Source organism: Oxalicibacterium sp. (genome assembly GCF_057353965.1).
Genome location: NZ_JBMQZD010000003.1, coordinates 113,150 through 170,820 on the forward strand (window position 1 = coordinate 113,150; position 57,671 = coordinate 170,820).

The 57,671-nt window shown below is 60.9% G+C and carries 48 protein-coding genes, 1 tRNA gene and 1 other RNA gene (2 of these 50 running past the window's edge); 18 read left to right on the forward strand and 32 right to left on the reverse strand.

The genetic code is table 11. From position 1 onward, the window contains the following. The 3 genes in view from ACO1VH_RS05680 to ACO1VH_RS05690 are tightly spaced (at most 12 nt apart) and all read left to right on the forward strand, a layout consistent with a single transcriptional unit that may run on beyond the window. Positions 1-1,073: the 3' portion of an efflux RND transporter periplasmic adaptor subunit gene (locus ACO1VH_RS05680; protein WP_486243325.1), read on the forward strand. It extends 193 nt beyond the left edge of the window; 1,073 of the gene's 1,266 nt are visible here — the last part of the coding sequence; the start codon falls outside the window, past its left edge; it ends in the stop codon at positions 1,071-1,073. Between the two features lie 12 nt (positions 1,074-1,085). Then, the gene (locus ACO1VH_RS05685; protein ID WP_486243327.1) at positions 1,086-4,235 is read left to right on the forward strand and encodes an efflux RND transporter permease subunit; all 3,150 of its coding nucleotides are present in this window, start codon (positions 1,086-1,088) and stop codon (positions 4,233-4,235) included. After that, the gene (locus ACO1VH_RS05690) at positions 4,232-5,689 is read left to right on the forward strand and encodes an efflux transporter outer membrane subunit (protein WP_486243329.1); all 1,458 of its coding nucleotides are present in this window, start codon (positions 4,232-4,234) and stop codon (positions 5,687-5,689) included. The genes ACO1VH_RS05685 and ACO1VH_RS05690 overlap by 4 nt, the downstream gene beginning before the upstream one ends. A 78-nt stretch (positions 5,690-5,767) precedes the next feature. Here the strand turns inward: ACO1VH_RS05690 and ACO1VH_RS05695 are convergent, their stop codons facing one another. Continuing rightward, complete coding sequence (locus ACO1VH_RS05695) at positions 5,768-6,070, reverse strand: hypothetical protein (protein ID WP_486243331.1); 303 nt, start codon at positions 6,068-6,070, stop codon at positions 5,768-5,770. Between the two features lie 331 nt (positions 6,071-6,401). Between ACO1VH_RS05695 and ACO1VH_RS05700 the strand changes: the two genes are divergently transcribed. Both ACO1VH_RS05700 and ACO1VH_RS05705 read left to right on the forward strand, forming a co-directional pair. Next, positions 6,402-6,704, forward strand: coding sequence for a hypothetical protein (locus tag ACO1VH_RS05700; protein WP_486243333.1), 303 nt, complete (start codon positions 6,402-6,404; stop codon positions 6,702-6,704). Between the two features lie 117 nt (positions 6,705-6,821). After that, a complete protein-coding gene (locus ACO1VH_RS05705; RefSeq protein WP_486243335.1) occupies positions 6,822-7,376 on the forward strand; it encodes a hypothetical protein in 555 nt (184 codons plus the stop codon). Positions 7,377-7,465: 89 nt separating this feature from the next. Here ACO1VH_RS05705 and ACO1VH_RS05710 read toward each other — a convergent pair whose 3' ends face one another. The 25 genes from ACO1VH_RS05710 to ACO1VH_RS05830 all read right to left on the reverse strand — a co-directional run bounded on the left by ACO1VH_RS05710 (position 7,466) and on the right by ACO1VH_RS05830 (position 39,157). Further along, complete coding sequence (locus tag ACO1VH_RS05710) at positions 7,466-8,920, reverse strand: lipopolysaccharide biosynthesis protein (RefSeq protein WP_486243337.1); 1,455 nt, start codon at positions 8,918-8,920, stop codon at positions 7,466-7,468. Further along, the gene (locus ACO1VH_RS05715; protein WP_486243339.1) at positions 8,917-10,173 is read right to left on the reverse strand and encodes a hypothetical protein; all 1,257 of its coding nucleotides are present in this window, start codon (positions 10,171-10,173) and stop codon (positions 8,917-8,919) included. The genes ACO1VH_RS05710 and ACO1VH_RS05715 overlap by 4 nt, the downstream gene beginning before the upstream one ends. Continuing rightward, a complete protein-coding gene (locus ACO1VH_RS05720) occupies positions 10,166-11,593 on the reverse strand; it encodes a mannose-1-phosphate guanylyltransferase/mannose-6-phosphate isomerase (protein WP_486243341.1) in 1,428 nt (475 codons plus the stop codon). The genes ACO1VH_RS05715 and ACO1VH_RS05720 overlap by 8 nt, the downstream gene beginning before the upstream one ends. After that, positions 11,590-12,738 carry a nucleotidyltransferase family protein gene (locus ACO1VH_RS05725; protein WP_486243616.1) on the reverse strand — a complete coding sequence of 383 codons (1,149 nt, stop codon included), beginning with the start codon at positions 12,736-12,738 and terminating at the stop codon, positions 11,590-11,592. The genes ACO1VH_RS05720 and ACO1VH_RS05725 overlap by 4 nt, the downstream gene beginning before the upstream one ends. Positions 12,739-12,896: 158 nt before the next feature. Then, the gene (gene galE, locus ACO1VH_RS05730) at positions 12,897-13,916 is read right to left on the reverse strand and encodes a UDP-glucose 4-epimerase GalE (RefSeq protein WP_486243343.1); all 1,020 of its coding nucleotides are present in this window, start codon (positions 13,914-13,916) and stop codon (positions 12,897-12,899) included. A gap of 225 nt (positions 13,917-14,141) precedes the next feature. Beyond that, positions 14,142-15,308, reverse strand: coding sequence for a WecB/TagA/CpsF family glycosyltransferase (locus ACO1VH_RS05735; protein ID WP_486243345.1), 1,167 nt, complete (start codon positions 15,306-15,308; stop codon positions 14,142-14,144). Between the two features lie 73 nt (positions 15,309-15,381). Then, a complete protein-coding gene (locus tag ACO1VH_RS05740) occupies positions 15,382-16,560 on the reverse strand; it encodes a glycosyltransferase family 2 protein (RefSeq protein WP_486243347.1) in 1,179 nt (392 codons plus the stop codon). Between the two features lie 8 nt (positions 16,561-16,568). Continuing rightward, complete coding sequence (locus tag ACO1VH_RS05745; RefSeq protein WP_486243349.1) at positions 16,569-17,822, reverse strand: glycosyltransferase family 4 protein; 1,254 nt, start codon at positions 17,820-17,822, stop codon at positions 16,569-16,571. Between the two features lie 2 nt (positions 17,823-17,824). After that, positions 17,825-18,436 (reverse strand): serine O-acetyltransferase, encoded by a 612-nt coding sequence (locus ACO1VH_RS05750; RefSeq protein ID WP_486243351.1) that lies wholly within the window; start codon positions 18,434-18,436, stop codon positions 17,825-17,827. A gap of 6 nt (positions 18,437-18,442) precedes the next feature. Continuing rightward, a complete protein-coding gene (locus tag ACO1VH_RS05755; protein ID WP_486243353.1) occupies positions 18,443-19,867 on the reverse strand; it encodes an Atrophin-1 multi-domain protein in 1,425 nt (474 codons plus the stop codon). 9 nt (positions 19,868-19,876) lie between these two features. Then, a complete protein-coding gene (locus ACO1VH_RS05760; RefSeq protein WP_486243355.1) occupies positions 19,877-20,884 on the reverse strand; it encodes an acyltransferase family protein in 1,008 nt (335 codons plus the stop codon). Then, on the reverse strand, positions 20,881-22,476 hold the full coding sequence (locus ACO1VH_RS05765; protein ID WP_486243357.1) for an O-antigen ligase family protein: 1,596 nt from the start codon (positions 22,474-22,476) through the stop codon (positions 20,881-20,883). Before ACO1VH_RS05765 ends, ACO1VH_RS05760 begins: the two co-directional genes overlap by 4 nt. Positions 22,477-22,557: 81 nt before the next feature. Further along, complete coding sequence (locus ACO1VH_RS05770) at positions 22,558-23,634, reverse strand: glycosyltransferase family A protein (protein ID WP_486243359.1); 1,077 nt, start codon at positions 23,632-23,634, stop codon at positions 22,558-22,560. Positions 23,635-23,653: 19 nt separating this feature from the next. Then, complete coding sequence (locus ACO1VH_RS05775; RefSeq protein WP_486243361.1) at positions 23,654-24,751, reverse strand: polysaccharide pyruvyl transferase family protein; 1,098 nt, start codon at positions 24,749-24,751, stop codon at positions 23,654-23,656. Between the two features lie 13 nt (positions 24,752-24,764). Further along, positions 24,765-25,661, reverse strand: a complete 897-nt coding sequence (gene epsG / locus ACO1VH_RS05780) for a chain length determinant protein tyrosine kinase EpsG (protein ID WP_486243363.1) — start codon at positions 25,659-25,661, stop codon at positions 24,765-24,767. Positions 25,662-25,719: 58 nt separating this feature from the next. Next, the gene (epsF, locus tag ACO1VH_RS05785) at positions 25,720-27,144 is read right to left on the reverse strand and encodes a chain length determinant protein EpsF (RefSeq protein ID WP_486243365.1); all 1,425 of its coding nucleotides are present in this window, start codon (positions 27,142-27,144) and stop codon (positions 25,720-25,722) included. A gap of 73 nt (positions 27,145-27,217) precedes the next feature. Beyond that, positions 27,218-28,042 (reverse strand): polysaccharide export protein EpsE, encoded by an 825-nt coding sequence (epsE, locus tag ACO1VH_RS05790; RefSeq protein WP_486243618.1) that lies wholly within the window; start codon positions 28,040-28,042, stop codon positions 27,218-27,220. 77 nt (positions 28,043-28,119) lie between these two features. After that, positions 28,120-29,526: an undecaprenyl-phosphate glucose phosphotransferase gene (locus tag ACO1VH_RS05795; RefSeq protein ID WP_486243367.1), complete on the reverse strand. Its 1,407-nt coding sequence runs from the start codon at positions 29,524-29,526 to the stop codon at positions 28,120-28,122. Then, a complete protein-coding gene (epsL, locus tag ACO1VH_RS05800) occupies positions 29,516-30,697 on the reverse strand; it encodes an XrtB/PEP-CTERM-associated polysaccharide biosynthesis outer membrane protein EpsL (RefSeq protein WP_486243369.1) in 1,182 nt (393 codons plus the stop codon). The genes ACO1VH_RS05795 and epsL overlap by 11 nt, the downstream gene beginning before the upstream one ends. 751 nt (positions 30,698-31,448) lie before the next feature. Continuing rightward, positions 31,449-31,907: an EVE domain-containing protein gene (locus ACO1VH_RS05805; RefSeq protein ID WP_486243371.1), complete on the reverse strand. Its 459-nt coding sequence runs from the start codon at positions 31,905-31,907 to the stop codon at positions 31,449-31,451. Positions 31,908-32,112: 205 nt separating this feature from the next. Next, positions 32,113-32,291: non-coding RNA, 6S RNA (gene ssrS / locus ACO1VH_RS05810), on the reverse strand. A 42-nt stretch (positions 32,292-32,333) separates the two neighbouring features. Beyond that, positions 32,334-32,645, reverse strand: coding sequence for a cell division protein ZapA (locus tag ACO1VH_RS05815; protein ID WP_486243373.1), 312 nt, complete (start codon positions 32,643-32,645; stop codon positions 32,334-32,336). After that, on the reverse strand, positions 32,642-32,857 hold the full coding sequence (locus ACO1VH_RS05820; protein WP_486243374.1) for a DUF904 domain-containing protein: 216 nt from the start codon (positions 32,855-32,857) through the stop codon (positions 32,642-32,644). The genes ACO1VH_RS05815 and ACO1VH_RS05820 overlap by 4 nt, the downstream gene beginning before the upstream one ends. Positions 32,858-33,152: 295 nt before the next feature. Continuing rightward, complete coding sequence (locus tag ACO1VH_RS05825; RefSeq protein WP_486243376.1) at positions 33,153-36,464, reverse strand: UvrD-helicase domain-containing protein; 3,312 nt, start codon at positions 36,462-36,464, stop codon at positions 33,153-33,155. After that, positions 36,464-39,157, reverse strand: coding sequence for a PD-(D/E)XK nuclease family protein (locus ACO1VH_RS05830; RefSeq protein WP_486243378.1), 2,694 nt, complete (start codon positions 39,155-39,157; stop codon positions 36,464-36,466). The genes ACO1VH_RS05825 and ACO1VH_RS05830 overlap by 1 nt, the downstream gene beginning before the upstream one ends. 320 nt (positions 39,158-39,477) lie before the next feature. Between ACO1VH_RS05830 and trxA the strand changes: the two genes are divergently transcribed. The 6 genes from trxA (at position 39,478) to ACO1VH_RS05860 (ending at position 45,183) form a co-directional block, all read left to right on the forward strand. Continuing rightward, entirely contained in the window at positions 39,478-39,804 is a 327-nt protein-coding gene (trxA, locus tag ACO1VH_RS05835; protein WP_188420137.1) for a thioredoxin TrxA, read from the forward strand. 126 nt (positions 39,805-39,930) lie between these two features. Then, positions 39,931-41,196, forward strand: coding sequence for a transcription termination factor Rho (gene rho, locus ACO1VH_RS05840; RefSeq protein WP_486243380.1), 1,266 nt, complete (start codon positions 39,931-39,933; stop codon positions 41,194-41,196). Positions 41,197-41,463: 267 nt separating this feature from the next. Continuing rightward, a complete protein-coding gene (locus tag ACO1VH_RS05845; protein ID WP_486243382.1) occupies positions 41,464-41,727 on the forward strand; it encodes a type B 50S ribosomal protein L31 in 264 nt (87 codons plus the stop codon). A gap of 275 nt (positions 41,728-42,002) precedes the next feature. Then, entirely contained in the window at positions 42,003-43,733 is a 1,731-nt protein-coding gene (locus ACO1VH_RS05850) for an ArnT family glycosyltransferase (protein WP_486243384.1), read from the forward strand. Between the two features lie 303 nt (positions 43,734-44,036). After that, positions 44,037-44,900 carry a hypothetical protein gene (locus tag ACO1VH_RS05855; protein ID WP_486243386.1) on the forward strand — a complete coding sequence of 288 codons (864 nt, stop codon included), beginning with the start codon at positions 44,037-44,039 and terminating at the stop codon, positions 44,898-44,900. A gap of 198 nt (positions 44,901-45,098) precedes the next feature. After that, a tRNA-Leu gene (locus tag ACO1VH_RS05860) sits at positions 45,099-45,183 on the forward strand. 265 nt (positions 45,184-45,448) lie between these two features. On the opposite strand, the gene ACO1VH_RS05865 is transcribed toward ACO1VH_RS05860, so the two are convergent. Both ACO1VH_RS05865 and ACO1VH_RS05870 read right to left on the reverse strand, forming a co-directional pair. Further along, positions 45,449-45,742, reverse strand: a complete 294-nt coding sequence (locus ACO1VH_RS05865) for a hypothetical protein (protein WP_486243388.1) — start codon at positions 45,740-45,742, stop codon at positions 45,449-45,451. 26 nt (positions 45,743-45,768) lie between these two features. Beyond that, a complete protein-coding gene (locus ACO1VH_RS05870; RefSeq protein WP_486243390.1) occupies positions 45,769-46,074 on the reverse strand; it encodes a helix-turn-helix domain-containing protein in 306 nt (101 codons plus the stop codon). Positions 46,075-46,430: 356 nt separating this feature from the next. Between ACO1VH_RS05870 and ACO1VH_RS05875 the strand changes: the two genes are divergently transcribed. Together ACO1VH_RS05875 and ACO1VH_RS05880 are read left to right on the forward strand one after the other, a co-directional pair. After that, positions 46,431-46,925, forward strand: a complete 495-nt coding sequence (locus ACO1VH_RS05875; RefSeq protein WP_486243392.1) for a chemotaxis protein CheW — start codon at positions 46,431-46,433, stop codon at positions 46,923-46,925. 71 nt (positions 46,926-46,996) lie between these two features. Continuing rightward, positions 46,997-48,712: a methyl-accepting chemotaxis protein gene (locus ACO1VH_RS05880; protein ID WP_486243394.1), complete on the forward strand. Its 1,716-nt coding sequence runs from the start codon at positions 46,997-46,999 to the stop codon at positions 48,710-48,712. A 100-nt stretch (positions 48,713-48,812) separates the two neighbouring features. Here ACO1VH_RS05880 and hmpA read toward each other — a convergent pair whose 3' ends face one another. Both hmpA and ACO1VH_RS05890 read right to left on the reverse strand, forming a co-directional pair. Next, positions 48,813-50,009 (reverse strand): NO-inducible flavohemoprotein, encoded by a 1,197-nt coding sequence (gene hmpA, locus ACO1VH_RS05885; RefSeq protein WP_486243396.1) that lies wholly within the window; start codon positions 50,007-50,009, stop codon positions 48,813-48,815. Positions 50,010-50,094: 85 nt separating this feature from the next. Further along, on the reverse strand, positions 50,095-50,547 hold the full coding sequence (locus ACO1VH_RS05890) for an Rrf2 family transcriptional regulator (RefSeq protein ID WP_486243398.1): 453 nt from the start codon (positions 50,545-50,547) through the stop codon (positions 50,095-50,097). Between the two features lie 276 nt (positions 50,548-50,823). Between ACO1VH_RS05890 and ACO1VH_RS05895 the strand changes: the two genes are divergently transcribed. After that, a complete protein-coding gene (locus ACO1VH_RS05895) occupies positions 50,824-51,084 on the forward strand; it encodes a hypothetical protein (RefSeq protein ID WP_486243400.1) in 261 nt (86 codons plus the stop codon). A 141-nt stretch (positions 51,085-51,225) separates the two neighbouring features. Here the strand turns inward: ACO1VH_RS05895 and ACO1VH_RS05900 are convergent, their stop codons facing one another. Beyond that, positions 51,226-51,606 carry a YkvA family protein gene (locus ACO1VH_RS05900; protein WP_486243402.1) on the reverse strand — a complete coding sequence of 127 codons (381 nt, stop codon included), beginning with the start codon at positions 51,604-51,606 and terminating at the stop codon, positions 51,226-51,228. Between the two features lie 89 nt (positions 51,607-51,695). On the opposite strand from ACO1VH_RS05900, the gene ACO1VH_RS05905 reads away from it, so the two are divergent. Continuing rightward, on the forward strand, positions 51,696-52,616 hold the full coding sequence (locus ACO1VH_RS05905) for a 5'-nucleotidase (protein WP_486243404.1): 921 nt from the start codon (positions 51,696-51,698) through the stop codon (positions 52,614-52,616). 94 nt (positions 52,617-52,710) lie between these two features. Here the strand turns inward: ACO1VH_RS05905 and ACO1VH_RS05910 are convergent, their stop codons facing one another. Then, the gene (locus ACO1VH_RS05910; RefSeq protein WP_486243407.1) at positions 52,711-55,023 is read right to left on the reverse strand and encodes an NADP-dependent malic enzyme; all 2,313 of its coding nucleotides are present in this window, start codon (positions 55,021-55,023) and stop codon (positions 52,711-52,713) included. 228 nt (positions 55,024-55,251) lie between these two features. On the opposite strand from ACO1VH_RS05910, the gene ACO1VH_RS05915 reads away from it, so the two are divergent. The 3 genes from ACO1VH_RS05915 to thiL form a co-directional block, all read left to right on the forward strand. Further along, positions 55,252-55,419 carry a hypothetical protein gene (locus ACO1VH_RS05915; RefSeq protein ID WP_486243409.1) on the forward strand — a complete coding sequence of 56 codons (168 nt, stop codon included), beginning with the start codon at positions 55,252-55,254 and terminating at the stop codon, positions 55,417-55,419. Positions 55,420-55,655: 236 nt separating this feature from the next. Then, positions 55,656-56,840: an FAD-dependent oxidoreductase gene (locus ACO1VH_RS05920; protein WP_486243411.1), complete on the forward strand. Its 1,185-nt coding sequence runs from the start codon at positions 55,656-55,658 to the stop codon at positions 56,838-56,840. 108 nt (positions 56,841-56,948) lie between these two features. Continuing rightward, positions 56,949-57,671: the 5' portion of a thiamine-phosphate kinase gene (gene thiL, locus ACO1VH_RS05925; RefSeq protein ID WP_486243413.1), read on the forward strand. 246 nt of this gene lie beyond the right edge of the window; 723 of the gene's 969 nt are visible here — the first part of the coding sequence; it begins with the start codon at positions 56,949-56,951; the stop codon falls past the right edge of the window.

Below are 57,671 nucleotides of genomic sequence, written 5' to 3' on the forward strand. Positions count from 1 at the left end.
AAGTGCGCGCGCGCGTTCCCGGCATCGTGCTCAAGCGCACCTTCAAGGAAGGCAGCGACGTGAAAGCAGGTGCCACGCTGTTCCTGATCGATCCGGCGCAGTTCAAGGCCGAATTCAACAGCGCCGAAGCCGCCGTGCAGCGCGCGGAAGCGACGCTGCTGCAGACGCAACTGAAAGCCAAGCGCTACAAGCCGCTGGTCGAGACCAACGCGGTCAGCAAGCAGGAATACGATGACGTGGTCGCCGCAGAGAAACAGGCTGCCGCCGACCTCGCCTCTGCCAAGGCTGCACGAGAAACCGCCAAACTGTCGCTCGGCTATGCGACCGTGACGTCGCCGATCTCCGGCCGCGTCGGCCGCGAGCTGGTGACCGAAGGCGCGCTGGTCGGCCAGGGCGATGCGACACCGATGGCTGTCGTGCAGCAGATCGATCCGATCTACGTGAACATGACGCAATCCAGCACGGAAGCGCTGCAACTGCAGCGCGCGATGTCCAGCGGCCAGCTGAAAAGCGCGGGCAAGGATCAGTTGAAGGTCACGCTGGTAACGGAAGACGGCCGCGAATACGCCCATCCGGGCAAACTGCTGTTTACCGACCTGAGCGTCGATCCGAGCTCGGGCGCCGTCACGCTGCGCGCGACTTTCCCGAACCCTGAACGCCTGCTGCTGCCGGGCATGTATGTACGTGCGCGCGTCGAGCAGGCCATCGACGAAAACGCGATCACGGTGCCGCAACAAGCCGTCATCCGCACGCCGGGCGGCTCCGCCGTCATGGTGGTGGACGCCAGCAACAAGGTGGCTTCGCGTCCGGTCACCACCGGCAATGCCAGCAACAATGCATGGGTGATTACCGACGGCCTGAAGGAAGGCGATCGCGTCATCGTGGAAGGCCTGCAGAAGGTCCAGCCTGGCGCTACCGTCAAACCGGTCCAGTGGCAGAAAGCCGAGCCGGCCGCAAATGCCGGTGCGAATGGTGCCGCAAATGGCGCTACGAATGGTGCAGAGAAAGGCGCCGCAGCGCCGGCTGCTCCCGCAGCCCCTGCCAAGAACGCAGAACAACCCAAGTCGAAGTAAGGGAGCACCGTAATGGGTAAATTTTTCATCGACCGCCCGGTCTTCGCCTGGGTGCTGGCCATCTTCATCATGCTGGCCGGCGCCCTTGCGATCACCGGTTTGCCGGTCGCGCAGTATCCCAACATTGCACCGACGACAATCGTCATCACCGCCAACTATCCGGGTGCGACTGCGCAGACGCTGGACGACAGCGTCACCAGTATCATCGAGCAGGAGATGAACGGTGCCGACGGCCTACAATATGTGGAATCGCAAAGCCAGGCCAACGGCCAGGTGCAGATCACCGTCACCTTTTCGGCAGACACCAACGAAGACCTCGCAGCAGTCGACGTGCAGAACCGCCTGAAGCGCGTCGAGGCGCGTCTGCCGTCGGTCGTCACGCAGCAGGGCCTGATCGTCACGAAGTCGCGCAGCAACTTCCTGATGTTCATCGGCCTGTCGTCCACCGACGGCTCGCTCGATCCGGTAGCGCTGGGCGACTACCTGTCGCGTAACGTGCTCAATGAAATCCGCCGTATTCCGGGTGTCGGCCAGGCACAGCTGTTCGGTACCGAACGCGCGATGCGCATCTGGATCGATCCGAACAAACTGGTCGGCCTGAACCTGACGCCGGGCGATGTCAGCACCGCGATCCGCAACCAGAACGCGCTGGTGGCGGGCGGCACGATCGGCGATCTGCCCAGCCCGAAAGATCAGCAGATCACCGCGACGGTGGTGGTCGAAGGACAGCTGACCACGCCTGAGCAGTTCGGCAACATCGTCCTGCGCGCCAACAAGGACGGTTCCACCGTGCGCCTGCGTGACGTCGCCCGCATCGAAGTCGGCGGCCAGACCTATCTGACCTCGGGCCGACTCGACGGCGCACCGACGTCGTTCATCGGCGTGCAGCCGTCGCCGACCGCCAACGCACTGGGCACCGCAACCGCCGTCCACAAGAAGATGGAAGAACTGTCCAAGTACTTCCCGGCCGGCGTGAAATACACGATTCCTTACGACACGTCGAAGTTCGTCAAGATCTCGATCGAGGAAGTGGTCAAGACGCTGCTGGAAGCGATCGTGCTGGTGTTCCTGGTGATGTATCTGTTCCTGCAGAACATCCGCTATACGATCATTCCGACCATCGTCGTGCCGGTGGCGCTGATGGGTACGTTCGCGACCTTGCTGTTGTTCGGTTTCTCGATCAACGTGCTGACGATGTTCGGCATGGTGCTGGCGATCGGTATCCTGGTCGACGATGCGATCGTCGTGGTGGAGAACGTCGAGCGCATCATGAGCGAGGAAGGCCTGTCACCACGCGATGCGACACGCAAGGCGATGGGACAGATCAGCGGCGCGCTGATCGGCATCACGCTGGTGCTGATCGCGGTGTTCATCCCGATGGCCTTCTTCGGCGGTGCGGTGGGTGCGATCTATCGCCAGTTCTCGCTGTCGATGGTGGCATCGATGGTGTTCTCGGTACTGATGGCGTTCACGCTGACGCCGGCACTGTGCGCAACCATCCTGCTGCCGGTCGAGGCCGGCCACCATCATGAGAAGCGCGGCTTCTTCGGCTGGTTCAACCGCCACTTCAGCAAGACGGCCAACGCCTATCAGGGATTCATCGGCAAGATGCTGACGAAGACCGGCCGCTACATGATCGTGTATGCGCTGATCGTGGCCTGCGTCGGCCTGTTGTACGTGCGCCTGCCGGCTTCGTTCCTGCCGAACGAGGATCAGGGCTACATCATCACCAACATCCAGCTGCCGCCGGGCGCGAGCACCGCGCGTACGCTGGAAGTAGTGAAACAGGTGGAAGACTATTACATGAAGCAGCCGTCGGTCGAACATGCGATCGGCATTCTGGGCTTCAGCTTCTCCGGCAACGGCCAGAATGCGGCGCTGGTCTTCACGCCGTTCAAGGACTGGAGCGAACGCGGTGCAGGAGAGACGGCCGATGCGATCGCCGGCAAGGCATTCGGCGTGTTCTCGCAGATCAAGGACGCCATCGTGTTCCCGCTGAACCCGCCGCCGATCCGCGAGCTGGGCAATGCGACCGGCTTCACGTTCCGCCTGCAGGATCGTTCAGGCCAGGGGCACGATGCCCTGGTCGCCGCACGCAATCAGTTGCTGGGCATGGCGGCACAAAGCAAGGTGCTGGCCGGCGTGCGTCCGGAAGGTCTGGAAGATGCACCGCAGCTGCAACTGGATATCGATCGCGACAAGGCCAATTCACTTGGCGTGCCGTTCGAGACGATCAACACCGTGCTGTCGACGGCGCTGGGCTCGTCCTACATCAACGACTTCCCGAACCAGGGACGCCAGCAGCGCGTCATCGTGCAGGCCGACGCACCGCGCCGCCTGCAGCCGGAAGACCTGATGAAGCTGTACGCGCGCAGTTCCGACGGAACGATGGTGCCGTTCTCGTCGTTCATGACGTCGAAGTGGATCACCGGCCCCGTGCAGCTGATCCGCTACAACGGCTATCCGGCGATGAAGATTTCCGGCGGCCCTGCCCCCGGCTACAGTACCGGCGATGCGATGAACGAGATGGAATCGTTCATGGCCAAGCTGCCGCCGGGCTTCGGCTTCGAATGGACCGGCCAGTCGCTGGAAGAAAAGACTTCCGGTTCGCAGGCGCCGGCGCTGTATGCGCTGTCGCTGATCGCGGTGTTCCTGGTGCTGGCGGCGTTGTATGAAAGCACGTCGATTCCGCTGTCCGTGATGCTGGTGGTGCCGCTGGGTATTCTCGGCGCACTGCTCGGCGTGACGCTGCGCGGCATGCCGAACGACGTGTACTTCAAGGTCGGCATGATTGCGGTGGTCGGCCTATCGGCGAAGAACGCGATTCTGATCATCGAATTCGCCAAGGATCTGCAGGCGCAGGGCAAGAGCCTGCTGGAGGCAACACTGGAAGCCGTTCACCTGCGTTTCCGCCCGATCATCATGACGTCGATGGCGTTCATCCTCGGCGTGCTGCCGCTGGTGATCGCTTCCGGCGCCGGCTCCGCAAGCCAGCGTGCAATCGGCACCGGCGTAATGGGCGGCATGATTACGGCAACGGTGCTGGCCGTGTTCCTGGTACCGGTGTTCTTCGTGGTGGTTCGCAGCATCTTCAAGGGCAGCGAACGCCAGCGCCGCATGTATGCCGCGCACAAGCCACGCAATGAGGATGAAGAAATATGATCAAGCAAATGACGTTGAGCCTGCTGGCAGCAGGCGTGCTGAGCGGATGCTCGATGGCGCCGACTTATCAGCGCCCCGAGGCGCCGATCGCGACCGCCTATCCGAATCAGGACACGGCGGCGCAGGATGCGCAAACCGCCAACCAGCAGAAAGTATCGGAAATCGGCTGGCGCAATTTCTTCCCGGATCAGCGCCTGCAATCGCTGATCGCCACCGCACTGGAAAACAACCGTGACCTGCGCGTGGCTGCACTGCGCATCGAGGAAGCGCGCGCGCTGTACAACATCCAGTCGGCTGACCGCTACCCGAACTTCGACATCTCCGCCACCGGCCAGCGCGCCCGCGTGCCGGCTTCGCTGTCGACAACCGGTTCGTCGGTCGTCACCAGCAACTACCAGGTCGGACTCGGCCTGGCCGCGTTCGAGCTGGACTTCTTCGGCCGCGTGAAGAGCCTCAGCGATGCGGCCTTGGCGCAGTACCTGTCCACCGAGGAAGCGCAACGTGCCGCGCACATCAGCCTGGTCGCCGAAGTCGCCACCGCCTACCTGACGGAACGCGGCTATGCCGAGCAGCTGGAGCTGGCGCGCCAGACCTACGAAACGCGCGCCGACGCCTACAAGTTGTCCAAGCAGCGCTTCGACGTCGGTGCTGCGTCCGCACTGGATCTGAAACAGGACGAAGCCTCGATGCAGACCGCGCGCGTCACGCAACTGGCACTGGCACGCCAGCGTGCGCAGGCATGGAATGCATTGACGCTGCTGGTCGGCCAACCACTGACCGATCTGCCGCCGACCGAACCGCTGTCGAAACTGGATCTCGTCACCAATCTGCCGGCCGGCCTGCCTTCCGACCTGCTGACGGAACGGCCCGACATCCGCAGCGCCGAGCAGGCATTGATCTCGGCCAACGCCAACATTGGTGCGGCACGCGCGGCCTTCTTCCCGCAGATTTCGCTGACGGCGGGCGTCGGCACGGCCAGCAACGAATTGTCCGGCCTGTTCGATGCCGGTTCGCGCGCCTGGTCGTTTGCACCGCAACTGGTGCTGCCGATCTTCCAGGGCGGCCGCAACATCGCCAACCTGAAGTTGTCCGAAGTGCGCAAGAACATCGAAGTCGCCAACTACGAGAAGACGATTCAGACCGCCTTCCGTGAGGTGTCCGATGCGCTGGTGGCACGTGGCCTCCTGGACGAACAGATCGAGGCGCAGATCCGCATGCGTGATGCGGAGGCGGAACGCCTGAAGCTGGCGACCCAGCGCTTCGACAACGGCATCGCCAGCTCTCTGGATGTGCTGGATGCGAAGCGCGGTCTGTTTGCCGCCGATCTGGAACTGGTGCAGGTGCGGCAGCTGCGCCTGACCAATGCGGTCGATCTGTATCGTTCGCTGGGCGGCGGACTGGTGGAAACGACGGCGACGGCCGAAGCGCCTGCCGCTGCTCCGGCAGCGCAATAACGACGCTGCGACAACACTGCTTCATCAACGAAAAAGAGGCCCTTGCGGGCCTCTTTCTTTTTCCGGCGAGATTCGAAATCAGGCCCTCACGGATCGGCCGCTGCCGGCCGGCATCGATGAGGACGGCATGGCCAGGGTAGCCCTGATCTGCTCGGCCAGCGTTCTCGCCAGCGGCTCGAAGATGGCGCGGCGGCGCTCGGTCAGGATATTGCCCGGCTGTCCGTTGACCAGCGATGTGATCCGGCAATGCCCCGACATGCAGACGCTCAACATGATCTGTCCAAGCTGGCCCAGTTCACTGTGGCGCAGGATGTATTCATAGGATGTGGCGGAAATCGGCCTGCGTTGCGCGGTGACATTGGACGGCAATTGGAATGACATGGTTATTGGAATGTAGTTGGTCCGAAGTGCCGCTCATTCTGTAGTGCTTCCTGTCGCTTTCGTATCCCATTCATATGGGATTTTCACGATCACGTATTTTCGTGCGACATCGCCGATGTCATTCCGGCAACCTGAACACCGTATATGCCGAAACGAATGATGATCCAGCTGCCAACGTGGATACATGTTGTAACAGACCTTACCGATTCGGACTGGCAATCGCCGCAACGCTCGTATTAAATGGAGTCGTCCCGATAGAGGATTTCGCTGCAATGCAATCCTCCGCAAAACATTCCATCAAAACATCGCAAGCCCCATCAAGGAGATCGACATGAAAAAGATCCTCGGCATTTCGGCCGGCATACTGGCAGGCGCATTGCTGCTTGCCGCAGCGCCGGCAATGGCCCGCGTCGATGTCGACGTTCATCTGGGCGTGCCTGCACCGATCTATGTCGGCCCGGCACCGGTGTATGTCGCGCCGCGCCCGGTCTATGTTGCACCGCGGCCGGTATACGTCCATCCGCACAGGTATTACCATCATCACAAACGCCATATGCGTTCGCGCGGCGACTACGATCGTGACGGCGTTCCGAATCGCTTCGACCGCAGGCCCAGCAACCCGTATCGCTATTGATCACCGGCATCATGTCTGGCGATCGCAAGGTATCGCACCATGATGAAAAATCCTTTTCCCTTTTCTTCCCGGCTCCGGCACAACCATCGAACAACATGGCTCGCGCTGGCAGCCGCCGTGCTGACAACCGTCCCCCTTTTTGCAGGCGCCGAGAATGTCCGCAGCTACAGCATCGAACAGCAGCGGCAGGATATCCATGCGCGCATCGAGCAAGGCATCGCGTACGGCCTGATCACGCAAGATGAAGCGGAAGAACTGTCACACCGCGAACGCAGCATCCAGTCGCGTGCCGCGGGCTACGAGCGTGACGGCACGCTGACGCCGCAGGAACGCGATCAGCTGCGCCGCGATCTCGATGCGCTGCACGCCGGCGTCGAACGCAGCCTGCGCAATACACGGATGAATGCGAGCCCCGACGGCTATCTTCCCGATATCGCCGGACGCGAGACGCAGATCGGCAAGCGCATCGACTATGGCATTGCGAACGGCCTCATCACGCGCACCGAGTCGCAACGCCTGCTGCAGCGTGAAAGCGATCTTTATCGCCGCGAAGCGGAATTCAGGATGGACGGCCAGATCACGCCGTCGGAAAAGAATGTGCTGCAACACGATCTGGAAGCGTTGGAGCGCGATGTAGGACGCCTGCTGAACAACGTGCGCACGCGGCGCTGACGTTCAGACAACAAGCTGCGCCATCATGCGTACGGCCTGATTGCCGCACGAGAATCAGCCGGCTACTGCCGAGAGAATCCGATTCCGCATCAACGGGCTTTCATTCCCATTCCACTGCCGCCTCGCCAATCCGCCAGCATGGCCGGCAGCCTGCGTCTATGCATGAACAGCACGATGGCCGCATAGCTGATCGCTCCCACCGCCATCGATGCCAGCAGTTCCGCCATCAACGACCATCCATGGCCGGCCATCGCCGACTGCAGCCCCAGCACGCATGCCGACATCGTCGCCACGCAGAATGCCGGCATCGCCAGCGGACGCAACTGGCGGCCGACGCCGATGCCCGCGTATTTGCGCAACAGCAGCAGGCCGAGCGGATAAGTAACAAGCACACGGCACGACCACGCCAGCATGATGTAAATCGGCGCATGCCCTGCCGTCAGGAAGACGACGGCGATCGTACAGGCACTGGCGCACAGGCCGGGCAGCAGCAGCGCGCGCGGATGGCCGAGCGCACGCAGATAGGGGCTGACGAAGATGCGCGTGAAGCTGGTCACCCACATCAGGCACAGCACGATGATCAGCGGGATCGCCTCGTTCCATTTTTCGCCAAGCAGCAGCGGCACCCATTGCTGCGCTGTCAGCGCCAGACCGACGAAGATCGGGCCGGAAATGAAGGTGGTCGCCTGCGTGATGCGCAGGAAGGCGCGCTGCATGTGCGCGCGATCCTGCTGCAGCGACGAGAAGAACGGCAGGCCGATGCGGCCGGCGACGTTGCCGACGATATTCGACAGCGCATCGGTCGCCTTGAACGCGACGCTGACCAGGCCGAGCACCGCCATGCCGTGGATCGCACCGATCAGCAGGTTGAAGCCGCGCGTGAGGAAAGCCCACAGCGCGCCCTCCAGCATCACCGGCACACCGAACGTGATCAGCTGTTTCGCATGCGGCCACGAGAAGCGACGCTTCGGCCAGCGCTGCAGGCCGCGCCAGAAGATCGTCGTCAGCACCAGGTTCTGCACGACGCCGGCGATGACGATGCTCCACACGCCAAACTGCGCCAGCGCCAGTCCGATCGCAACCACGCAATAGCTGAGGCGTCCCAGCACTGTGCGGCGCGCGACTGCCTTAGTGCGCATCTTGCGATCCAGCATCGCCGACGGCAGCAGGTTCAGGCCGGTGAAGAAGCACGCCGTTCCTTCGATAATCAGAATGGTGCCGACCAGCGATTGTCCCGCCAGATAGATGAAATACAGGCCGATACAAGCGCAAATCAGGAAGCCGGAAAAGCCGAGCGCCAGCGCCATCCAGAATGCGCTGTCGATATGGAGCATGTCGATCGGTCGGCGCTGGATCAGCGCCTCGTTGATACCCAGCGCGATAACCAGCTGCATCATCAGCACGATGGCTTGCGCAAAGGCGACGCTGCCGAAATCGGCCGCCGTCAGCACGCGCGACATGATGCCCAGCGTCAGGAAGCCCAGCAGGCCGACGCCGACACTGTCGACGATCGCCCACGGCACGGCACGGCGCAGATTCTTCATTGCGACACCGGACGCTGTTTCAGCGGGCGCAACAGCCTGCGCAACGGCTGCGTCATGCGACGGAATGCCGCGCCGACCGGCACCGCAATCCGCATGCGATTCTTGACGATGGCGATCTTCAATGCGCGCACCCAGGATTGCCGTATCTTGCGGCGTTCCGCCATTTCCACGATCTCCTGCAACAGGACCAGTTGCGCACGGTTGCCGACCCGCAGATTCTGGATGTCGGCATCGCTCGGCGGTCCTGCCAGCGATTCCGGCAACGGCGCGCCGAGCGCCATGAAATTGAGTTTGGTACGCAGGCATTTCTCGCAATGCCCGCAATTGCGGCCGGTCAACGGCCCTTCCCAGCACACGCGCAAATTGCGCAGTCCGGCCGGCCAGTCGAGAATGCCCGCCGCCTTTTCGGTGCGTGTGAATTCGCCGCCGTCGTAGACGACCTGGAAATCGCGGCTCGACAGCATCGTGTAGGTGATCGGATTGCCGCCCCAGGGCAGCACCAGGCGCGCATAGTCTTCGTCGGAACCGACCAGTGCAGCCGATACGCTGCCCTGCCAGTTGCGCAGGCAGGTCGCCACGCCGTTGCCGAATTCCATTTCCCAGTTGACGCAGGCGACGTCGCGCCAGTTGGTGCGCATCGTCACCATCGGCACATTGATCGAACGCAGCGCATCGGCGGCCGTGGAAACCGTCGTCGTGAAAGCGGCATTCGCATCGAGGCCGATGTCGAATCCCTGGATCAGCACGCCGGCATGCAGCAGATGGCTGCGGCGTCCGGCGTTGCGCGTCACATGCCGCCACGCGGTGAAGCTGGCATCGAGGCCGCCGGAGAAAGCGAGCACCGCACGCGGCGGCGATGCAGGCGACGGCAATGCCGAATCGGTGACTTCGTGCTCGGCGCTGACGCGCACGATCCGGTACAGATCAGGACGCCATAAGTGCCAGCACGCAATCAGGTCTTCCATGTTGCGCAGCAGCGATTGCGTGACCGGGCCGTCGACGTGAAGATCGCGCCCCTGATGCATCGCCTGAAACACCAGAGCGGTAACGGCCAGATCGTGCACGCGCAGCGGCGGCGGCAGGCATTCCTCGGGGCCGGTCATTTCCCATCCGATCTGCTGATCGTCGAAGGCGACGATGCGTGTGACCTGATTGTCACTGCGCATCTCGGTCAGCTGCGCGACGATACGATCCGAACGTGGCGAACCGGGACGGACATCCGGGGGAGAATCAAGGTGATAGTCGTCAGGCACGCTGATACACATCCTCGAAGCGAACGATATCGTCCTCGCCCAGATAGGCGCCGGACTGCACCTCGATCAGATGCAGCGGCATCTTGCCGGGATTTTCCAGCCGGTGCTGCGTGCCGATCGGGATATAGACCGATTCATTTTCCGTCAGCAGGCGCTGCTCTTCGCCACAGGTGACGAGCGCGGTGCCGGTCACGACGATCCAGTGTTCGGCGCGATGGTGATGCATCTGCAGCGACAGCTTCTCGCCCGGATCGACGGTGATGCGCTTGACCTGGTAACGATGGCCGTCGTCTATCGATTCGTACGAACCCCACGGGCGATAGACCTTTGTGTGATTCAGATGCTCGCAGCGCTTTTCCTGCTTCAGGTAATCGACCACCTGCTTGACGCGCTGCACGTCATTCTTGTCAGCGATCAGCACTGCATCCTTGGTTTCCACGACAATCACGTTGTCCAGCCCGAGCACGGCGACGAAACGGCTTTCCGCGCGAACGAAGGAATCGTGCACGCCATCGGTATAGACATCGCCCTGCAGCACGTTGCGGTCGAGATCATCGTGCTCCTGCACATCAGCCAGCGCGGACCACGAGCCGACGTCGCTCCAGCCGATGTCGGCCGGAATCACGACTGCCTGTTGCGTATGTTCCATCACCGCGAAATCGATCGATTCGGACGGACACTTCGCATACGCCTCCTTGCCGAGCCGGCAGAACGACAGATCGCCATATGCATCGCGCACCGCATCGCGGCAGCAGGCCGCCATCTGCGGCTGCAGGCGTTCCAGCTCGTCCAAGTAAGCACCGGCGCGGAACAGAAACATGCCGCTGTTCCACGAATAATGTCCATCGTCGAGGAATTGCTGCGCCTTCTCGCGGTCCGGCTTCTCGACGAACTGCTCGACCATGTAGCAGCCCCGTGCACCGTCCACCGCATCGCCGCGCCGGATATAGCCATAGCCAGATTCCGGCGACGACGGCACGATGCCGAAGGTCGCCAGTTTCGACGATCCCTGCGCAACCGACGCCGCTAACGTGATTGCCTCGTTGAACGCATCGACGTCGCGGATCACGTGATCGGCCGGCAATACCAGCATCAGCGCATCGTCGTCACCGTCACGGCGCAGGTGATACGCCGCCACGCCGATCGCCGGCGCCGTATTGCGGCCCTGCGGTTCCAGCATGATTGCGTGCGGCTCCACGCCGATCTGGCGCATCTGTTCGGCAACTAGAAAACGATGATCGTCGCCACAAACGATCAGCGGTGCTGCAATTCCGGGGCGGCCGGACACGCGCAGCACGGTTTCCTGCAGCATTGTCAGGCCGGACACCAGCGGCAGCAGTTGCTTCGGCAGCGCCGCGCGCGACAGCGGCCAAAGACGCGTACCGGAACCGCCGGAAAGAATGACAGGATGGATCTTCACGCCGCACCGACTGCGCGCCTGCGCTCATTGCCAGGAATGCGCGTCACCGCCCGACGATCCCGCGCATCGCGCCAGTGATCGTCCTTGCATTCGGAGACGTGCCGCATCTCGCCTTCGCGGCTGACGCAATAATTGCGGCAGACCACCAGTTCCTCCATCGTCGATTCCGGCGACACGCGCGTGTATTCGAACAGCACACTGCGCACGACTTCCGATCCGCAGCATATCTGGCTGCCGTGCCCGATCCAGGTCGGGCCGATGATGGTGCTGCCGGCTTCCACCGTGCAGCCGGAGCCGATGTAGACCGGCCCCTTGATGGTCGTGCCTTCCCAGTCGATATGCGTATTGAGGCCAACCCAGATGCCGTCGTCGATCTGCGTGCCGGGCATCATCATGTGCGCCATCTCGCCCTTAAGCACGCTCTGCGAGACTGCCCAGTAATCCTTGACGTTGCCGATGTCGATCCAGTTGAAGAAACGCTTCTGCGCATAGAACGGTACCTTCTTCTCGACCAGCAGCGGGAACAGCTGCGAACCGATATCGAACTCCACGCCGGACGGGATCATGTCCAGCACTTCCGGTTCGAAGATGTAGATGCCGGTGCTGGCCGCGGTCGACAGCGCATCCTTCGGCTTCGGTTTTTCCTGGAAGGACAGCACGCGGCCGTCGTCGTCCGTCACCACCATGCCGTAATCGGACGATTTCTCGCGCGGCACTTCCTTCGTGATGATACTGACCTTCGCGCCTTTCCTGCGGTGCTCGAACAGCGCGGACTTGATGTCGAGATCGATCAGTGCATCGCCGCAGATCACCAGCGTGGTCTCGTCGAAGAAACCGCCGGATTCCTGGATCTTCTTCATGCCGCCGGCGGATCCGGCTGCCTGCGGCACCACTTCGCCCTCCTCGTTCATGTAGCCCTCGAAGGAATAACCGATCTGCGCGCCGAAGCGCTGGCCTTCGCCGAAGTAATCCTCGATCTTCTGGTGCAGATAGCTGACGTTGACCATGATGTCGCGGATGCCGTACTTGACCAGATGCTCAACCAGATATTCCATCACCGGCTTGCCGAGAATCGGGATCATCGGCTTCGGCAGTTCGTATGTCAGCGGTTGTACGCGCGTTCCTTTTCCTGCTGCAAGAATCATTGCTTTCATGGGTTGGCCTTCTGTCTCTCTTCTGTTCGTGTCGAATGAAATAAATTGAATACGTAAGGTGTGGAATACGTATAGCGGGTTGGAATAAGAATGAATGCGTGTCGAAAAATCCGGTTGCGCGAATACGCTCAGAAATAAATGAAATGCGCTCAGGCGTAGTCGAAGGTTTCCACTGACATCGCCTGCCAGCGCCAGGCGTCTTCGCACATCTGCGCGATGTTGCGTTCTGCGCGCCAGCCGAGCTCGCGTTCGGCGCGCGATGGATCGGCATAGCAAACCGCGATATCGCCCGGACGGCGCGCCACGACCTTGTACGGAATACGACGGCCGCTGGCACGTTCGAACGCTTCGATCATCTGCAGCACACTGCTGCCGCAACCGGTTCCAAGGTTGTAGGTCTGCACGCCGGATTCGCCGCGCTCCAATCGCTCGAGCATGCGCACATGGCCGACCGCCAGATCGACGACGTGGATGTAATCGCGCACGCCGGTGCCGTCCTCTGTCGGGTAATCGCCGCCGAACACCGACAGCATCGGCCGCTTGCCGACCGCCACCTGTGCCACGTAAGGCAGCAGATTGTTCGGAATGCCGTTCGGGTCTTCGCCGATTAATCCACTTTCGTGCGCGCCGACCGGATTGAAGTAACGCAGCAATCCGATGCGCCATTCCGGATCGGCCTTGGCGATATCGCGCAGCATTTCCTCGATCATCAGCTTGCTGCGGCCGTAGGGATTGGTGGCGGACAACGGAAAATCCTCGACGATGGGAACCGTCGCCGGATCGCCGTAGACAGTAGCCGACGAACTGAACACCAGCTTCTTCACATCGTGCTTCGCCATCGTCTGGAACAGCGCCAGGCTACCCTCGACATTGTTCTCGTAGTAACGCATCGGCTCGTCCACCGATTCGCCTACCGCCTTCAATCCGGCAAAGTGCATGACGGCATCGAAATGCCCGGAAGAAAAAATTCTTTCCAGTGCCGCGCGATCACGCAGGTCTGCCTTGACAAAGGGAATGACGGAGCCGGTAATCGTCGCCACGCGTTCGAGCACCGATTCCTTGCTGTTGCATAGATTGTCGACAACGACGATCTGGTAACCGGCCTGTATCAGTTCAACGCATGCATGCGAACCGATGTAGCCCGCGCCTCCGGTTACCAATATTTTCATGATCCACACATCCAGAACGCCGCATTGCGGCAACTTCTAAAAGAGCGGCGGATCGCATCAAAAGTTCATTTTTGTCATTGCCGATTCAATGACATTTTCGTGACGATGCCAATTCGTTTTTCGAGAGAAATCTTTTGAGTGGCATTCGTTCACACAGAGAAATATTTGCACGTAAAAATTACCTGCATGCTGCAACAAACATGTACGCAACATGCATGCACGCAATCACGGTAATACCGTCTGCTGCGGAAACCGCTGTGCACGATCGTCGTAGGCAACCATCCAGTCTGCACAATGCAGGCGCATCGTGCGCATGACGGCAGGACGGATGTTGTGCAGCACGAAGCTGCGCGCGATCTTGGTCTGATGGCCGTATAGCAGCAGCAGCAGCGCAATGCAGGCGCTGTCGATCTGCACCACGCGCGCGAAATCCACATTCACGTCACAGGGAGAAGAAGTCGCTTGCTCGCATGCATCGCGCAATGCGGAAAGATTTCCCTCCATCCACACGCCGCTGGCGACGATACGGCAGCTGCGGCTGTGCATGCGCACCGCCACGCGTGCGCGCGCCATCGCTTCGGCATCGCGGCGGCGCAACCTGGTTGCCACCGCGCACGGCACGATGCGCGTGACGGCCAGCCGAAGCAACATCCATCCGTCCTTCCAGTAACGTTTCCACAATGCCGGTTCTTCCTTGATGCGCCACAGCCATTCCATGCCGATGCGCCCCACCCATGGCGGCGCACGACTGACCGTGCCGGCAACGAAGTTGACCACTGCACCGAGATGGCTGACCACCGGCACGCGCAGCCGCGACAGGTTGCGTTCTATCCAGGCCTGCCCCTTTTTTGCGCCAAGCGCGACGACAAGAAAATCCGCATCGCTGGCATTGATCGCGTTGATCGTTTCCGCATCGCTCATTTCCTCGATGCTGGCGAAACCAGGCGAGCGGTAGCCGACGCAACGCAGCCATGACGATGACGCATTGAGTTTCTCCGCCGCGCATTCAGCCACGCCATCCGGCCCGCCGAAGAAATAGACGGACAACAAGCCGGCGTTCGTGCGGCGCGCTTCGCCGTGGCGCAAGGCCTCGAACAATGTCGAACCGGCCACGCGTTCGCGTATCGGCAGGCCAAGCAGGCGCGCGATCCACACCAAGGGCATGCCGTCCACCACCGACAGATCGCTGCGCAAAACCGAATCGCGGAATACATCGGCAGCAGCGCCGCCTTCCATGCCGGCGACGGTAAAGTTCAGGTTCGGCGTGGAGAGAAAGCAGCGCTCGTCATGCGCGGCCGCATCGCCGACCTTCTGCACCGCTTCCTGCAGTGAAACGACATCGAACGGCATGCCGAGTATGCAGACGACGCGGCGGCGGAAATCGGTACGCACCGGATACGCGGCAGATACAGAATCGGATGCAGGGCGGGATGCAGGACGATTGCCGCGTTGACTGGTTTCAGCTTCATTCCGCATCGCGCTTGGCCCTCACCCATTCGACCTGCCGGCTGAAAACGAACTTCAGGTACAGCGGCACCTTCCAGAATGCATAGCCAACTGCCGACAGCAAATCGCCGAAGCTGACGATGCGGCGGCCGAAGCGCCACCACGACAGCCAGACGGAAAACGCCAGCGATGCAAAGATGATGGCCGCTGCCATCAGCGGCAACTTCATGCCGGTGAACAGTGCGACGAACAGCATCGCCACGAAGACACCGCCGACAATCAAGGCCAACAGCGCCACCGGCGGCACGCACATGTCCAGTGCCAGCGCGATCAGCATACGGTCGCGTCGCATGATGCCGTCGCGCAGCAACGGCAATCCTTCATGCAAGATCATGCCGAGATGGCCATGTTCCCAGCGCGTGCGCTGCGCACGCGCCGCCTCGTCGCCAACGGGGAAATAACTGACGACGCAGGCTTCCGGACAAAACAGCGTCGGCCGGCCGGCTTTCGCCATCTCGATGCCCAGCTTCATGTCCTCCGCAATATGGCCGTTCGCCAATTGCGCCTGTGAAATCAGCGGCCACGGAAACGCCATACCGGTGCCCATCAGCTGGCATGGCAAGCCTAGGCGATGGAAGCCCAGCGGGCGCACGCGGTTCTTTACCACCCACGCGAATTCGGCGATGCGTATCTTCAGGCTGGCGCCGCGTGGCGCGCGCATCAGGTCCAGCGCCTGTACCGGCCGCTGCGATGCCAGCGCCGTGCGCGCCAGCAGTTCGATCGAGCCCGGGAGCACGATACAGTCGGCATCGATGAAGACGACGGCATCCGGTGGATCCTGCATCAGAGCACGCACGCCGTGATCCAGCGCATAGCCCTTGCCGCGCCGTGTGTCGTCGTGCCGTTCCAGCACGTGGGCACCGGCGGATGCGGCGATCGATGCCGTCATGTCGCTGCAGTTGTCGACGACGACGATCACGCGATCGCCGGCTTCCTCATCGAGCTGGCTGCGGATCAGCGTGACGGTAGCGGCGATGCCGTTCGCCTCGTTGTGCGCCGGCACCAGCACGGCGATGCGCGGACGCCGTTCGTCCGGCAGCAAGGCCGCACGCGGGGACTTCGCCAGGCAGGCCTGCACCAGCAAAACCAGCACCGGCACGGCGACCACGGCCAACAACGACAGCAACAGAATTTCCATCAACGCCATCATCGATACGCCTCCGCCATGCCGCCTGCGGCGCTTTCGACCATGCTGTTCTGCTCAGCCTGCCGGAACAGCGTCACCATCTTGCCTGCCTCGCGATCGCTGTCGTGCCGTTCCAGCACACGCACGCGTGCGCGTTCGCCCATGCGCAGCAATTCGTCGTCCGGCGTCGCCAGGCAACGTTCCATCGCCGCTGCCAGTTCTTCCACCGAGCCGGGCGGATATAGCCAGCCGCTCTCGCCTTCACGCACCAGCTCCGGAATACCGGTGATCCACGTCGTCAGCACCGGACGGCGCAGTGACATCGCTTCCATGATCACGACCGGCAGCCCCTCGGCAAAGCTGGCCATCACCAGCGCGCGCGCTTCCAGCAATTCCTGCCGCACCTGCTCGCCGCTGATCCAGCCGGTGATGCGCACACGGTCGTGCAGATTGTGGCGCGCGATCATCGTCATCACTTCGCCGCGCATTTCGCCGTCGCCGGCCAGCACGAGTTCGACATCCGTTCCCTTGCGCGCCAGCATCGCGACTGCTTCCACCAGCAACTGTTGCGCCTTCTGTTCGCACAGCCGGCCGACACAGACAAAGCGCGGACGTGTCGACAAGACGTGTTCCACATTGCCGTGGAAAGCATGCTCGACGCCGCAATGCACGACGTGCACCTTGCCCCAGTGGCTGTGCTCGACTGCGCGATACAACTGGCTACGGCAGTAGGAAGTGACGGCAGCGACGAAGGACGCGCGTCGGATCTTTTCACCGAGACCGATGAATTCCGGTTTGTCGAATTCTTCCGATCCGTGAATCGTCAGGCTGTAGCGGAAACCGCCGACTTCCGCCGCCAGCATCGCCACTTCCGCCGAATTGGTGCCGAAGTGCGCATGCAGATGCGCGATGCCTTCGTCACGCAACCATTCGGCAATGCGGCAGCCTTCGGCGAAATAAATCAGGTGGTAGGGCAACGATTTATCGGAGCGGCGACTCATCCGGAACGCCAGTTTCACTCCGGCGAAAAAACGTGCCGGCGATGCCAGCGCCATCTTCGTCATCGAACGCAGCAGGCCGCCCAACCCGTCGCGCAGCACATAGCGCGTATGTTCGCGTTCGCTGAAATCCTCGGCATCGACCAGATCGCCTTCCCAGCCGCGCAGCGCAATGCGTTGCACGCGTACGCCCTGGCGTTCGAGCGCCAGGATTTCGCGCCGGATGAAGCTGTGGCTGACTTTCGGATATTGGTTGATCAGATAGGCGATATGCATGTTCAGGCGATTCCTTTCAGCGGCACGACGTTGATGTCGGTAATGCCGCACTGTTGCTCTTCATGTTGCTCTTGCGATTGCTTGTCGAACGATTCATCCGGTCGCGCAACGACGCGCGCCGGCACACCGACCGCCGTCGCGCCATCCGGCACATCACGCAGCACCACCGACAGCGCGCCGATGCGGCAATCGTTGCCGATGCGCACGCCGCCCAGCACCTGCGCATAGGCGCCGAATTCGACACCGTCGCCGATCACCGGCACCGGTCCGCCTTCTTCGCGGTTGCCTATCGTCACGCCCTGGCGCAAGGTACAGTTCGCGCCCAGCACCGCTTGCGGATGCAGGAAAATTCCGCCGAAGTGCCAGATGCGCAAGCCCGGTCCGATCGTTGCCGATTTCGGCAGGCTGATGCCGGTCGCGGTTTCCGCCGCGCGAAACAGCAGCCAGTACCACGCCGTCAGCACGCGCCGCACGATGCCGGGCGGACGGCTATCGACGCGGCGACCGAAGCGATATACCCACAGCGCCCACAGCGACTGTTCCTTCAGCAGCGGACGGCGCATGCCGCAGCGCTGCAGGTCAGCCTGCCAGTCGGGATCGATGTGGTGCGCCATGTTCCGTCACTCCTGCAGCAGCAGTTCGCCGCGCACGGTGGATGGCTGGTTGACGCCGCTGATCGCCCACACGGTGACGATCGCGTTGTTCGCCGGCCATGCGAAGGTTTTCGATTCCCCGTTCGCCAGCTCGCCGCTGTCGAAATACAGCGGCAGGCCGGACGGGTCGCGCACCTGCAGCTTCAGCTTCGCGCCGCCGGTCGTGATCGCGGAGACGCGATATGTCTTGCCGGTCTGCGGCAGCGACCACGTGATCCGGTTCAGGCCGCGTGACGAATAGTTGACCTGCGTGACACGTGTGGCCGATGCGGGGAACACCACCGCCTGCTGCCAAGTATCGAAAGTGCCGAGCGGCCCGCCCGCGTATTGCTGCCATGGTCCGCGCATCGACAGCAGATTGAATTTCTTCGGCGGCGTGAACGCCTGGCCGTTGCCGTCGACCCAGCCTTGCGCCGATGTCACCTGGCGCAGTGCAGCGCGGATTCGATCGAGCTCGTTGGCCACCGCCGTGTTCCAGGTGCCGCCGTGCAAGTCATATTTCGCACCGTTTTCCACATAGATGAAGAACGGCGTGCCGCCATTGCGATCGACGACGTAGGCACCGTAGGTCTTCAGCGTCTCGGCCACCTTGCGCAACGCGGGGCTGGCAATCTTCGACGTGTCGTAGTTCGGCGGCAGCATCATCAGCGCACCTTCCGAAATGCGGCCGGTGTTGGTCGTCGCGGCGTTGGTATCGGCCGACGTAGCCGGATAGATGTAGGTCGGATTCGGCGACAGACCGTTATAGGTCAGCGACATCGCCAGCGCATGGCGATACATCGTGTCGCCATCGTCGATCTCGTGCTTGCGGATCAGACCGCCGGAAGTCGGCACGCCGGCCGCACGCGAACCCTGGAAGTAATGCGCCGGATCGCCCCAGCCTCGGCCGTTCAGCGGCGTCCATGCGTATTGCGCGGCGACCCACTTGCCGCTGACGTTCTTCAGCTGCCAGAACGAATGCACGACACCGGCAATCGGATCGACGATATCGGCATGCCCGTCGCTGGCGGTCGCCGCCTGAACGTCGGCCGGCCAGCGCGGAATCGTCACGTTGTGATTGGCGCCTGCATCCGGATCCCACAGTCCTTGCGTGTTCGGCAGGCCGCTGACCGTCACCGACGGATCGCCCTGCTTGGCCAGAAACACGCCGGTCGACCATTCGCCGCCGGCCACGCCGGGCGAATAGGTCGATTTCGGAATCACGAAATCGCCGAAGCTCGGATTGACCGGACGGCTGTTCCAGGGCGATGTCGGCGCAAACGGCTTCTGGTAGCTGCCCCATTGCGCAGTCTGTGCCTGCGCGGCGGAGGGCGCAGCCGCAATCAGGGCTGCGCAACCGAAGGAGCAGAGAGCAGAAAGGGAAAACGGCACGAGGGCAAGGCGTTTTTGCATTACATCTCCTTAGGCAGCGTTGGTATCGGTTTTTGCGTTCATGCTGAATCTCTTCGCCAGCATCCTGCCGCCGGCATTCCACCAGCGTTCGTAATAGAACGTGGAAATGTGCGCAAGGATGAACAGCACGACGAAGAGCAGCGGGCGCTTCAGGTACTTCACGATGGTGTCGCCGCTGCCCAGCCAGGTGCCGTAGGCCAGCATCGGATGGATCACGTATAGCGCATAGGACACGGTCGCCAGATAGACGAGGATGCGGTTATCGAGCAGACGTGCCAGACGATGATCCGGATTGACGACAGTGGCGCCGATCAGCATCGCCGCCAGATACGGGCGGAAGTAATTCATCGGGCCGCCGAACTCATGGCAGGAAATCAGCAGCAGCAACAGCAACAGCCACTGCGGCGCCCTTCTCAGCCATTCGAGAATGCTGGCATGGAAGCGCTGGTGATAGATCAGCGCCAGCGTGCAGCCGGCGAGAATTTCGTCGATGCGGTAATAGCTGACACTGGATGCAAGGACGCCGTCCGCCACGCGCAGCATCGTGAAGGCGAAGCCGATCAGCGGCAGGAACAGCAGGCTGCGCACACCGAAGATCGCAAACATCAATGCAACGCCGACGTAGAACTGCATCTCCAGGCACAGGCTCCAGATATGCTCGGTCAGCAGCACCAGCTTCTGCGGCGGCAGGTTCGCATAGAACAGAAAATGCGCAAGCCAGCCGTCCGGCGCGACACCGGCCATCGTCAGCGCAATCGCCAGATAAAGCCATGCCAGCGGAATGATGCGGAAGAAGCGCCGCAGCAGAAAATCGATGACCGACGGATTCTTCAGCAGGAAGGACGTGATCAGAAAACCGGAAAGCGTGAAGAACAGCGACATGCCGAGCAGACCGAACATCGCATTGCCATGCAGCGATTTCGGCCCCATCGGCAGCAGGTGCGCCGCCAGCACACACAGTATGCTGATGCCGCGCCAGCCGTCGAGCATTTCCAGCCGTGGCAGTGCGCTGCTCATGGCCGCCCCGCCGTACGCAGATGATGACGACGCAATCTGCCTTGCTCCGGGCGTCGCGGATCGTCATGCGTCGCGCCATGTCGTGTTTCGCCGTACGGGCCATTGGGCATGCCATCCGGTTGCGGTGCGCGCGGAGACGGCCCGCCTGTCGGTTCAACCTTTCCCTTCTTCGGCTCACCCGCCTTCGTGCTGGCCGCCAACGCACAGGCCGCGCCGACGGTAAACCAGAAATACCAGTTGAACACCAGATAGCCGAACATGTTGTCCGAGAACGAAACGACCAGGTAGACGATCACGATGGCGATGGCGATGAAGGCCGCCAGCTTGTCGCGCCGCGCCATCTGGCGAATGAAGAAGGCCGTGCGTCCGTACAGCCACAGATAGGCCAGCAGTCCGATCGCGCCGGCGTCGAAGAACCACTGCACGTAGACGTTGTGCGCGCCCCAGTTGATCTTGTTGGCAGCCTCGAAGAAGATCGGCGAATAGCTGCGGAATCCGTCGATGCCGTAGCCGAACAGATAGCGTATCGGCTGCATCCATTGCAGGCCGCTTTCCCAGATCTGCAGACGCCATGCGAAAGAATTCAGCTTCGCGTAGCCGACCGCTTCGTTGCCGCTGCCCAGATCGACCAGGCGATCGCGTATTTCCGGTACCAGCAGCGCCACCACCGGCAGTGCGAGCAGATAGATCAGGTAGCGCCGCTCGAACAGCAGCGCATAGAAGACGAACAGCAGCAGGCAGGCGATCCAGGCGCTACGCGTCTGCGTCAGCACCAGCAACGCAAACAGATAGAGCAGATACAGCGTCAGGCCGACGCGCCCTGCACCGCTCGGACGCAATACCTTGTCCTTCAGCGTGAACAGCGTCAGCGAAATGATCAGCGTCAGGTAAAACGCCATGATGTTCGGATGCGTGAACGTCGACTGCAGGCGGAAACCCTCAGGCCCGCCCGCGCCGGCATGCAGCAGCACGTCGACCGGCGCATACAGCGCCGGGATCGCCGACGACCACAGCACCAGCTTCACGCATTTGCGGAAATCCATCGGCGACTGCACGAAATAGAAGGCGGCGACGAACATCGCGAAATACGACAACAACGTCAGGTAAGTACGGATGGCATCGCCCTTCGACGGTGCAAGCGCGACGCCGAAGGCTGCCACCAGCAGGAACGGCAGCCACGCCATCACCATCTTCTTCGGCAGCCGCGTCGGCTTCTCGATCACCAGCATGCAGGCCAGCAGGATCACGCACAGGTTGATCAGGCCGCCGACGCCTGTTTCATAGCCGCCCAGAGAAAAGCGCGTGGTATCCAGCACGATGTCGCCGGCGGAGCGGAACACGATGATCAGGCCGAGCAGGAACAGCCGGTTGAACAACAGCAGGAAACCGAACACCAGAAACGCCGGCAGCGCCAGCAACCGCGCGAAGCGGTATTCCATCGCATCGGCATAGAAAGGCACGACGATACCGGCCAGCACCGCCAGCACGATGACGCCGATCAGCGTGTGCGCATTCGATTCCTGCGGCAGCCAGCGCGAACGCAACGTGCCGCTGTCATATGCGCCGCCTTCGAGCGTGCGGTCAGCGAACACGGCGGTTCTCCTCCGCCTGCATTAAGGCGCGCATCGGACCAGGCATCAAGCGATGCGCCGCACTGGTTGTGCAACGTTTCATCATGCCGTCAGCTCTCCACTGACGCTCATGCGCGGCTTGCCCGGAATATGGCGGATCAGCCACGAGCGGACTGCATTCCATTCGCCCGTCTCCGGTGCATGGCGCGCCTGGAAACGGAAATAGCGCCACAACAGGTTTGCGTGACGGCGCGTGGACGCGGCCTTGCGGAACGTCAGTTCGCGCTCCAATTCGTCGGACGGGCCGAAGCCACGCCGCAGTGTCTGCGCCATGCGTTCGAACGCATCGTCGAAATCGGTCTGGCCGTTGACATCGAACAGGATACCTCCGTGATTGCAGAACGGCGCCGAATCGAAATACGGCAGATCGTGCATCGTGCAGAACGAGCGCGTCAAATGGCGAGAAATCGCCAGCGACACCTCGACCTGCTCCTGGAAACGCGTGGCGCTGACGTTGCTGCCGTGCCAGCGGTACTGAATCAGCTGCGACGGCACATTCGTGCATTTGCCCAGTATCGCCAGTTGGCCGAACATGAAGTAATCCTCGGCCAGCGCATCGACGCGCATGCTGCGCTCCGGCGGCAGTACGTTCAGAAAATCGGCGCCGTAGCGCACGCCCATCTTCTGCACCGCCTCGAAATCCAGCATCGACGCCGGATGCGTGATCGGATTGCGGAAGAAGGCGGCGGCACCCACGCGATGGCGGCCGATCGGCATCTTGATCGCGCCGCCGATGCGCCCCTGGCCGTCGATTACTTCCGACTGCCCGCTGATCGCCACGCATTCCGGCTGACGGCGAAAGGCCGCCAGCTGCAGTTCCATGCGATCGACGAAGCAGACGTCGTCGGCATCGTGGCGCATCACGTACTTGCAGTCGGCGATGTCCAGTCCGCAGTTCAGCAAACCGGCCAGTCCTTTCGCTTCCGGAAAACTGTGCAATTCGATGCGCGGATCGCGACGGCAGTAATCCTCCGCCATCTCCAGCGTACCGTCGGTGGAGCCGTGATCGAGGATCAGCAGCCGCCAGTCCTTGAAGGTCTGCGCGCAGATGCTGTCGAGCGACTGCGCCAGGAAATCGATGCCGTTCTTGACCGGCAGCAGTACGTCTATGGTCGCCAAGTTGCGCTCCTTTTTCTTTTCAAATGGCTGCCGAAATAGCAGCCGTTGCAATGCCTGCGGCGTGATTGCGATTCATGCCCGGTACGCCTGACGTTTCACTGTTCTTCTCACCATGTCGTTCCTCGTTCAGCACAACCAGTTCGCTCGGCCGCGTCCATGCCTGCACGTAACGGGAATTCTTGCCGTAGCTGTTGTCGAGCACGATGCTGTTGCGGTCGAGCAGGCAGGCCAGGATGTGGCCGTGCAGGCGATCGGTCACGATCAATTGATGGCGTGCGAACAGCCTTGCCGCATCGGCAATCAGCCGGCCCGAGTAATCGATCCACAACGGCGACAGCATGCGGTTCGCCATGCGGCCCATGCCGCGACGGAAGAACGCGCCGTAAGCACGGCGGAACAGTTCGATGCGCCGCTCGCGGCGGCCGACGAACTGCGGCCAGTCGGTCAGCATGTCGATATGCGGTGCGCCGGCGATATCGCCGACTTCACCGGCTTCGTCATCGACGCGGCTGATGCGCAAGGCGCCCGGCCGCACGTATGCCTGCGGCGCCTGCAGCGGATAAAGCTGGTGCGCCATGTCGGGCAGCAGCAGAACATGATCGGTGAACAGTTGCGCCGTCTGCAGCGATGCGCGGTCGCGCACGCACAGGTGAACGTCGCCGTGCTGGCGGAAGATATGCGCCGAACGCAGCATCGTTTCGTCCGACGAGAAATGCAGCGACTGCGGCAGGATGACGATGCGGTTGCCCTTGCAGGCCTGCACCACGCGCTCGCGCAATTGCTGGAAGCACGGATACAGGTCGCCGAAATTACCGCCGCCGTGGAACACGACGACATCGCCCGGCGCGACCCAGTGCGTATCGAAGGCATCGTGCGGCGCAACGGTCTTCGGCTGCAAACCCTGCTTGCGGAAAAAAGCCAGCGTGCCATGCATGATCAGCAGATCGCCGACGTTGCCGTGGGTCGGAATGTCGACGTAATGGAAAGGCGCATCGCCGATCAGCTCGGCCAGCACGGCATGCCGCTCCATCAGCGCGTTGCACAGCGCTACATGATCTTGCGCATGATTTTCCGCGTCGCTTCCCACATGATTTGCACTATTTACGGTTGCTTCCATGCCTGTCGCCTCGTCAGTAATCGTTGAGGACAGCGCCGACCACCATCACACCTGCATGCTTCATCGAATCGACCAAGCTGCCGACTGCACCGGTATGGCTTGCATGACGACGTGCCACCACCATTGCCGCGCCGGCGCGCATGGCGGCGATCTGGCCGTCCGCATAATCGCTGTCGGGCGGCGTATCGATCAGGATGACGTCGTATTCGCCACTGTATTCAGCCAGCATTTCCGGAAAAGCGCGGCGGCCCAGCAGTTCCTGAGGATTCGGCGGCGTAGCGCCGGCCGGCAACACGGAAAGGTCGATCATCGACGTCACGCGCTGCACGTCGCGCGCACTGCCGCGTCCCGCCAGAATCGACGACAGGCCGCTGCGGTTGTCGATACCGAACAGCTGATGCTGGCGCGGATTGCGCATGTCGGCATCGATCAGCAGCGTGCGCTGGCCGAGCTGCGAAAACAGCACGGCGAGATTGGCGGCGATGTAGCTACGGCCGTCACCCGGCTCGGCACTGGTGATCGCCAGTGCCGAACGGCGGTCGCCGGTGCTGAACCAGCGCATCACCAGCTGGCTGCGCAATGCGCGCAGCGATTCGACTTCCTTGTTGAACGGATCGTAGGCGGCCACCAGTTCTTCGCTGACGGTACTCTGTCCGCGCAGCAGATATGGATAGGAAAACTGATTCGACAGCGCGAACTCGATGTCGGTCGGCGTCAGCAATCCCAGCGCGATGCCGGCATCGCCGAAACGCTGGCGGCTGATGCGCTGCTCTTCCAGGATGCGTTCGGTTTCCTCGTGCGTCAGACGCCCGTTGTCCATCAGGATGCGGCCGATCTGACCGGTCGTCAGTCTTGGCGCTTCCTGGTAACGCAGTTTTGCCGCGTCCTGAATCTGGTTCGATAATCTCATGTGCTGTTTTCCCAAAACGGTGTTCCTCGGTGGCGAAATCTGGCAGTCTCGGCAATCGTCAGGCCGGTGCCGGCGGCCGGCCGAAACCGGGCCCGCCCAATCTCGGCGGATCGCGACGATGGCGCACACTGCCGATGGCTTTCGGCTTTTCGATGACGCCGATCAGCGGCAGGCCGAACAGGCGCGTCAGATCGTCGCTGGAACGCACGCGGTGATCCAGCAACTCCATTGCGATCGCGCCGACGATGCCGAGAATCGTGCCGACCACCAACGCCACCAGCAGGTTCAGCAGCAGGCGCGGCGAGGACGGATGCAGCGGCGCAGTGGCCGCGGTCAGCACGGCGATGTCGGATTGCGTGGACTGGCCTTCGAGGCTGGTTTGCGTCAGGCGTTGCGATGCGGTTTCATATGCCTTCTTCGCGCTTTCCATTTCGTTGGCCAGCACGTTCATCTCGTCACGTGCGCCGTTCAACTGCATGACCTTGGCTTTCTGCGCATCCAGCGCGGCACGCAATTCGGCCACGCGCTGCTGCTGGATGCGCGCGTTGCTGACGATGCCTTGCGATGCCAGACCGATCTGACGGTTCAGGCTGGTGCGCACGCCGTCCAGTTCGGACTTGGCGGCGATGTACTGCGGATGGTTGCTGCCCAGGCGCGCCGAGACGTCGGCGAATTTCGCTTCTGCTTCGGCCAAGCGCGATTTCAGAGACTGGATCAACGGGTTGTTCAGCACGTCGGGCGAATTGGCGGCGTTGCTCCTGACCTGCTTCTGGCGCGACGATGCTTCGACTTCCAGTGCCTGCGCCGTCACCAGCTGGCTCGACAGTTCGTTCATGCGTGCGGTTTCGACATCGAGCTGGTCGTTGCTGCTGAAAATGTTGTGCTGCTTCTGGTAGGACGACAGCTTGTTCTGCGCGGCTTCGAAGTTGTCGCGCAATTGCTGGATTTGCGCGTGGAAGTATTCGGTCGCCTTCTGTGCCGGCGCCACTTTCAGCTGTACGCTGATCTGTTGATAGGCGGAAGCGAAGGCATTGGCCACGGCCGCCACGTATTGCGCGTCTTCACCGGTGAAGGTGATGTTGAGCACGCTGCTCTCGCGCGCCGGTTCCACCTTCAGCTTGGAGCGCAGGCCGTCGGCCAGCCAGTCCTGGATCGTCATGTTGCCGTGATCGGTATCGGCAAAACGCTCGCGCACGGCGGGATTCTCGGCCAGCTTCAGATCGTGCACGACCTGCAGCGCCACTGCCTTGCTGTTGACGATGTCCACCTGCGTCGGCAGGTAGCCCGGCATCAGTTGCGTAGGCACGTTGGTGCCGGTGACGGGATCGATACCCTTGCTGTTGACGACCAGCGACGTCGTCGCCTTGTAGGTTTTCGACATCACCATGCTGACGACGAAGGCGGCCGAAACCGTCAGTGCCAGCAGCAGCAGGATGATGCGATATCGCGCGCGCAAGGCGAGCAGGATCTGGGTGAGCGTCATGGCTTGCTTCCTTTGAATCTGTGCTTCTCTGTGTGCTTCTCTATGTATTGCTCGGTGCTTCTCTATGTTTCGCCTAGAACAGACTTTCCTTGACGTAGATGATGTCGTCCGCCTTGACGAGATCGTCATGATTGACATCGATCTCGTGCAGTTCGCCTTTCGCATCGCGCCGCTTGATGCGAATGCCGCGTTCGGTGCCGCGCGGACTCAGGCCGCCGCCCGCCGATAGCGCCTGCAGCACGATCATGTTGCGTTCCAGCTTGTAGGAACCGGGCTTCTGCACTTCACCGTAGATGTAGAAATGCGGTGCGCGTTCCACATACAGCGAATCGCCGGCCATCATCTGCGGATTGCTGTTGGGATCGGAGGAGCCCATCATCTTGTCCAGATCGATGGTTTCCTTCGTGGTCTTGCCGCCGCGTGTGCGGATGAGCACGATGTTGTCGCCGGCATCCGGCGTCATGCCGCCGGCCAGCGCCAGCACGTCGGTCAGGCTGCGCTTGCCGTCCACCGGATAGCGGCCCGGCTTGTTGACCTGGCCGAGCACGGAAACCTGCTGGCTCTGCATCTCGCTGACCATCATGCTGACCTGCGGATTGCGGATGAAGCCGCCACTTTGGAGCATGTCGGCAATCTTGCGTTCCGCCTGGCCGGTGGACATGCCGCCGACCTTGACTTCGCCGATCAACGGAAACGTGATGGTGCCGGCTTCGCTGATGCGCGTTTCCAGCGACAGATCGTTGTTGCCGAACACGCTGATCTTGACGACATCACCCGGCCCTAACGGCACGTCGGTCGTCGCAGTCGCCGCGGTCTGTGCATTCGCCTGCAGCAATCCGCAGCAGAACAGCAGGAAGGCCAGCATCAGGATTCTGTTTGTTTTCAGTACATATTCCATTGCAGACATTTCTCCTCTCGAATCTTGAATCTCAATAGGCATGGATCGGTAAGCCGGGGCCCGCGAACTCCGGAATCTCAGTACGCGTTGCCGTCGCGCGCCAGCACGACCTTGACGGTGCGCACGATGATCAGCATGTCGAGCGCCAGCGACCAGCGGCGCAGGTAATCGAGGTCGTAGGCGATGCGCGCTTCCATCTTGTCCAGCGTGTCGGTCTCGCCACGGTAGCCGTTGACCTGCGCCCAGCCGGTGATGCCGGGGCGCACCTTGTGGCGCAGCATGTAACCCTTGATCTGCTTGCGGTACAGTTCGTTGTGCGCCACCGCATGCGGACGCGGGCCAACAATGCTCATGCGGCCCTGCAGCACGTTGAAGAACTGCGGCAGTTCGTCGAGCGAGGTGCGGCGCAGCACGCCGCCGATGCGCGTGATGCGCTGATCGTTCTTCTTCGCCTGCACCACGCTGGCGCCGTCTTCGCAGACCGTCATTGAACGGAACTTGTAGACGATGATTTCCTCGCCATCGAGACCGTAGCGGCGCTGGCGGAAAATCACGGGACCGGGTGACGTCGCCTTGATCGCAATCGCGATCGTCAGCAGGATCGGCAGCAGCATAAGCAGAATGACCGATGCCAGCACGATGTCGCTGGCGCGCTTGACCATGCCGTTGATACCGGTGAACGGCGATTCGCAGATCGCCACCGCCGGAAGGCCGGCCACGCTGTCGAAACGCGCCTGGATCAAATCGAAGGCGTAAATGTCCGGCAGAAAGTAGATCGAGGCCGTCGTGTCCTGCAGCTCGTTCAGCAGCGTACGGATGCGCGGCTGCGCCGAAATCGGCTGGCTGATGAAGACAGTGTTGATATTGTTGGCGCGTACGTAGGTCGGTATGTCGGACATGCGGCCCAGCAGCGGCACGCGCTTGTCTTCCGGCTGGCGCGATGGTTCGCGGTCGTCGAAGAAGCCGCTGATCTCCATGCGCAGATCGGGGTTGTCGTCGACCCGTTCGGCCAGCTTGACGCTCAGATCGTTGACGCCGACCAATACCACCGACCGCACCGATGCGCGGCTCAGCCCCGCACCTGCCTTCTGCAAGACGATCTGCGCGAACAGCAGGAAGGCCGGCGTTGCGACCAGCCAGAACTGCGTTTCATGCCGCACAAACAGCGACGACAGGCCCGCCGCGTAGCCGAAGAACAGCAAGGCCAGCACCACCGCCACCCATGCCAGCACGATGGAGCGCGCCAGCGTCAGGAAGTTGGCCTGCGGCGCCTCGCGCCATGGATCGATCCAGCCGAATACCGTCGAGCTGATAAAGAATACGAGGATGGACAACACCACATGATTGCCGGTGAACGTATTGCCGGACAGGAAAACGGTCACGTACAGCAAACCGATCGCCAGCAGCGGATCGAACAGCCGGCGATGAAAGCTGCGGGCTGGAATATCCGGCGGATACTTGATTTGTCCGATGTCAGAATTCATAGCGTGTATTCAGCAAGATGCCGTTTGTCGTATAGGCTTCCGACGCGATGTTGGAATCCAGCTTGGCGCGATAGACGGAAGCGCGTATGCGCCAGTGACGCGTCGGCTTGTAGGTCACACCGAGCACGGCGTTGTGATAACGGTCGTTGCGATCCAGCGGCGCAATGCCCTCGACTACCGAAACGCCGTTGTAGTCGCGCTTCTCGGTCATCAGCAAGCCGTCCACGCTGATCTTCTGCGTCGCATCCCAGGTCGCGCCCAGGCTGATGCCCTGGTTCAGCGCATAGTTGGCGGCCAGATCGTCGGTCGCACCGATTTCACGCCACGCGCCCAGCGAGAAGGCGGTCTTGCCAGTCGCCTTCCAGTAGGCCGTCAGGCGTGCACTCGGTTCGCTGGAATCGCGCTGCGGACTGTTGTTGTACTCGCGCTTGGCCCAGCCGCCGAGGAACTGCAGCCACGTCTTGCCGGAGATCTGCCAGTCCACCTTGGCCTTGACCTCGTTCTGCTCGTAGCTGTTGATCGTTGCGTACGGATACTCGCCGTCGATATGGCGAAACACGATACCGACCTTGTTGCCGCTGCGCGCCAGATAGTCGAAACCCAGATCGGTGATGTCCAGATTACGTTCGGACGGTTGTTGCGATTCGAGGTCGTAGCGCAGGTCGTAACGGCTGTATCCGGCGTTCAATTGCCAGCTTGGATGGATGAGCCACGAAGCGTCGGCATAGTTCTTCGTCTGCGTGCGGATGTTCGGCTCCAGACTGCGGAAATCCTCGATCGGCGTCAGCGCTTCGGAATAGCTCGTGCCGAGATTACCGCTGAAGTAATTGCCGTATGCCCACTTCCAGTTGGCCTGCAGTTCCTTGCCGGTGTTGTCGAATTGCGTGAAGCGGTCGTAATCCGAATGATTGGCCGACAGATCGGCCGTCAGCTCCTGGCGTCCGATGTCCTTGTCGACCTTGATGCCGACCGATGCGCGCTGCCAGCGATCCGAATCTCGTCCGAGGTAATCCGGGTTGCGCAACAGGTTGGCATCGTAATAGATGCCGTAGGAAGCATAGGGCGTGAAGACGTCGCCTTCGGCAGCGAATGCTGGCGTACAGGCCAGCGCGCCGACTGCCAGCAGCAGGATTTGCGGACTGCTCGTCGTTTTCCGACGACGGAAACTCATGAACGGGCTGCTCATGCGAGTCAACGCAACAAGGAGAAAGGAAGACGCGCTGCACCGATCCTGTACGACGGTTGCTGCGTATCTCTTTGTGCGTCTCTATGTATCTCTCGCTGGACGCGGCGTATTGAAATCGTTTGCATTGTTCTCTCCGATCCCCTGTCATTGCGTACCGGCACTGTTGTGTCGGCATGAAAACATGTGCGATGCATCGTGGAAAATTTCCCGTGCATCACACGCGGTAGTGCGCATTCGTTGCGAAGCGCACGTTAAGAGAAGAACAACATTCGATTAGTTCCACGCTCGAAAAAGCGCGATCTCAGGAAAACGTCAGCTCTATTTCTGCGTGGAATGGAAACGACAGAATCAAGCTTGATCAGATGGAAGAAGCGATGCGCACTTTTACACGCGTTGCACGTAAAAGATGCAAAACGCCTGCCTAAAATTAAGGCAGCACGTTCGGCGAACGGCCGCGTTCTCTCTGCAAAGAACGGACATTCGTCATCAAAATGAAATGGAAAGGAAAGAAACGCGCACTACGATAACGCGGTGATGATGCATCGACGATCATCGATGGAGCATGCGAGAAAAAAGAAATTTTTCCTCTCGCCCACTGCGAAAAAGATTGTTAGCAGATGTAACGCATGTCATGCAGGAGAAATATTCCGCATGCATTTCGAGTTGCATTGCGCAATGTATTGCACCTGTCGTCCGGCATCTTGTGTCCGTCATGCATATCGATATGCGGACGATGTCAGATCAACTGCGTGCAAATGAATTTCCACTCGGCAGGAGAAACAGGCGTGATCGACAGGCGATTGCCGCGCTGCAGCACTTGCATCGTCGCCAGTTCCGGCGCAGCGCGCAATTCCGCCAACGGCACCAGCCGCGTCTTCTTCGTCGCACGCACGTCGACCAGCATCCAGCGCGGCGTCTCGCGCGTGGCCTTCGGATCGTAGTAGGGACTCTTGGGATCGAACTGCGTTTCGTCCGGATAGGGCGTGCTGACCACTTCCGCCAGACCGGCAATGCCCGGCTCGGAGCAACTAGAGTGATAGAACAGCACGCCGTCGCCGATCTGCATCGTATCGCGCATGAAGTTGCGTGCCTGATAGTTGCGCACACCGGTCCATGCGACCATCTGGTTTGGCGCCGCGAGCGCATCGTCGATGCTGACTTCGTCAGGCTCGGATTTCATCAGCCAGTAGCGCATGGGGACCTCCGTCGGATAAAGGAAACCGAAAGAAATAAATGAAGAAGGAAAAGAAACCAAGAAAACGAAATCACGCCATCTTATATCGTATGCACCGCGGAGCATCCATCTGCATGGGAAGACGCAGACGTGCTGAACACGATAAAAGAAATACGGAAACAAAAATAAAAACGGCCGCATGCAGAGCATGCGACCGTTCATCGTGTAAGTCCCCGCCTGTGCCGCTTTGCCGGCATCCCGAACCATAAGGTTCAGGTGGCCACAGTTAGTTCAACTTCGGGTTCATCGGACTAGCGACGCTCTCGCCCGTCGAACAAATTTCCGTAGCCGGTGCACAGAAATGGTTCAAGGATTTTATGGCAATGGCGAACACTGCAGGGAGTTCGAAGTTTACTCCAATCGTCCGCGCAGGAAAAGCTGTTTCGATCAGAACAGGTTTTCCTGTGGCGCGAGTGCGCCGTCCAGCACGGTATGCATCGCGGCGATTTTCTGCCGAACCTCGACAATCGACATGCCGGACAACGGACCGTCCGGCGATTTGGTCGAAAGCAATTCCGCCGTCACACCCAGCGCCGCCATCACGGCGATGCGATCGGTGCCCTTGATCTTGCCGGCATCGCGAATCACCGTCATCTTTTCGTCCAGATACGCGACGGCTTCGCGCAGCACGTCTTCCTCGCCTTCCTTGCAGGCGAGCTTGTAACCTTGGCCCATGATGGTCACGTCAAGCTGGATCATGCGGGCTCCTCATCCTGTGCAGGTGCCGGAATCTTTTCCAGCAATGCGGCGACACGGTCATGCGCCTGCTGCATGCGATGCGCCAGTTCGGCATTTTCCGCCTCCAGCGATACCGCGCGCATCCGCAATTCCGCGTTTTCGCTACGCAGCGCCTGGGTCAATTCAGCCAGCTGGCTGATTTTTTCGGAAAGATCTTGAAAGTCGGAAATCATCCCGTCACTATAGATTCGCCGGTGTCGGACAGTCAACCAATCGTTACGCGATAGGCGCGTAATGCTACGGATGGATGACGTATGAATGAAGCACGAATGACAACGGCATAAATCGCGACACAACATCGCGCAGGCAGCGCCGTCCGGCTTTACCCTGCTGCTTGCGTGAAGCGTCGCCATTCGATGAACGTTTTGCATCGTTTGCCTGCACGGCAATCGCGCAGGCCACGCATGCCGTCATATTCCCGAATGGATACCCGTTCCTCGAACGGAAGGCACACACTTCCTTTTTCGATCACGCCATTTCGATCAGGCTGCCGTCGGCGGTGACCAGTGCAGTACGAATCGCCAGCATCGGGAATAGATGCCTTGCCACCGCACGATAACGTTCCAGCTGCGCTGCGTAATCGGCGCGCTCGCTGTCCAGCAGGCGGCGCTTGTAATCCAGTATCCAGACTTCGTCGTCGAACATGACCAGCCGGTCGAAGCGCACGGTGCCGGTCGCACCGACGATTTCCATCTCGTTGCGTGCGAAACGATGCTGCGACGGATCGAAGAAGCGCATCAGCTCCGGGTTATCGAAGATCGCCTGCGCCTGTATACATATGACATCCGCCGTCTGCCGCGGGCAGCGCAGCCATTTCGCCACGATTTCCGGCGCATGCAACGCAATCGGCCACGACGGCACGTGCGTCACCCTTTCCAGCAGCGCGTGCAGCGCGATGCCTTCGTCGATTTCCTCGCTGGAAAAAACCGGCGGCACGTCTTGCAAGGACGGCAGCGCCGGCGGATCGAACAGCGGCAGCGTAAATTCCGCACCCGTCGCTGCCGATACTGGTGCAGCATGACGACTATACGCATCCACCGGCATCCGTTCCATCGGGATATCCCATAGCGGCACCTGCGTGAAGCGCGCATACCAGCTGTCCGCCGTCATGCCGTCGGCCGCGGCGCTGCGCCGGTCGGCCACGCCGCTGACAATCAACAGATCGCGCGCACGCGTCGCCGCCACATACAGCAGATTCCAGTCTTCCTGCGCCTTCAGTTTTTCCTCTTCCGAGAACAAGGCATCGCGCGCGACACCGCGTTCCGCCTTGCGTGCAAACGCGGAAAAATGCGTGGGCGCGTCCGTGTCCTGCCATTCGCACAGCACGCCGAAATCGTCGCGCGCGCCTTCGCTGTGATTGGCGTCGAGCAGCACGACGATGCGCGCTTCCAGCCCCTTGGCGCCGTGTATCGTCAGAATGCGCACTGCATCCAGCGCGGCATCGATGTCAGCCTCGTCAGGCGCGTCGTTGTCGGCCGACTTGCGCAAGCGTTTCAACGCATCGATGAATTTCGGCAAACTCGGATAGCGGCCGGCATCCAGATTCAGCGCCAGTTCGGTGAAGGCTTCGATGTTACCCAGCACCTGCCCGCGCTGCAGCGGCGACGACGCCTGCGCATAACGCGCAACGATGTCGCCCTGATGCAGGATGCGATCGACCAGATCGTGCACCGGCAGATGCGCCGCGACGTCAAGCCAGCCACGCAGCAACGAGGCGGCACGCCGCAACAGCGGCGATGCATCCGCTTCCGCCGCGCGATGCTGCAGCCGCGTCCACCACGTGCGTTCGCTACGCTGAGCGAGCGCGATCAACTCGTCGTCGTTCGCGCCCATCATCGGCGACTTCAGCACATGCGCCAGCGCCAGATCGTCGTGCGGCGTGATCAGGAAAGTCAGCAGCGCGATCAGATCGGCCACTTCCAGCGAATCGAGCAGGCCGCCGCGCTTGTCGGAAGCGAACGGAATGCCGGCTTCGCGCAGCGCGCGCTCGTATGCTTGCAGATGCGTGCGCTTTCTGACCAGCAGCATCACGTCGGACCAGTCGGCGCCCAGTTCTTCCTTCGCCGTCAATACGGCCTGCGCGACGGCGCGGCCTTCCTGCAGGCGGCGCGCGTCTTCCTCTTCGTCGCGTGCGGTCGTCAGCGGATCGCGTAACTGTTCCGGCGTCCATGCCGTCTTGTCGTTTCTTTCCTGCTGCGCCAATGGCAGGCGCCATACTTCGCCGCCGTTACCGGCCAGCGTGGTCTGCGCACGGTACAGCGAATTGGCGGCAAGACTTTCGTTGAGTGCCGCGATGATCGCGGCGGCATTGCGGCGCGTCTGGTTGGTGCGCAGGAAGGCGGCACCATCCTGCATCAGCGCATCGCGCGCGGCGGCGAACACGCGCGGTTCGGCGCGGCGGAAGCGGTAGATCGACTGCTTGGGATCGCCGACGACGAACATCGACGGCCGCGCCGCATCGTCGCCATAGGCGCGCAGCCAAGCCTGCACGATCTGCCATTGCAGCGGATTGGTATCCTGGAATTCGTCAAGCAACACATGGCGGTAGCGTGCATCGAGCCGGCTTTGCAGATAAGCCGCATGCTCGCTATCGGCCAGCAATCGCCACGCCTGCCATTCGAGATCGGCGAAGTCGAAGACACGCTGCTCGGCCTTCACCGCCTGATAGATATCCAGATAGGCGGCGCCGACGGTGAACAGCGCTTCGTTGAGCGCAATCACCATGCATTCACTCGCACGCAGCGCCAACTGTTTCAGTGCGTTACCGACCGCTTCGAATTCCGTCTCGAACGCCTGCACGCCGTCGTCGCCGAGATTGCGCAGCACCACGTCGCACAGTTTTCCCTTTGCCGCGCCGTTGCCGCGCGGCTTGCCGTTGTCGTCGACGAACTGCGTCAGCAATGCATCGAACTGTTCGATACCGGCACCGGCGCTGATCGCGGTCTCGATCGAAACCGCGCGTTTCTGATTGGTCGCCGTACCCTGTCCCAGCAGCGACGCGATGCGCATGATGCGCGCGCGCAATGCATCATCGCTCCAGATCGACAACCGCGCATCGCATTCGGCATCGTCGCCACACAGCGCACGCAGCCAGTCGAGCGGATTGTCGCCGCGCTGCGTCGCCGCCCACCATTCGGCACGCTTATCGACGAAGGCATCGAGCAGGCTGCGCGCACGTGCATCGCCGACCTGTTCGTACAACGCGAGCAAGGCCGCACGCCACGTCGCATTCTCCGGCTGATTGATCGCCTGCATGAAGCGGCCATAGGCTTCTGTCATCAGTTCGCCGGTCGCTTCCGTCAGCGCATAGCCGTGCGGCACGCCGGAGGCCAGCGGCGCGATCTGGATCAAGCGCATGAACCAGCTATGGAAAGTATCGATCGACAGCGGCTGCGCGCTGCGCAATACGCGTTCGTACAATGCGCGTGCCTGCGGCAGCGCTGCCGCCAGTTCGCGTTCCGGCACGCCGCGTTCGCGCAGCAGCGTTGCTGCTTCGTCGTCTGATGCCAGCGCCAGCTGATGCAGCAACAGCAGCAGGCGTTCGTGCATTTCCTGCGCAGCCTTGCGCGTGAACGTGATCGCCAGCACCGATGACGGTTCTGCGCCGGCCAGCAGCAGGCGCAGGATGCGCGCCACCAGCAGCCAGGTCTTGCCGCTGCCGGCACAGGCTTCGACGACGACCGAGCGCGCCGGATCGCAGGCGACGCTGACGAAGCGCGCGGCTTCGGCCGCTTCGCCGTCGATCTCGTAGGCGCGTGGCACAGTCTGCCGCTCGTCCATCACCACGCTCCCTTGCGGCACAGGCCGCGCACATCGCAATAACGGCAGACCGATTCCGGTCCGCTCGCCGGCAGCGGCGCGCCTTCGTCGATGCCGCGCATGCTGTCCACGATGCGCTGCTCCAGCATCTGCTGCCAGCGTGCGTAATCGTCGGCTTCCGTTTCGCGTATGCGTTCCTTGGTCGCTTCCAGCGGCACGTAGGCAGCAGCCTCTAGCGGTGCGTCGGACAGCAGACCATAGAACGGCAACTGCTGATCTTCGCCCTGCTTCAAACGTTCCGACAAAACGGTACGGTTCGTGCTCTTGTAGTCCAGCACGCTGCGCGCACCATCGTCGTTTTCATCGACGCGATCGATACGACCGTGCAGCAGGATTTCGCCATCGTCCCATTGCAGCAGTTTCTCGAAGCGCTGTTCGCCGAACACGAAATGCCAACCGGCGGCTTCGCGCTCTTCCACCCACGCCAGATAGGCCGGCATCGTTTTCTTCCAGCGCGCGTAATAGCCGAGCGCGGCTGCGCTCTTCTTCAATTCGTCACGGAAGATGCGTTCGGAAATTTCCTCCAGCAACGCCGCACGCTCATCGGGCGGAACCGTCTGCTGCTGCAGCGCCTGATGGAATTGCGCAAGGATGCGATGCAGCCAATCGCCGTAGTCGCGCTTCTCCGGCATCTCCGACAATTCGTCGAGGCCGGACAATCCCAGCATGCGCGTGGCGAAGAATTGATAGGGACAGGCGACCAGGCTGTTGTAGGCGCTGGCCGACAGTTTTGCCGGCCGCAGCGCGGCGGCTTGCGGCGCAGGCATGAACGGCGGCGTCGCCGTCATCGTGCGCGGTGCAATTTTTATGTCGTGCCGCTGCAGCGGCGCAGCGCCGGCCTGTGCCAGCGTCAGTTCCAGCCGTTCCAGCCACGGACTCATCGGATTCGGTTCGCCGTTGCGATGCGTTTGCCACGACATGACGACGCAATCGTTCGCCGTCAGCAGTTCGACCACGTCGCGCAACTGCTGACGCTGCCGGCTCTCGCGTGTGGCGAGGCCGAGTTCGCGCCGCACCGTATTGGCAAAGAACAAGGTTTCGACCGGACGCGACGGCAAGTGATCGGCATCGGCGCCGACCAGCAGCACCGCATCGAAGCTGCGCAGGCGCGCACCGTTCAGCGGCAACATGACGACGCGACGGTCATGGTTGGCCTGCACGAAAGCCGTCGCTTCCAGTTGCAGATCGATGAAGGCGCGCCATTCGGCGAACGAAAAATCGTGATCGATGTTTTCGCATTCTTCCGCGATGGCCTGCAGCAGCTGCATTACTTGCGCACCAGCCGCATCGGCCTGCATTGCATCGCGCATGCCGAGCGCGCGCAATGCCGCATCGGTGACGCCCAGCCATGCGCATAGCGACTTGCGACCGGCAAACTGCGCCGCCTGCTGCGCCAGCGCAGCAACCATGCGCTGCGCATCGGGCATGGCGGCGAGCGCGGCATCGGCCGCATCCCATCCGCCAAGCACGTTATCGCGATGCAGCGCGATCTCGGCCGTCATCACGAGATCGGCTTTTTCCGCAACGTCGGCGAACACGAAAGGCGATTTGAGAAAGTCGAGCAGATTGACCGTCTCCGCGCGCGACGCAACCAGTTCCAGCCACGCAGCAATCGCGGCGGCGGCACGCGTGGTCGACAGCTTCCAGCCGGTTTCATCGGCGACATGAATCTGCGCACGTTCCAGCAATGCGCGTATGCGGCGTGCGACGACGCGATCCTGCGCGACGATGGCAATGCGCTCCTTTCCCTGCAACAGCCAGTCGATGATGGTCTGTGCACCGGCGCGCGCCTCGTCTTCCAGATGCTGCGCCGGATACAGCGCGAGCCCCGGCATGGCGAGCGCGGCTTTATCTTCACCATCGACGCTAATTCCGTCATCGCCCTGCGCGACGTCGACCAGCATTTCCGGCCATGCCTTCGCATGCACGGGCGCAACCGATGCAGCATTCCAGTCCAGCGTCATCGCGACGACATCCTGCCGCTGCGCATAGGCGTCGAGAAATGCCTGCTCCATCGCATCCGGTTCAACCGGACTGATCCAGAACAGCGGCTGGCGCGCGTGTTCCGCCAGCTTCATCATCTGCACGAAGCGCACGACATTCGCATCGCCGGCATCGAGCTGGCTTTTCCAGATGGTCCAGACCAGTTGTGTTTCGTCCGACAACAGATGACGCGCCACCGGCGACAATTGCTCGAGCGCCTGCTGCCAGCGCGCATCCGCATCCTCCGGTGTTGCCTGCAATGACGGCAGCATCGCCTGCGTCAGTTCGTCGGACAGGGTCAGCAGCGTTTCCGCCAATGGCAGCAGATCGGTATTGCGGCGCGCGGCAAACAATTTCTTCAGCCAGCCATGCTGGCGCAGTTGCGCATAGAGCGACATCAGCCGTTCACTGGATGCGACGGCCGTTGCGCCGGCAGGCGGCAGCAAGCCGAGCGCAGCCGACAGCGTCGTGATCGTCGGCGGAATGAAAGCATTGCCGATACGGCGTGTCAGCGCCTGTTTCAGCAGTTGCAGATGTTCGAACGTCGGCACCAGCACGCGCAAGCCGGACAGGTCCGATGCATCGCGCGCATCGTCGCTATCCAGCATGCGGCGCGCAGCCTCATCCCAGAAAGCAGCAGATGGCGGAATCGTGACGACTGTGAATGGCATCGGCGGTCGGTGATCGGGCAGTTGAATCGCGTTCAGGTCCGGAATGGCGAAAAGACCGGCAAAAGGACAGCCGCGGCAGTCACCGCGACAGGCAAGTTTTGCATTCTATGCGAGGCGACTGCAAATTTTCGGAGGCGTGCCACACTTTTTATAAAATGGGTTATGATTTGCCCAGACCCCGCCTGATTATCTGCTGTCGTCCCCCCGGAACTTGAATTGAATTGCATCGTCTCCATCTGAGTGTCCGGGGCGTTGCAAACGACAGGCACATTGTCGCCAAGGCGCCGTTTCATTTCCTTTCTCCTCAAATCGAGGCAAACATGAGCGAAAACATCAAACATATCAGCGATGCGTCCTTTGATACCGACGTATTGAAATCCGACAAACCCGTTCTGGTCGATTTCTGGGCCGAATGGTGCGGCCCTTGCAAAATGATTGCCCCGATCCTGGAAGATGTCGCCAAGGAATACGCCGGCAAAATCCAGATCGCCAAGATGGACGTCGATGCCAACCAGGCCATTCCGGCCAAGTTCGGCATCCGTGGCATTCCGACGCTGATCCTGTTCAAGAATGGCGCTCCGGCAGCACAGAAAGTCGGCGCACTGGCAAAAGGCCAGTTGACCGCTTTCATCGACGGCAACATCTGATATAGTTTGACCCAAGCACACCGCGATGCGCCCGCATCGTGGTGATTCGTAGACGCAGCAACAACGCACACCGCGCAGTTCCCTCCCCCACCTTATTTATCTCCCGCTCCGGGAAGTCCGATCACCATGCATTTATCCGAACTCAAGGCGTTACACGTCTCCGCACTGCTCGACATGGCTATCAGCCTCGACATCGACAACGCCGCGCGCATGCGCAAACAGGAACTGATGTTCGCCATCCTGAAGAAACGCGCCAAGGGCGGCGAACAGATTTTCGGAGACGGCGCCCTTGAAGTGCTGCCGGACGGCTTCGGCTTCCTGCGCTCGCCGGACGCCAGCTACATGGCTTCCACCGACGATATCTACATCTCGCCGTCGCAGATCCGCCGCTTCAACCTGCACACCGGCGATTCGATCGAAGGCGAGGTGCGCACGCCGAAGGACGGCGAACGCTATTTCGCACTGGTCAAAGTGGACAAGGTCAACGGCGAGCCGCCGGAAGCGTCGAAAAACCGCATCCTGTTCGAAAACCTGACACCGCTGCACCCGAACAAACTGCTGCATCTCGAACGCGAAATGCGCGGCGAGGAAAACATCACCGGCCGCATCATCGATCTGATCGCGCCGATCGGCAAAGGTCAGCGCGGCCTGCTGGTGGCGCCGCCGAAATCCGGCAAGACGGTCATGCTGCAGCACATCGCGCATGCGATCACGACCAACCATCCGGAAGCGGCGCTGATCGTGCTGCTGATCGACGAACGTCCGGAAGAAGTGACGGAAATGCAGCGCTCGGTGCGCGGCGAAGTCGTCGCATCGACCTTCGACGAACCGGCGACGCGCCACGTGCAGGTTGCGGAAATGGTGCTGGAAAAAGCCAAGCGCCTGGTCGAGATGAAAAAGGACGTCGTGATCCTGCTGGATTCGATCACGCGTCTGGCACGTGCGTACAACACCGTGATCCCGGCTTCGGGCAAGGTGCTGACCGGCGGCGTCGACGCCAACGCGTTGCAGCGTCCGAAGCGTTTCTTCGGTGCCGCGCGTAATGTCGAGGAAGGCGGCTCGCTGACCATCATCGCGACCGCTCTGATCGAAACCGGCAGCCGCATGGACGACGTGATCTATGAAGAATTCAAAGGCACCGGCAACATGGAAGTGCACCTGGAACGCCGCTTGGCCGAGAAGCGCGTCTACCCGGCGATCAACCTGAGCAAATCGGGCACGCGCCGCGAGGAATTGCTGATCAAGCCGGACCAGTTACAGAAAATCTGGGTGCTGCGCAAGCTGATGTACGACATGGACGAGATCGAGGCAATGGAATTCATCCTCGACAAGATGAAGGCGACCAAGAACAACGCCGAATTCTTCGACATGATGCGCCGCGGCAGCTCCTGATTCCTGCCCCGCACACTGAAAACGCCGTTACCGCCTCGCGGAGCGGCGTTTTTCATGCCGAAACGATATCGATTCCCGCAAAACCGGCCGTTTGCGCCACATTACAACGCGAATGCTGTTTCCGGCAGCACGACAGCTTGCCGCAAGCTGCTGATTTCATTGTATAATTTCGGGCCATTTCCAACCAGGCAAGTGATCGACAATCGGGCCAAGAAGCAGTACAGGCCGACGAAGTGACGATTGGCTACCAAACCATTGAGGCAGAAAATGAAAGAAGGCATCCACCCGGATTACCGTGAAGTCGTGTTCCAAGACATGTCCAACGACTTCAAATTCATCACCCGTTCGACGATCCAGACCAAGGAAACGATCGAATTCGAAGGCAAGGAATACCCGCTGATCAAGATCGAGGTGTCGTCGGAATCGCACCCCTTCTACACCGGCAAGCACAAGATCGTCGATACCGCCGGCCGCGTCGACAAGTTCCGCAAGAAGTTCGGCTCCGTCGGTTCGAAAACCACCACGTCGTAATTTCTGTGTGGTCCGAAGAAGGCAGCTCCGGCTGCCTTTTTTATTGCCTCGGTTTTTTGCATCGAGTGATTGTCCCGACGTTCTGCCGTGACTTCCTCTTCTGCTTCTCTGCGTTGACTCTCCGCTTTGATTTTTTGCCTGGATTCCCTGCCGGTCTGCTGCACTAATTCCAGTGCTGTTCCGGCCGCACTCCTGCATGCCGGCCGCCAATCGTGCACTGAGCACGGACGTTTTGCGGCACAATAGCGCCGAACCACATAAAACAGCACTCCTTCATGAAGCCAGTCCGACTCCCCGCCTCCGCCACGCTTGCACTGCCGCGCTGGGCGCTGTTTGCACTGTGCCTGCTGTACATCCTGCCCGGCCTGATCGGCCGCGATCCCTGGAAACCAGATGATGCCACCGGCTTCGGCATCATGTGGACGATGGCGCACGGCTCGCTGGCCGACTGGTTGTCGCCCAACGTCGCCGGCCTGCCGATGACGGAAGAAGGCCCGCTTGCCTTCTGGCTCGGCGCACTGTGCATCAAATTGTTCGGCTGGCTGCTCGGCGAACCGATGGCGGCGCGCATGGCGCCGATCTGCTTCTTTCTGCTCGGCTCGGCCTCGGTGTGGTACGGCACCTATCTGCTCGGCCGCCGCTCCGAAGCGCAACCGCACAAGCTCGCCTTCGGCGGCCAGCCTGAGCCGCGCGACTTCGGCCGCACGCTGGCCGACGGCGCGCTGCTGATCTATCTCGGCTGCCTCGGCTTGCTGGTGCACAGTCACAGCACGACATCCGATGCACTGCAGGTTTCATTGATCGCCTTCTCGTTGTATACGACAGCGCGCCTGTTCGAGTCGCGCTCGATCGCCAGCGCCGCTGCATTCGGCATCGTGCTCGGCCTACTGGCGCTGACACGTGGGTGGATACCGTCGCTCGCATTGTGGCTGGGCGTGGCCGCACTGGCCTCGGTACGCGAACGCGGCGTGCTGCTGCGATTGATCCTGGTCGCGCTGCCATTGACTGCACTGGTCTCCGCCGGCTGGTATATCGCCGCCTGGCTCACGTCGACCGGCATGCCTGCATTCGAAGCGTGGATGGCATGGAACACCACGCAGATCGGCGCACCGACGCTGCCGACCTTCCAGTATTTCTACAAGAACGTGATCTGGTTCGCCTGGCCGGCCTGGCCGTTCGCGATCTGGGCCGTCTACGCCTGGCGGCGCCAGCGCGAATCGCTGCACATCACATTGCCGCTGACCTACTTTGCCGTACTGCTGCTGCTGGCGCTGCTGAACCCGAAAGGCGAGGAAACCATCCTGCTGCCGCTACTGCCGATGCTGGCGATGCTCGCCGCCTTCGGTCTGCCGACGATGAAACGCGGCGCGATCAATGCTGTCGACTGGTTCTCGGTGATGACGTTGACGACTTGTGCCGTCTTCATCTGGATCGGCTGGATCGCCAAGCAGACCGGCTGGCCGGCCAAGCTGGCACAGAACGCCTTCAAGATCGCGCCCGGCTTCAAACCCGAATTCAGCTTGCTGACCTTCCTGTTCGCTACTGCCGCGACGGCTGCATGGATCTGGATCGTCTACTGGCGCGTATCGCGCAGGCCGTCGGTGCTGTGGCGCGCCGTCGTGCTGTCTTCCGGCGGCATCATCCTGTGCTGGCTGCTGCTGATGACGCTGTGGCTGCCATGGGGTAACTACATCAAGAGCTATGCCACCGTCGCGCACGATATCTCTGCGCAGCTGCCGTCGGTCAAGCGCTGCGTCGCCACCGACGTCGGCTCGTCGCAACGCGCGTCGTTCGCCTACTTCGGCAAGATCCGCTTTGCCGGCCCCGACGAACGCAATTGCGATTACCTGCTGCTGCAGGATCATCATCGCGGCAACCAGTCGCCGAAAGTGAAAACCTACGACGGCAAGCAATGGCAACTGATCTGGCTCGGCCGCCGCGCGTCCGACAGGGACGAGCGCTTCCGCCTGTATCGCCGCATCTACGGCGACAAGGCAGCGCCATAATCTCATCGGCTTTGCCTGAATACGACAGGCGGTTTGCCCGATATCGCGCAATCGCCTACACTTGTGTTCCATGCACACGCATTTTTCTCTCTCCATTGCAGCAAACGTCGACCGCATCCTGACGGCCGCCGGCTGCACGCGTGCGCAGGTATCGACGGGCTATGCCCTTTGTCCGGCAGCAGATTCCTGAGCCCGGCGATACTTCTTCTTACTTTCCAAGCGCACCACTCCCATCGCCGGGCCTGAAACAGGCGCGATGGCGGCCGCCTTTTTTGCAAGGCGGCCGCGCTTCGGGAGCATTCCATGTTCATGCTTTTACACGGCAGGTCGCAGCCTGCTACCTACGGCTTCGTCCACAGTTTTTTGCCGACCATTCCACCGACCGGTTTCGCCCGACATTTCGCCGCATGCGCTGCGCTCGTCTCGCGTGTCTGCCGGAACGTCCTGGCCCTGCGCATCGATGTCCACCTGCCGCCGCGCGAAGTCGAAAGAGAACTCGCAACCCTCGATCGCCGGCTGCGCGATCCAAACGACATTCTCCACGGCCTGGACCGCATCCCGGTCGATTATCCTGGCATGGTGTTCCATTACCGTGAAGCCGACGGCGAACATTATGTGTACGCGATCAATGCGCGCACCGGCCGCCTCGCCGGCTATACGGTCTTCAACCGGCTGGTCGAACTGAACCGCAAACAGGATCGCTATCTGCGCGCCGCGCATTCGAAATACGCACGCGCCTACCAGCGCCTCGGCATCGCCACCGCCGTCTATCGCTGGTGGCTGGACGGCGGCCGCTGCCTCATCAGCGGCGCACGGCAATCGACCGCGGCCAACGCGCTCTGGCAAACGCTGGGGAAACGATACGCGCTGTTCCATGCCGATCTGCGCGACAAGGAACTGACCTTCCTCGGCCGGCGCATAGACGAGCGCACGCGCCAGCAACTGCAGACGCGCATGATCTTGGCCGGCAGCGGCTGGAACACGCAGCGCCTGACAAGGGCCATCGGCATGCGCACACCTGCCGGCGACACGCAGCCGAAAACAAGGGAAAAGAAAAAGGAAATGGGAAGAAGCGTACAAACGTCGCGCCTTACCCGTGCACGCACATCATCGCCGCCAATTCCGCCGATAAATACGGATAAATGTCGCGCGCATGATCGTCGCTGAAACCGAACAGGCTGCTTATTTCAACTTCGGACGGTAGTTCTGGCGGCTTATCGTTTCCATTCAGGATGCATTCGCGCAAAGATTTGAATGCCCTGTGTAACTTCGGTGCGATGTTCCAGGACTAAACACTGACGAAAGGTCTTGTGCTGGAAAACTTGCCCAGAAATGGCAATTCCTCCATAATAGCGGGCTTGCGTTGCCGGGATGGCGGAACTGGTAGACGCACGGGACTCAAAATCCCGCGCCGCAAGGCGTGCCGGTTCGATTCCGGCTCCCGGCACCACCAGATTACTGGTTGCACGAAGGCGGCTCCTGTTCATCGGGAGCCGCCTTTTTCATTTGCTGCGGGCGGGTTGCGATATACGAAGAAGTAAATGAGTAACCGCTCGGAGTAACCGGCTTCACACAATCCTCCCACAATGCAGGGAATCTTCTTCATTGCGACTTCCTCCATCGATACGGGATATCGGGAAGCGATTTCTCCTTCTTGCAGCAAAAAAAACGGCTCCCTAAAGAGAGCCGCTTTCTGCGTCGAGAACTATCCTGCTTCAGGAATCATTTTTGACCGGCCGCTTCCTGTCTGTCTGATTTCCCGGATCTGCCGCCTGTTGCTTGCTGATGCCGGGCGGCAAGCCGTTTTCCGCCAGCGGTTTGAGAATGCCGCGATCTTCCCGTAATTTTTCCTTCTTGCCGCTTGCTGCCTTCGGTGATTTGTTCGCCATGGCGACCTCCTCGCAAACAAGGTTCGACGAGACATTGCCGGCAATGTTCCTGGCGCTTCGCCCCCCTGCTGGAAGCTCTTCTATTGGCTCACCGCGATTTCGTTCGAACTGTTCAACCAACAGCAGAGCTACAGCCGGACAGCTTTCTAATGCAGTGTCAGTTCGCGCACCGTTTCCAAGACTTTCTGGCGCTCAAGCGCATTCATTCGGTGGAACATGACGAGCAACCATGCTTCCTCGTCGCTGGCGGCATAAAAATAAGATACAGGAAGGTCCAGCACCATCGCGATGCGTTGCACCAGATCGCAGTTGGGGGCGCGTTTACCGAGTTCGTAGCGATTCATCCGGGTGCTGGCCGAGGCTTCTTCCAATCCGATTTCTATCCCCAGCCGCTCCTGCGACCATCCCATATCCTGGCGCGCTTCTTTCAATCGTTTGGCGAAAATCGACATGCGTGTCTTATCAAGAATGAGACACAATCGTCTAGGTTTTCCTTGTGCCAAATACTACCAATTTGGTAGTATTTCTCCCTGTAAATAATTACTCAGAAGCAATACTTTGCGGCGACATCGAATTGCCGGGCAGAGGCGCTCTCCTTCTGCCGACACTTCCATTTTGCGCGCTCTCTTCTCCTGTTGCCAGCGGTTTCCTTTTTGTCGTTGATGAGACTTTTTGCAAGGAATCGCACGGCGCTTGCGTGCATCGACTCAATTGGGCGCAAATCCGGCAGGCGAATCATGCTTCCCTGTATCCGGAAAATTTCCCGAGGAGATTTTTCATCTCGCCATCTGCCCTTGAAAGGATAGACATGCCATCGCCACGGCAAGCAAATGCGCCCTCGTCTCCGACAGCCGAACAGGAATTCCTGGCTTTTACTCTTGGACAGGAGGAATACGGAATCGATCTGCGCAACGTGCAGGAATTGCGCGGCTACGAAACCGTCACGCAGCTGGCCAACACACCGGCCTATCTGAAAGGCGTACTGAATCTGCGCGGCACCATCGTGCCAATCGTCGACATGCGGATCAAGTTCAACCTGGGCGAGCCGGTCTACGACCAGTTCACCGTCGTCATTGTCCTGAACATCCTGGGGCGCATCGCCGGCATCGTGGTCGACGGCGTATCCGACGTCGTCGCGCTGACGCCCGACCAATTACGGCCGGCGCCGCAAATGGGTGCGGCCGTGGCCACCGATCACCTGCTCGGCCTCGGTGTACTCGACGAGCGCATGCTGATCCTGCTCGACATCGACAGGCTGGTAGACGCCGATGCGCTCGGTCTGGTCGAAAAATTCGCCGCATGAATTCGCCACATGAATTCGCCGCATAAACGTCATACGCAAGAAATCGTCTTGTAACCAAGGAGGGAAGGACCATGCTGAAAAACGTGTCGATCAAGTTGCGACTGCTACTGACCATGGGCTTCATGGGCATCATGCTGATCGTCGGCGGCGCAATGGGCGTCATCGGCCTGCAAACGAGCAATACCACCATGCAGCACATGTACATGAACGAGCTACCGTCTTCCGACGCCATCAACGTGATGCTGACCCGCCTGCTGCAGGCACGCGCCGCGATCAACCGCGTCGCCATGGAACCGCACGCATCCAATGCCGAAGCCCAGTTGAAGCGAGCCGAGAATTTCTATGCGGAGTCCGACGCCGCCTGGAACAAATATCTGGCGTTGCCGATGGAGGGCGAAGAGGAAACCCGTCTGGCGAAGGAAGTCAGCGAAAAACGCGGACTCTATCTGAAAGACGGCAATCAGGCACTGATCGGCGCGCTGCGTGCCGGTCGGGTCGAGGAAGCCACCGGCATCCTGATGACGAAAATGTCGCCGCTTTATCAGGATCTGTCCAAAAGCGCGAACGCGCTGATCGAACTGCAGACGAAAAATGCCGCCGTCGGTTATGAAAACAGCCAGCACATGTTCTCGCTGTTCCGCATGGCGGCCATCGGCGGCGTTCTGTTCGGCCTGCTGGCCGTCGCCATCTCCGCCTTCTTCCTGATCCGCGCGATCAATCGTCCGCTCGAGGAAATGCTGCAGCATTTCGATGCGATCGCGTCGGGCGATTTGACGACGAAGATCGAAATCAGATCGAACAACGAAATGGGCCGGCTGATGCGCGGCCTGCAACAGATGCAGCAGCGCCTGACGGAAACCGTGGCCCGCGTGCGCGAGGGCAGCGTCTCGATCGGCACCGCAACCACGCAGATCGCCGCCGGCAACATGGACCTGTCGAGCCGCACCGAACAGCAGGCTGCGTCGCTGGAGGAAACCGCATCGTCGATGGAAGAGCTGACATCCACCGTCAAGCAGAACGAAGACAATGCACGCCAGGCCAACCAGATGGCAATCTCCGCTTCCGAGGTAGCCGCACGCGGCGGCAGCGTGGTATCCGAAGTCGTCGATACGATGGGATCGATCGATGCATCTGCCAAGAAAATCGTCGACATCATCGGCGTCATCGACGGCATTGCATTCCAGACCAATATCCTCGCATTGAACGCAGCAGTCGAAGCGGCGCGTGCCGGCGAACAGGGACGCGGCTTTGCCGTCGTCGCCAGCGAAGTGCGCAGTCTGGCGCAACGCTCCGCCTCCGCCGCCAAGGAAATCAAGACGCTGATCGACGATTCGGTGCACAAGGTCGATGCCGGCAGCAAGCTGGTTGCACAGGCCGGCGTGACGATGAAAGAAGTGGTCGACAGCGTCAAGCATGTCACCGACATCATGAGCGAAATCCTCGCCGCCAGCCAGGAACAGAGCGCCGGCATCGAGCAGGTCAACACCGCGATCAGCCAGATGGATCAGGTCACGCAGCAGAATGCCGCGCTGGTGGAAGAAGCGGCGGCGGCAGCCTCGTCGCTGGAGGAACAGGCGGCAAAACTGTCTGCCACTGTCAGCGTGTTCAAGGTCGGCGATCACCAGACGACAACGCCGACGGCGCAGGTCGTCAGCCTGCAGCCGCGCCACAAGACGCTGCCACCGGCTGTGCCAAAAACCGCTGCGGCGCCTGCCAGGACACAACGCGTTGCCAATGGCGCACCGGCTGCAGCAGCCGGTAGTGAAGACGACTGGGAACAGTTCTGAGCGCGACGCTTCGTCACGAAACTTCAGCGCATAAAAAAATCCGCCTCAAAGGCGGATTTTTTATGCCACCGGCACGGACATGTACCGGTGAAATGCATCGTCAGATCAGATGATCCAGCATGTCCGGGCCGAACACTTCGCGATGCAGGCGATCCTGTGGCACGCCATGCGCCAGCAGATCGGCCCATTGCTGCTGCATGAACGGCAGCGGGCCGCACATGTAGATGTTCGCCTTGTCGACATCCCATTTCGGCAGCTGCTTGAACTGCATGCGGCCCGGCAGCACTTCCGGATGCGCATCGGCATCTTCCTCGTAGAAAGTCACGCTCTCCAGATTGGGCATCTGCTGCTTCGCCTTTTCGAGATCTGCACGATGCGGATGATGCTCCTGGCGGCGCGCTGCATGCGCGAAGATCACGCGGCGCTTCGGCGATTTCTCGGCGATACGGTTCAAGGTCGAGATCATCGGCGTGATGCCGATACCGGCCGACAGCAGCACGATGGGCTCGTCGCCCTCCGTCTCCGGCAGAAAATCGCCGAACGGCTTGCTGACCTGCAGCAGGCTGCCGACTTCCACATTGTCATGCAGCCAGTTCGATACTTCGCCGGCCGGCGTTTCGTCGCCTGCCACTTCACGCTTGACCGAGATGCGCAGATGCTGGCGATCCGGCGCATCGGAGAGGCTGTACTGGCGCAGCTGGCGCATACCGCTCGGCAGTTGCACCGCCACACTCACGTACTGGCCCGGCTTGAATGAAGGCAGCGCCACGCCATCCAGCGGCACCATCGTGAACGACTTGACCAGTTCGCTTTCCTTGCTGATTTCGGTGACGCGCATGTTGAATAGCGCGCCCGGAATGATGCCGGCTTCCGCGTACAGCTTGCTTTCTTCTTCGATCAGCGCCTTTGCCAGCAAGCCGTAAGCTTCTGCCCAGGCTTCGATCAGTTCTGGCGTCGCTGCATCACCCAGCACCTTCTTGATTGCGCCCAGCAGATGATGGCCAACGATCGGATAGTAGGCTGCGGTGATACCCAGCGACACGTGCTTGTGCACGATGCGCGAAATCACCGGCGCCAGCGCGGCGGCGTTGTCGATGTTCGCCGCGTAGGCAAACACGGCCGATGCGAGCGACTGCTGTTGTGCGCCGCTGGCCTGGTTGCCGGCATTGAAGGTATTGCGCAGATGCGGGTAGTTTTCGAACAGGTCTTGATAGAACACCTTGGTAATGGTCAGACCATGTTCGCGAAGGACTGGAACGCTTGCGTCGATGTACGGACGGGATGCTGCGGATAACATGAACACTCCTTTTTGTGGCATTTAAAATGCAACTTTAAAACTCCGAAAAAGACCCCGAAGGGTCTCGACACTTCTACTGCTTGATCTAGGCCGCGCGACCCATCGTGAAACTGCGGTGCATCTTCACGATGTATTCGCCGGTATTGCCGTCGACAATGTCGGCCAGCGTGTATTCATCCATGGCGCTGTAAAACGCCTCGATGCCGTCGCGTAGTATTGCGCGCAGCCGGCAATCGCCTGACAAGCGGCAACCGATGCCTTCGCAATCGACCGCCTCGTTGTCGCCTTCCAGCACCCGCAGCACGCCGCCGATGCGCAGGCTGCTGGCGTCGGTCGCGAGCCGGATGCCGCCGTTACGGCCGCGCACTGCATCGATCCAGCCCATCTTCGCCATCGTGCCGACGACCTTGACCAGATGGTTGTGCGGTACGTCGAACTGCTGCGAAACCTCGGACACCGTTACCGGCGGCGTGCGCGTTTCCTTTGCCAAGTACATCAGCACGCGCAATCCGATATCTGAGAACCGGGTCAACTTCATCGGTCAGTGCCCTCCACGACGATCACCATTCTATTAAATATGCATTTTAAAAGCAACAAATTTATTCCCGTTGCTATTGCCTGTTTTCTTGCTTGTTTCCCTGCCTGCTTTATTCCCGTTTTTGCGCCGATTGATACCTGGCATTCTCTCGATCGGCAGCACTTGTCATGCTGCCAATCCCTGCATAAATCGTCCTTGCAAACATCGGACCGGCAAACTGCCGATGCTAGAATGTAGCAATATCCGCACCAAGCAAAACCATACAGGGGACACAACATGCTGATCGGCTTCATCGGACTCTTCATCGTCTACGCGATCTCGCACTATCTGATCACGATAAACCGGCGCGATCTGTTCGCGACGATACTGGTGATCGTGCTGCCGTTCCTCGGCCTTTACTATCTCGGCTGGATGTCATTGCTGTACTGTCTGGCGGCTGCGTATCTCGGCACCAAGGCAGGCCTGAAGAAGCTGCAGCGCGCTACGCGTACGCCACGTACGTCCTTCTACAAGGACGATGAAGAACCCCAGAAGTGATTGCTCGCCGCACCATCGCGGCGCATTTTCCCCATCTTCGTGCATGCCGGCGGTGTTTCGCCGGCATTTCGCTTCTGCCGCCGGCTCTCCATACCGGCCGACTATTCTACCCGCACCGCTCCCTTGGTTTTTCGCGCCGCGCTACTTTGCCAGCCAGCGCCAGCATAACCAGGCCAGCACAATCCACACGACAACGACGAGCGCAGCTCCGATCAGGCTTTTCGGTTTTTCACCTTGTACAGCCATCCATTCGCTGGCGCGCTCGCGGCAGACCTGCACGACGTGCGGCGGCAACAAACGTATCGCCAGCCAGATCAGCGCCGGCACCAGCAATACGTCGTCCAGATAGCCAAGCACCGGGATAAAGTCCGGCACCAGATCGATCGGACTCAACGTGTACAGCACAGCTGCGATGCACAGCAGGCGCGCGTGCAGCGGCGTATCCGGATGCTTCCGCGCAAACCACAGCATGACGATGTCGCGCTTCAGGCGGCGTGCCCAATCGCGCAATCTCTGTCTCATTTCATTCCTTCCCTGACGATAGACCAGCAATTGTACGGGCTCCGGATGCTTATAATGAATCGTCTTGTCCCTGCATCAGGAATTTCGCCATGCCCGTTTCCCTCGACCGACTGCTGGTAGTCGGCATTTCATCCCGCGCCCTGTTCGATCTCGAAGCGGAAGAAGCCATCTTCCGCACCCGCGGCCTGGAAAGCTATCGCCAGCACCAGATCGACAACGAGAACGAAATCCTGAAAGCCGGCGCCGGCTTTGCGCTGGTGCGCGCGCTGCTGAAACTGAACGAACTGGCGCCGGGCCAGCGCTTGGTCGAAGTCGTCATCATGTCGCGCAATTCGACCGAAACCTCGTTGCGCATCTTTCATTCGATCGAGCATTACGGCCTCGACATCACGCGCGCCGTGCTGTCCGGCGGCGCATCGCTGGCGCCGTATCTGCGCGCCTTCAACGTCAGCCTGTTCCTGTCGCTGCACGAGGATGACGTGCAGGCGGCAATCGATTCCGGCACCGCCGCCGCGCTGCTGTATCAAAAACCCGCCAACGCCTTCGAGGAGCTGGATCAGATCCGCATCGCCTTCGACGGCGACGCCGTCATCTTCTCCGACGAATCGGAACGCATCTACCAAACGCAGGGCATCGAAGCCTTCGAAAACCACGAGCGCGAAAATGCATTGAAACCGCTGCCGGAAGGACCGTTCGCGCGGCTGCTGAAGGCGTTGTCCTATATCCAGAACAACTTCAAGCACGTATCGTCCGCACCGATCCGCACTGCACTGGTCACCGCGCGTTCGTCGCCGGCGCACGAACGTGTGATCCGCACGCTGCGTGCGTGGGACGTGACGATCGACGAGACCTTCTTCATGGGCGGCGTATCGAAATCCGACGTGCTGGCCGCCTTCAAGCCGCACATGTTCTTCGACGATCAGCCCGGCCATTGCGAACGCGCGTCGACCTATGTGCAGACCGGCCGCGTACCGTCGCGCATCGAACTGAAGGAAGTGAAGAAAGCCTGACACCAGCCTGATGCCGACGTCCAATGAAAAAGCCGCCTCCGTTTGCACGGAAGCGGCTTTTTAGTTTCTGGCGTTTCGTTCTGATGCCGTTCGATCAGCGTTCGGCCACCGCGTCCGCCACGCACAGCGCCGTCATGTTGACGATGCGACGCACTGTCGCCGATGGCGTCAGGATATGCACCGGCTTGTTGCAACCGAGCAGGATCGGACCAATCGCCACGTTCGCGCTGACGGTGGTCTTCAACAGGTTGTACGCGATGTTGGCGGCGTCGATGTTGGGCAAAACCAGCAGGTTCGCATCGTTCTTCAACGTCGTATCCGGCATTGCCTTTTTCAGCAGCGCGGCATTGAGCGCCATGTCGCCATGCATCTCGCCGTCGATTTCCAGTTCGGGCGCACGATGCCGCACCAGCTCGCGCACGCGGCGCATTTTCTGCGCCGATTCGCTGTCGGCACTGCCGAAATTCGAATGCGACAGCAGCGCCACGTAAGGCACCAGACCGAAACGGCGCATCTCTTCCGCCGCCAGCAACGTGATCTCCGCCAGTTGTTCCGCAGTCGGATTCTCGTTGACATGCGTATCGACCAGGAACAACTGGCGGTCCGACAGGATCAGGCAATTCATTGCGCCATACACGTTCACGCCTGCACGCTTGCCCAGCACCTGTTCGATGTAATGCAGATGCAGGTTGTTGCTGCCATACGTGCCGCAGATCATGCCGTCCGCATCGTTCTTGTGAATCGCCATCGCACCGATCAAGGTGTGGCGGCGGCGCATTTCCAGCCGCGCGTACTGCTCGGTCACACCCTTGCGGCGCGTCATCGACAGATAGGTTTCCCAGAAATCGCGATAGCGGTCGTCATGTTCCGGATTGATGATGGTGAAATCGACATCCGGCTTGATGCGCAGGCCGAAGCGTTCGATGCGTTGCGCCAGCACGGCCGGCCGGCCGATCAGGATAGGCGTCGCCAGTTTTTCGTCGACTACCACCTGTACCGCACGCAGCACGCTTTCTTCCTCGCCTTCCGCAAAGACGATACGCTTCGACGCGGAAGGAGTGGTCTTCGCAATATTGAAGATCGGCTTCATGAAGGTGCCGCTGCGGTAGACGAATTGCTGCAGGCGATCCGCATAGGCTTCCATGTCGGCGATCGGCCGCGCCGCCACACCGTCTTCCTGCGCCGCCTTGGCAACAGCCATCGCAATCCTGGTCATCAGGCGCGGATCGAACGACATCGGGATGAAATAGTCGGGGCCGAAGCTGAGGTTGGTGATGCCGTAGGCAGTGGCCACGATATCCGACTGCTCGGCCTGCGCCAGATCGGCGATCGCGTGCACCGCCGCGATTTCCATTGCACGTGTAATCGTGGTGGCCCCGCAATCGAGCGCACCGCGGAAGATGTACGGAAAGCAGAGCGAATTGTTGACCTGGTTCGGATAGTCGGAACGACCGGTCGCGATCACCGCATCGCTGCGCACGGCGCGCACTTCCTCGGGCAGGATTTCCGGTGTCGGATTGGCCAGCGCCATGATCAGCGGTCGTTCCGCCATGGACGCCACCATTTCCGGCTTCAGCACGCCACCGGCGGACAGGCCGAGGAAAATGTCTGCGCCGGCAATCACATCCGCCAGCGTGCGCGCATCGGTCTTCTGCGCAAATTTTTCCTTCGCGGGATCCATCAGTTCGACGCGTCCCTGATACACCACACCGGCCAGATCGGTAACATAGATGTTCTCGCGCACGAAGCCCAGATCCAGCATCATGTCCAGGCAGGCGAGCGCAGCCGCACCAGCGCCGGACACGACCAGTTTGCTTTTGCGAATGTCCTTACCCACCACTTTCAGGCCGTTCAGCATGGCAGCGGCGACGATGATTGCCGTGCCGTGCTGATCGTCGTGGAAGACCGGAATCTTCATGCGTTCGCGCAGCCTGCGCTCGATCTCGAAACATTCCGGCGCCTTGATGTCTTCCAGATTGATGCCACCGAATGTCGGTTCGAGCGATGCGATGATGTCGATCAGCTTGTCGGGATCGGTTTCGTTGATCTCGATATCGAAGACGTCGATACCGGCGAATTTCTTGAACAGTACGCCCTTGCCTTCCATCACCGGTTTGGCCGCCGCCGGGCCGATATTGCCAAGGCCAAGTACCGCCGTGCCATTGGTAATGACTGCAACGAGGTTACCGCGCGCCGTGTAGCGATAGGAATTGGCCGGATCGGCTGCGATTTCCTCGCAGGCTACGGCAACGCCTGGCGTATAGGCCAGCGACAGATCGCGCTGATTGGTGACTTGCTTGGTGGGAGTAACGCTGATTTTGCCGGGCGTGGGAAATTCGTGGTATTCGAGTGCCGCCTGTCTCAGTTTGAGGCGCATTTCTTCTTTCTTGTCGAGGTTCGAATCCATACCGTGCCACGTCCTTGTAAAAAGAGGGAATTTCATTCTATCAGCGGACTATCAGTGTTGCACTGAAGGCGTTGCATGAGGTCTGTGTACAAACCATCAAGCTATCGCCCGCATAAAAACTATCAATTTAGGATTCCCATAGCTCGCCCCTATTTCTTCTGTAGGGCGCCAACATTTGAAATCGGCGCCGGTTTTTCATGATCATGCAATTCATGCAAGGAGAAAAAGATGTCCGGCCAAGCTCGCCTCTTCACTGCCAAACGCCAAGCCGATACCAAAACGGCCCCGCCTGAAAACCAGACCCGCCATCGCGAACAGCAACGCGGCGCCAATGCGCAAAAAGCGCCTGAACCCGCACGCGATACCGTCGAGGATGCCTACGGCGACCTCTCCTGATTGGCGTACCGGCAACGGAACACGGTAAGATGACGGCAATGATCGACACGCGGCAGGCAACCCGACAAGAAAAACCCGCCGCATGCCGAACGTTGCCGCGCCTTTCCGCAACGTGCATCACTTTCTGATGCTTCGTCTGGCGCGGACGAAGACCGAGGCAGGCGCCGTGCGCATGCCCGCAATATGAACGGCCGTGTCCGGCTTGCATCCGACACGGCATCGACATCAGGAAGACAATGAAACCGATCATCATCGTCGGCGCAGGATTGGCCGGCTATACCGTCGCACGCGAATTCCGCAAACTGAATAAAGAAACCCCGCTGATCATGATCACCGCCGATGGCGGCGGCTTCTATTCGAAGCCGATGCTGTCGAATGCGTTCGCGCAGAACAAGGAAGCACAGCAGCTGGTCACGCAGGGCGCCACGCAGATGGCCGAACAGCTGAACGCGACGCTGATGACCAATGTCACCGTCAACGGCATCGATACGCAGGCGAAGAAAATCGATACCAGTTCCGGCGTCGTCGAATACGACAAGCTGGTGCTGGCAGTCGGCGCGCAACCGATCCGTCTCGACATCAAGGGCGACGCCGCGCATCGCGTGCTGTCCGTCAATCACATCGACGACTACGCGACCTTCCGCGAACAGCTGCGCTCGACGAAAAACGCGTCGCCAGTGCGCGTCGCCATCCTCGGTGCCGGTCTGATCGGTTGCGAATTCGCCGACGATCTGGCCGGCGCCGGCCATGCCGTCACGCTGATCGATCCGAGCGCACGCGCGCTGGCGGCGCTGGCTGCACCGGCGCTGTCGGCCGGACTGCAGACGGCACTGTCCGCTCGCGGCGTGCAATTCCGCCTGAACACCGTCGCCGAAAGCGTGGTGCAGGCAGATACCGACCTGCGCGTCGAACTGGCCGACGGCAGCACGGTAGAAGCCGATGTCGTGTTGTCCGCTGTCGGCCTGCGCCCCGATCTGCGTCTGGCGCACGCCGCGCAACTGAAGACCAATCGTGGCATCGTCATCGACGCTGCCGGCCAGACCAGCGCACCGGATGTCTATGCGATTGGCGACTGCGCCGAATACACCTTCCCCGACGGCGCAACCCGCACGCTGCCCTATATCGCTCCCATCATGACCGCCGGCCGCGCGATCGCCCGCACACTGAGCGGCGAACGCACGGAGATCGACCTGAAACCGTCGCCGGTACTGATCAAGACGCCAAGCTATCCGCTCGCGCTGATCGCGCCGGCACCGCATCTGGTCGCCGAGGGAAAATGGCAGGACGAAATCGTCAACGGCAAGACCGTCTGCCGCTTCTACGAAGCCGGCGGCGCGATGGCCGGCTTCGGCGTGTCGCCGCATGACAATGCGATCCGCCAGGAACTGCTGGGCGCGCTGGGCAAGAAAAGCGGCGAATAAAAAAGCATAGACGCGGTATCCAATCCGCCGCTTTTCGCACTGCGCCGCCGGCTTCGTTCGCTCGAGATTGGCGGCGTTTCTTCATCCGCCTTCTGTACAATTGGTCGCATGCTGTCCGAATTCGATCTGATCGCACGCTATTTCGTGCGCCCCTCCCATCCCAAGAACCGTGCCATGCTCGGCATCGGCGACGATTGCGCGTTGCTGGCGCAGGAAGCCGGCATGCAGCTGGCGATCTCGTCCGACATGCTGGTGGAAGGTCGCCATTTCTTCGCCGGTGCCGATCCGTTCAAGCTCGGACACAAGTCGCTGGCAGTCAACCTTTCCGATCTTGCCGCGATGGGCGCGGAACCGGTCGCCTTCACGCTGGCACTGTCGCTGCCCAGCATCGACGAAGCATGGCTGGCCGAATTCTCACGCGGCCTGTTCGCGCTGGCCGATGCGCACGACTGTGAACTGATCGGCGGCGATACGACCAAGGGGCCACTGAACATCTGCATCACCGTCTTCGGCCGCATCCCGGTCGGCGAAGCACTGCGGCGCGATGCCGCACTGCCCGGCGACGACATCTGGATATCGGGTTCGCTCGGCGATGCGCGTCTGGCGCTGGCTAGGCTGTATGGCGAACAGCAGCTGGATGCCGATGCGCTGGCAGAAGCTGCAATCCGCCTGCATACGCCGCAGCCGCGCGTCGCGCTCGGACTGGCATTGCGCGGCATCGCACACGCCGCGCTGGATGTATCCGACGGCCTGGTCGGTGATCTCGGCCACATCCTGAAACGCTCGCGCGTCGGTGCCACGCTGAATGTCGATGCATTACCGGCCGGACCG

Bases quoted from the DNA above. Each gene is read 5' to 3' on its own strand.
- ACO1VH_RS05890 (WP_486243398.1), bottom strand. From the start codon at position 50,547: ATGAAGTTGACCCGGTTCTCAGATATCGGATTGCGCGTGCTGATGTAC.
- ACO1VH_RS05910 (WP_486243407.1), bottom strand. From the start codon at position 55,023: ATGGATTCGAACCTCGACAAGAAAGAAGAAATGCGCCTCAAACTGAGA.
- ACO1VH_RS05740 (WP_486243347.1), bottom strand. From the start codon at position 16,560: ATGGAAATTCTGTTGCTGTCGTTGTTGGCCGTGGTCGCCGTGCCGGTG.
- ACO1VH_RS05920 (WP_486243411.1), top strand. From the start codon at position 55,656: ATGAAACCGATCATCATCGTCGGCGCAGGATTGGCCGGCTATACCGTC.
- ACO1VH_RS05755 (WP_486243353.1), bottom strand. From the start codon at position 19,867: ATGCAAAAACGCCTTGCCCTCGTGCCGTTTTCCCTTTCTGCTCTCTGC.
- epsG (WP_486243363.1), bottom strand. From the start codon at position 25,661: ATGAGATTATCGAACCAGATTCAGGACGCGGCAAAACTGCGTTACCAG.
- ACO1VH_RS05845 (WP_486243382.1), top strand. From the start codon at position 41,464: ATGAAAGAAGGCATCCACCCGGATTACCGTGAAGTCGTGTTCCAAGAC.
- ACO1VH_RS05825 (WP_486243376.1), bottom strand. From the start codon at position 36,464: ATGGACGAGCGGCAGACTGTGCCACGCGCCTACGAGATCGACGGCGAA.
- ACO1VH_RS05710 (WP_486243337.1), bottom strand. From the start codon at position 8,920: ATGAAGAATCTGCGCCGTGCCGTGCCGTGGGCGATCGTCGACAGTGTC.
- ACO1VH_RS05820 (WP_486243374.1), bottom strand. From the start codon at position 32,857: ATGATTTCCGACTTTCAAGATCTTTCCGAAAAAATCAGCCAGCTGGCT.
- ACO1VH_RS05795 (WP_486243367.1), bottom strand. From the start codon at position 29,526: ATGAATTCTGACATCGGACAAATCAAGTATCCGCCGGATATTCCAGCC.
- ACO1VH_RS05895 (WP_486243400.1), top strand. From the start codon at position 50,824: ATGCTGATCGGCTTCATCGGACTCTTCATCGTCTACGCGATCTCGCAC.
- ACO1VH_RS05905 (WP_486243404.1), top strand. From the start codon at position 51,696: ATGCCCGTTTCCCTCGACCGACTGCTGGTAGTCGGCATTTCATCCCGC.
- ACO1VH_RS05870 (WP_486243390.1), bottom strand. From the start codon at position 46,074: ATGTCGATTTTCGCCAAACGATTGAAAGAAGCGCGCCAGGATATGGGA.
- ACO1VH_RS05875 (WP_486243392.1), top strand. From the start codon at position 46,431: ATGCCATCGCCACGGCAAGCAAATGCGCCCTCGTCTCCGACAGCCGAA.
- epsE (WP_486243618.1), bottom strand. From the start codon at position 28,042: ATGGAATATGTACTGAAAACAAACAGAATCCTGATGCTGGCCTTCCTG.
- ACO1VH_RS05850 (WP_486243384.1), top strand. From the start codon at position 42,003: ATGAAGCCAGTCCGACTCCCCGCCTCCGCCACGCTTGCACTGCCGCGC.
- ACO1VH_RS05695 (WP_486243331.1), bottom strand. From the start codon at position 6,070: ATGTCATTCCAATTGCCGTCCAATGTCACCGCGCAACGCAGGCCGATT.
- ACO1VH_RS05685 (WP_486243327.1), top strand. From the start codon at position 1,086: ATGGGTAAATTTTTCATCGACCGCCCGGTCTTCGCCTGGGTGCTGGCC.
- ACO1VH_RS05830 (WP_486243378.1), bottom strand. From the start codon at position 39,157: ATGCCATTCACAGTCGTCACGATTCCGCCATCTGCTGCTTTCTGGGAT.
- epsF (WP_486243365.1), bottom strand. From the start codon at position 27,144: ATGACGCTCACCCAGATCCTGCTCGCCTTGCGCGCGCGATATCGCATC.
- epsL (WP_486243369.1), bottom strand. From the start codon at position 30,697: ATGAGTTTCCGTCGTCGGAAAACGACGAGCAGTCCGCAAATCCTGCTG.
- galE (WP_486243343.1), bottom strand. From the start codon at position 13,916: ATGAAAATATTGGTAACCGGAGGCGCGGGCTACATCGGTTCGCATGCA.
- ACO1VH_RS05775 (WP_486243361.1), bottom strand. From the start codon at position 24,751: ATGGAAGCAACCGTAAATAGTGCAAATCATGTGGGAAGCGACGCGGAA.
- ACO1VH_RS05915 (WP_486243409.1), top strand. From the start codon at position 55,252: ATGTCCGGCCAAGCTCGCCTCTTCACTGCCAAACGCCAAGCCGATACC.
- ACO1VH_RS05725 (WP_486243616.1), bottom strand. From the start codon at position 12,738: ATGATTCTTGCAGCAGGAAAAGGAACGCGCGTACAACCGCTGACATAC.
- ACO1VH_RS05700 (WP_486243333.1), top strand. From the start codon at position 6,402: ATGAAAAAGATCCTCGGCATTTCGGCCGGCATACTGGCAGGCGCATTG.
- trxA (WP_188420137.1), top strand. From the start codon at position 39,478: ATGAGCGAAAACATCAAACATATCAGCGATGCGTCCTTTGATACCGAC.
- ACO1VH_RS05690 (WP_486243329.1), top strand. From the start codon at position 4,232: ATGATCAAGCAAATGACGTTGAGCCTGCTGGCAGCAGGCGTGCTGAGC.
- ACO1VH_RS05815 (WP_486243373.1), bottom strand. From the start codon at position 32,645: ATGATCCAGCTTGACGTGACCATCATGGGCCAAGGTTACAAGCTCGCC.
- ACO1VH_RS05750 (WP_486243351.1), bottom strand. From the start codon at position 18,436: ATGGCGCACCACATCGATCCCGACTGGCAGGCTGACCTGCAGCGCTGC.
- ACO1VH_RS05880 (WP_486243394.1), top strand. From the start codon at position 46,997: ATGCTGAAAAACGTGTCGATCAAGTTGCGACTGCTACTGACCATGGGC.
- ACO1VH_RS05745 (WP_486243349.1), bottom strand. From the start codon at position 17,822: ATGCATATCGCCTATCTGATCAACCAATATCCGAAAGTCAGCCACAGC.
- rho (WP_486243380.1), top strand. From the start codon at position 39,931: ATGCATTTATCCGAACTCAAGGCGTTACACGTCTCCGCACTGCTCGAC.
- ACO1VH_RS05805 (WP_486243371.1), bottom strand. From the start codon at position 31,907: ATGCGCTACTGGCTGATGAAATCCGAGCCTGACGAAGTCAGCATCGAC.
- hmpA (WP_486243396.1), bottom strand. From the start codon at position 50,009: ATGTTATCCGCAGCATCCCGTCCGTACATCGACGCAAGCGTTCCAGTC.
- ACO1VH_RS05760 (WP_486243355.1), bottom strand. From the start codon at position 20,884: ATGAGCAGCGCACTGCCACGGCTGGAAATGCTCGACGGCTGGCGCGGC.
- ACO1VH_RS05900 (WP_486243402.1), bottom strand. From the start codon at position 51,606: ATGAGACAGAGATTGCGCGATTGGGCACGCCGCCTGAAGCGCGACATC.
- ACO1VH_RS05855 (WP_486243386.1), top strand. From the start codon at position 44,037: ATGTTCATGCTTTTACACGGCAGGTCGCAGCCTGCTACCTACGGCTTC.